Here is a 42,095-nt window from a genome sequence, read left to right as displayed (position 1 = left end):
GCCCGCCCCCGGGGGGGGCACCGTGGGAGTGGCGCGCACCCCGCCGGCCGGCCCCCCCCCCCCCCCCCCCGGGCGGCCCCCGGGCCCGGGGCGCCCGGGGGGCCCCCCACGGGTCCGGGCGTCAGGGAGAGGCGGGCGGGGTCAGTGGACGCGGTGAGGGTCAGCGGTCAGCGGTTCCAGCCGTTCCAGCCGTTCCAGTCACCGTTGTCGTGCCGGTCGTTGTTGTTCCAGTTGCCATGCCAGTCGTTGTTGTTGTTCCAGTTGCCGTCGTGGCGGTTGTCGTGCCAGTTGTTGTTCCAGTTGCTGTTGTGCCAGCCGTTGTTCCAGCTGTCGTTGTTCCAGTCGTCCTGGTCCCAGCACCAGCTGGGGCGGTTGTTCCAGTCGCGATCGCAGCAGTCCCGCCATCGATCGCCGTTCCAGTGGTCGGAACACCTGAAGTTCTGCTGGACGGTCTGCGGAAGAGCCGCGGCGAAAGCACCACTGACGGGCATCAGGCCGAGCGTGATCCCGGCGGCCCCTGCCACGGCTGCCGCAACGAACCCACGGCGCATATCCATGCACCTCCGAGTATGGAAGACGGAGTTCACAAAAGGGGCATATCCACCCTCTCTCCTGTCCGGCGAGCTGTCAAAGCAGGACCGCGACGCCGTCCAGTTCGACCAGTGCCTGCTCGTCCCACAGCCGGACCACCCCGATGACCGCCATCGCCGGGTAGTCACGGCCCGCCAACCGGCGCCAGATCCGCCCGAGTTCGGGGGCGTGCTGCCGGTAGGCCGGCACGTCGACGGCGTACACCGTGACCCGCGCCAGAGCGGCCGGCGCACCGCCCGCCGCCGCCAGGGCCGCCAGCAGGTTTCCCAGGGCCCGCTCGAACTGCTCCGGCAGCGTTTCTCCCACCACCTTGCCCGAAGCGTCCAGCGCGGTCTGACCTGCCAGGAACACCAGACGTCCGCCCTCGGCGACCACCGCGTGGGAGAAACCGGCCGCCGGGGACAGCCCGGGCGGATTGACGCGCTCGACGCTCATCGCTCGGCCACCTCCCGCACTCCCCGGTACAGCTCCTTCGCGATGATCGTGAGCTGCACCTCGCTCGCCCCCTCGTAGATCCGCGGCGCCCGTACCTCCCGGTACAGGTGCTCCAGCAGGTGCCCGCGCCGCAGCGCGCACGCGCCGTGCAGTTGCACCGCGTGGTCGACCACGTACTGCGCCGTCTCGGTGGCCAGCAGCTTCGCCATCGCCACCCGCCGCGGCACCTCCGGCGAGCCGGCGTCGTACGCCTCGGCGGCCGCGTACACCAGCAGCCGGGCCGCTTCCGTACGGGTCGCCATCTCCGCGACCCGGTGGGCCACCGACTGGAGGTCGCCCAGTACGCCGCCGAAGGCGCTGCGGCCCGCCGTGTGCGCCAGCGTCGCGTCCAGCGCGGCCCGGGCCATGCCGACGGCGAAGGCGCCGACGCTGGGGCGGAAGAGGTTCAGGGTGTCCATCGCCACCCGGAAGCCCCGGCCGGGCTCTCCCAGCAGGTCTTGCGGGCCCACCTCGACCCCGTCGAAGAGCAGCGAGCCGATCGGGTGCGGGGAGAGCATGTCCAGCGGCTCCCCCGACAGCCCCGGCCGGTCCGCGGGGACCAGGAAGGCCGTGACCCCCTTGGCCCCCGGCTCCTCCCCGGTGCGGGCGAACACGGTGTAGAAGTCGGCCTCCGGGGCGTTGGAGATCCAGCACTTCTCCCCGCTCAGCCGCCAGCCTCCGGCCGCCGGCTCCGCCCGGAGCGCCAGCGCGGCCGCGTCCGACCCGGCCCCCGGCTCGCTCAGCGCGAAGGCCGCCACCGCCCGCCCCGCGCGCACCGGGGGCAGCCAGCGCTCGCGCTGGCGCGTACTGCCCGCCCGGAGCACGGGGTAGGCCCCCAGCCCTTGGAGGGCCAGCGCCGTCTCGGCCTCCGTGCAGCCGTACGCGAGGGACTCGCGCAGCAGGCACAGCTCCAGCGCCCCCGACGTGAAGAGCCGGTCCAACAGCCCCTCCTCCGCCAGGGCCGCCAGCAGCGGCCGGTTGACCCGCCCCGGCTCCCCCTTCTGCGCCAGCGGCCGCAGCCGTTGCCCGGCGAGTGCGCGCAGCCGCCCGCACCACGCCTCCTGGTCCGCCCCGAGCGCGAATCCGGTCATCCGAATGTCCCCGCCTCTATCGCGTCCTGTTGACTGCCGTCACCATGACGATACGCTCGTGTGGCAACCGCACGGCCGGCTCCACCCATTCCGGTCCCACACGCAGGGGCCGGACCGTTGCAAGGGGGCGAACCCGCCTTGGAGCTCAAGCCTTCCGCCCACTCCGACACTTTCGCGCGCGACCACCTGCCTCCCCCGCACGCCTGGCCGCGGCTGCTCTTCGAGCTCCCCGAACTGGCCTACCCCGACCGGCTCAACTGCGGTGCGGAGCTGCTCGACGCCACCATCGCCCGGTACGGCCCGGGCCGCCCGGCCTTCCGCGGCGGCGACGGCACGGTGTGGACGTACGGGGAACTCCTCGACCGGGTGGACCGCCTCGCCCACGTGCTCACCGCCGACCTCGGGGTCGTCCCCGGCAACCGGGTGCTGCTGCGCGGCCCGACCGGCCCGTGGCTCGCGGCCTGCTGGCTGGCGGTGATGAAGGCGGGCGCGGTGGCCGTCACCGTGCTGGCCCAGCAGCGCGCGCAGGAGCTGGCCACGGTGTGCGCGATGGCCGAGGTACGGCACGCGCTGTGCCATGCGGACGTGATGGACGACCTGGTCAAGGCGCAGGTGCCGGGCCTGCGGATCACCCCGTACGGCGGCGGGGGCCCGGGCGATCTGCTGAGCCTGGCGCGGGAGCGTCCGGGCCCCTTCCCGGCCGTGCCGACCTCGGCCGACGACGTGGCCCTGATCGCCTTCACCTCCGGCACCACCGGCCGGCCCAAGGGCTGCATGCACTTCCACCGCGACCTGCTGTCCGTCGCCGACACCTTCTCCAGCAACGTCCTGCGCCCCCGGCCGGACGACGTCTTCGCGGGCAGTCCGCCGCTCGGTTTCACCTTCGGGCTCGGCGGGCTGGTCGTCTTCCCGCTGCGCGCGGGCGCCTGCGCGCTGCTGCTGGAGGAGGCGACGCCGCGCCGGCTGCTGCCCGCGCTCGCCGAGCACCGGGTGACGGTGCTGTTCACCGCGCCCACCGCGTACCGGTCGATGCTGGACACCCTGGGCCCGTACGACGCGGGGGCCTACGACCTCTCGGCGCTGCGGCGCTGCGTCTCGGCGGGCGAGAACCTGCCCGCGGCCACCTGGCGGGCCTGGTACGAGCGCACCGGCCTGCGGATCATCAACGGCATCGGGGCCACCGAGCTGCTGCACATCTTCATCTCGGCCGCCGACGAGGACATCCGCCCCGGTACGACGGGCCGGGTGGTCCCGGGCTGGCAGGCCCGGGTGGTGGACGCCGCGGGGCGGCCCGTCGCGGACAACGAGCCGGGGCTGCTGGCGGTGCGCGGGCCGGTGGGCTGCCGGTACCTGGCCGATCCGCGGCAGGGGGAGTACGTACGGGACGGCTGGAACCTGACCGGCGACACCTACGTCCGCGACCCGGAGGGGTACTTCCGGTACGTCGCACGCGCCGACGACATGATCGTCTCGGCGGGGTACAACATCGCCGGACCGGAGGTCGAGGAGGCGCTGCTGCGCCACCCGGACGTACTGGAGGCCGCGGTGGTCGGCCGCCCGGACGAACGCCGCGGGCAGATCGTGGTGGCGTACACGGTCACCCGTGAGGGCGTCGTCCTCACGGAGGACGCCCTGCGCACCTTCATGCGGGCGGAGCTGGCTCCCCACAAGTGCCCCCGCACCTTCGTCTTCCTGCCGTCGTTGCCGCGCACGGCCACCGGGAAACTCCAGCGTTTCCGGCTGCGCGACCTGGAGATCTAGAGTGAAGCCGTGGTCGAGCAGCACACTCCGCGATCTTTGATCGTCACGTTCTACGGAGCCTACGGGCGGTCCTTCGAGGGCCCGGTCCCGGTGGCCGCGCTGATCCGCCTGCTGGGCGCGGCCGGCGTGGACGCCCCGTCGGTGCGCTCCTCGGTGTCCCGGCTCAAGCGGCGCGGCTTCCTGCTGCCGGCGCGCGCCGGGGACGGCTCGGCGGCGTACGAGCTCTCCGAGGAGGCGCGCCAGCTCCTGGAGGACGGCGACCGTCGGATCTACGGGGCCCCGGAGCCGTCGCCGGACTGGCTGGTGGCCGTCTTCTCCGTCCCGGAGCAGGAGCGGGACAAGCGGCACCTGCTGCGCTCCCGCCTGGCCCGGCTCGGCTTCGGCGCGGTGGCGCCGGGCGTGTGGATCGCCCCGGCGCACCTGTACGGGGAGACCCGGCACACCCTGGACCGGCTGCACCTGACGGCGTACGTGGAGCTGTTCCGCGGCGCGCACCTCGGCTTCGCCCCGACCGCGGAGGCGGTGGGCCGCTGGTGGGACCTGGCGGCCCTGGCCAAGCAGCACGAGGAATTCCTCGACCTGCACGAACCTGCCCTGCGGGCCCTCCAGTCGGGCCCGGAGCCCTCCCCGGAGGAGGCCTATCGCGGCTACCTCCTCGCCCTGGACTCCTGGCGCCGCCTCCCGTACGCCGACCCGGGGCTGCCGCGCGAGCTGCTCCCGGCGGACTGGGCGGGCGACCGCGCCGCGGCGGTCTTCGCCGAACTGCACGCGCGGCTGCGGGACCGGGGCGCGGGCTTCGTCCGGCCGTGACCGGCCACAGCCGCCCCAGGGCCCCCGAAAACTCGGGTGCACGGGGGCTCGGAGCCGCGCGAGGATGGGCCATGACCTGGACTTTCACTTCCGACCTGGCGGCCTACCTGGCTGTGGCGGGCCCGGCCGTGGCGGCGCGGCCCGTCTCCAACTCGATCCTGCTGACCACCGCCGACACGCTGCGGCGGGGCGGCCCGCACGCCTTCGGGCCGGCCGACCCCTTCTTCGGCTGGTGGACCGGGGCCGACGGGGTCGTCAGCGGCGGCCTCCTGTGCACCCCGCCCCACCCGCTGCTGCTCGGCGCGCTGCCCGCGGAGGCGGTCCGGGCGCTCGCGGCCGCCCTCGACACCGAGCCGCTGCTCGCCGGGATCCGCGGGTTCAACGCCCGCCGTCCCGACGCTCAGGCGCTGGCCGAGGCCTGGGTGCGGCCCAGCCGGGTCGCCGAGGAGAACCGTCTCTACCGGCTGGCCGGGCTGGTCGCCCCCGATCCCGTCCCGGCGGGGCGGGCCCGGCTCGCCGCCGAGAGCGACCTCCCGCTGCTCCTGGAGTGGATCACGGCCTTTCACGAGGAGGCGGGGGTGGTGGGTCCCGCGTCCGGGGCCCGGCTCCGCGACCGGATCTCGTACGGCGGGATCCGGCTCTGGGAACACGCCGGGATCCCCGTCTCGCTGGCCTCCTTCTCCCGTCCCATCGGCTCGGCCGCCCGCATCGGCCCGGTGTACACCCCGCCCGCCGAGCGGGGCCGCGGGTACGCGGCCGGGGTCACGCACGCGGCGAGCGAGGCGGCGTACGCGGCCGGCGCCTCGGAGGTCCTGCTCTTCACGGACCTGGCCAACCCCACCAGCAACGGCGTCTACCTGCGCCTGGGTTACACCCCGGTCGAGGACCGCACCGAGGTCGTCGCGGCATGAGCACCGCGCGGCCGCACGAGCCTCTGGAACCCGTGTGGACGATCGCCGCGAACGTGGTGCGGTGGCGCCGCCACGGCGAGGGCGGTCAGGGACAGCGGCCGGGCACGAAGACCTTCAAGGGCGGCGCCAAGGTGTACGTCTGCGGCTGGTCCGGCGGCCGGGAGTACTGCTCGGTCGCCGGCCGGACGCGCCGGAGCCCCCGCTTCGTCAACGCGATCGTGCCCGCCCGCCACCTGCACACCTTCCGGCCTCAGCTGGTGCGCAGCCCGGCCCTGCTCCGGACCATCGGGTTCTCGTGGATCGGCGACGAGGAGGGGGCCGTGGCGGGCGCGGCCGATCTGGAGCGCAGCGCCCGGACGTACCGCGCCGGGCGCTGGCCCGACCGGCCGCACCCGGAGCCCTGCCTGTGCCACGAGTGCCTCAGCCGCGTCCCGTAGGCGGCCTGCGGCTGCCCGCCCGGTAGGGGGCGGGCCAGGGCGCGGCCGGGCCGTCGTAGGACTGGTCGGCCGCCGCGTGCAGGGTCCAGTGCGGGTCGTACAGGTGGGGCCGGCCGACCGCGCACAGGTCCGCGCGGCCCGCCAGGAGCAGGGAGTTGACGTCGTCCCAGGAGGAGATCGCGCCGACGGCGATGACGGGCACGCCGAGCGCGTTGCGGATGCGGTCGGCGTACGGGGTCTGGTACGAGCGCCCGTACTCCGGGGCCTCGTCCGCGACCACCTGGCCGGTCGAGACGTCGATGGCGTCGGCACCGTGGGCGGCGAAGGCGGCCGCGATGTCGACGGCCTCCTGCGGGGAGGTGCCGCCCGCGGCCCAGTCGGTGGCCGAGAGGCGGACCGTCATGGGCCGGTCCGCGGGCCACACGGCGCGTACCGCGTCGAAGACCTCCAGCGGGAAGCGGAGCCGGTTCTCCAGCGGGCCGCCGTACGCGTCCTCGCGGTGGTTGGTCAGCGGGGACAGGAACCCGGACAGCAGATAGCCGTGCGCGCAGTGCAGTTCGAGCAGGTCGAAGCCGCTGTCGGCGGCCCGGACGGCGGCCGCGGCGAAGTCGGAGCGGATCGCGGCGAGGTCGGCGGCCGCGAGCGCGCGCGGGACGGCCGAGACGCCCGGCCGGTACGGCAGCGCGGAGGCCGCCACCACGGGCCAGTTGCCCTCGGGCAGGGGCTCGTCCATGCCCTCCCACATCACGCGGGTCGAGCCCTTGCGGCCACAGTGGCCGAGCTGGACCCCGAGGGCCGTGCCGGGCGCCGAGGTGTGCACGAAGTCGGCGATGCGGGCCCAGGCGGCGCCCTGCTCGGCGGTGTACAGGCCGGTGCAGCCGGGTGTGATCCGGCCCTCCGCGCTGACGCACACCATCTCCGTCATCACCAGGGCGGCTCCGCCCAGCGCCCGCGAGCCCAGGTGCACCAAGTGGAAGTCGCCCGGCAGCCCGTCCTTCGCCGAGTACATGTCCATCGGGGACACCACGATCCGGTTGCGCAGGGTCAGCCCGCGCAGGGTGAACGGGGTGAACATGGGCGGAGTTCCCTCGTCCGGGCAGCCGAAGTCCCGTTCCACGGCGCGCGCGAAGCGTGTGTCACGCAGCCGCAGGTTGTCGTGCGTGACCCGGCGGCTGCGGGTGAGGAGGTTGAAGGCGAACTGCCGGGCGGGCTGGTCGAGGTACCCGGCGATCTCCTCGAACCACCGCATGCTGGCGGCCGCGGCCCGCTGGGTGCTGGCGACGGCGGGGCGCCGCGCGGCTTCGTACGCGGCGAGCGCCGCGGGGACGTCCGGCTCGCGGGCGACCGCTTCGGCGAGCGCGAGGGCGTCCTCCACCGCGAGCTTGGTGCCGGAGCCGATGGAGAAGTGCGCGGTGTGCGCCGCGTCGCCGAGCAGGGCCACATTGCCGTGGGACCAGCGCTCGTTGACGACCGTGCGGAACTGCGTCCACGCCGAGCGGTTGCCGTGCAGGGGCCGCCCGCGCAGGGCCTCGCCGAAGATCTTGGCGCAGCGCGCCGCCGACTCGGCCTCGTCGCACAGGTCGAAGCCGGCCGCCCGCCAGACCTCCTCGCGCATCTCGATGATCACGGTCGACTCGTCGGCGGAGAACGGGTACGCGTGCAGTTGCACGACCCCGTGCTCGGTCTGCGCGATCTCGAAGCGGAAGGCGTCGAAGGCGAAGTCTGCGGCCAGCCAGATGTAGCGGCACCGCCCGCTCGTCAAGGTCGGCCCGAAGTGCTCGGCGCCCTGCTGCCGGGTGTTGCTGTGCACTCCGTCCGCGGCGATGACCAGGTCGTACGAGGCGGCGAGCGCGGCCGTGTCCGGCGCCCCGGAGCGCAAGTGCAGGCGCACGCCCAGTCCGGCGCAGCGTTCGTGCAGGATCTCCAGCAGCCGCCGCCGGCCGAGCGCGGCGAAGCCGTGGCCGCCGGAGGTGAGCAGCCGCCCCCGGTGCACGATCTCGACGTCGTCCCAGCGCACGAACTCCGCGCACAGGGCCGCGTAGACCACGGTGTCGGCGCGCTCGATGCCGCCGAGCGTCTCGTCGGAGAGCACCACTCCGAAGCCGAAGGTCTCGTCGGGGGCGCCGCGCTCCCAGACCTCCACCGTGTGCCCCTGCCGGGCCAGGAGGGCCGCGGCGTACAGTCCTCCCGGTCCCCCGCCGACGACGGCGACCCGCATGGCGCCCGCGGTCACCGGGCTACCTGCCCTTCCACCGCGGCGGCCGTTTCCCGGTGAAGGCGGCGTGGAACTCCGCGTAGTCCGCGCCGTGCATCAGCAGGGCCTGCGTGTTGGCGTCCAGCTCCACCGAAGCGGCCAGCGGCATGTCGAGTTCGGCGGTCAGCAGCGCCTTGGTCTGCGCGTACGCGAGGGCCGGGCCCGCGGCGAGGTGTGCGGCCAGTTCGGCGGCCCGTGCGTGGGCCTTGCCCTCCTCGGTGACCTCGCTGAGCAGGCCGATCCGCTCGGCCTCCGGCGCGGGTACGGGTTCGCCCAGCATCAGCAGTCTGGTGGCGTGGCCGAGCCCGACGACCCGGGGCAGCAGGTAGGCGGCGCCCATGTCCCCGCCCGAGAGGCCGACCCGCGTGAAGAGGAAGGCGAAGCGGGCGGTGGGGTCGGCGATCCGGAAGTCGGCGGCGAGGGCGATGACGGCCCCGGCCCCGGCGGCCACTCCGTGCACGGCGGCGATGACCGGGAAGGGGCACTCGCGGATGGCGCGCACCACCTGGCCGGTCATCCGGTTGAAGTCGAGGAGCTGGGCGGTGTCCATCGCGAGGGTGGCGCCGATGATCTCGTCGACGTCGCCGCCGGAGCAGAAGCCGCGGCCCTCGCCGCCGAGCACGAGGGCGCGTACGGAACGCTCCCGGGACAGCTCGGCGAGCAGATCGCGCAGGTCGGCGTAGGCACCGAAGGTGAGCGCGTTCAGCTTCCGGGGGCGGTCGAGGGTGACGGTGGCGACGCCGTCCTGCCGGTCCACCCGCAGGTGGCGCCACCGTTCGGTCGCTGGTGTGGAACCAAGGAAGGGACTCACCCTCCCGAAGGTATCACTGGATCGTGACCGCCGTCACAGAAACGCGACAGTCGTTCCGGTTCGGCGGGGAGCGCCGGCCCCCGCCTGACGTCGGGGTGCCCCACGTCATGCTGCCGCCGCGTGGTTCACCCTGCCCGCCCGCCCGGCGTGACCATCCGGCGTGACCATCCGGCGCGAGCGGCACGCCCCCGCATGACTATGCGGCCGGCCCGGCCAGCAGGGCGACGAGCACGGCCTTGATGGTGTGCAGCCGGTTCTCCGCCTCGTCGAAGACGACCGAGTGCGCGGACTCGAACACCTCGTCCGTCACCTCCAGCGACTCCAGCCCGTGCCGCTCGTGGATCTCCCGGGCCACCTTGGTGCCGAGGTCGTGGAAGGCCGGCAGGCAGTGCAGGAACTTCACGTCCGGGTTCCCGGTGGCGCGCAGCACGTCCATGGTGACGGCGTACGGGGCCAGGGCCGCGATCCGCTCGTCCCAGACCTCCTTGGGCTCGCCCATGGAGACCCAGATGTCGGTCACGACGAAGTCGGTCTGGGCGACCCCCTCGGCGATCTCCTCGGTCAGCGTGATCCGGGCGCCGCTCGATGCCGCCAGCTCACGGGCCGCGGCCACCACCTGCTCGGCCGGCCAGTAGGACTTCGGCGCGACGATCCGCACGTCCATGCCCAGCAGCGCGCCGGTCACCAGGTAGGAGTTGCCCATGTTGAAGCGGGCGTCGCCGAGGTAGGCGAAGGCGATGCGCTCCAGCGGCTTGGCGCAGTGCTCGGTCATGGTGAGCACGTCGGCCAGCATCTGGGTGGGGTGCCAGTCGTCGGTGAGCCCGTTGAAAACCGGCACGCCGGCGTGCTCGGCGAGCTCCTCGACGGTGTCCTGGCGCTCGCCCCGGTACTCGATGCCGTCGAACATCCGGCCCAGCACCCGGGCGGTGTCCTTGACCGACTCCTTGTGGCCCATCTGGGAGCCGGAGGGGTCGAGGTAGGTGGTGTGGGCGCCCTGGTCGGCCGCGGCGACCTCGAACGCGCAGCGGGTGCGCGTCGAGGTCTTCGCGAAGATCAGGGCGATGCTCTTGCCCTGGAGGCGGCGCTCCTCGGTCCCGGCCTTCTTGGCCGCCTTGAGTTCGGCGGCGAGCTCGATCAGGCCGCGGAACTCGGCGGCGGTGAAGTCGAGCTCCTTGAGGAAACTACGGCCGACGAGGTCGGTGGCCATGGGGACGCTCCAGAGTCACGGTGACAGGGGATGCTGGAAGTCTATACGATCCTATGCATTGCTATACAGCCCCTGTGGCCCCCTGTCAGACGGCGTCCCGCTCCACCGGGCAGCTCATGCAGCGCGGACCGCCCCGCCCCCGCCCCAGCTCGCTGCCCGGGATCTCGATCACCTCGATGCCCTCCTTGCGCAGGTGGGTGTTGGTCGTGACGTTGCGCTCGTACGCGACCACCACGCCCGGCTCCACGGCCAGCACGTTGCAGCCGTCGTCCCACTGCTCGCGCTCCGCCGAGTGCACGTCCTGCGTCGCCGTCAGCACCCGGATCGAACCGAGGCCGAGCGCCGTCGCGATCGCCCGGTGCATCCGCTCCGGCGGGTGGTCGGTCACCTTGAGCTCGCCCGCCCCGTCGCCCGGCTCGATCGTGTAGGAGCGCAGCATGCCCAGGCCCGCGTACTGAGTGAACGTATCTCCGTCGACCATCGTCATCACCGTGTCCAGGTGCATGAACGCCCGCCGCTTGGGCATGTCCAGCGCCACGATCGAGGTCGCCGAACCGGCGGCGAACAGGCCGCGCGCCAGCATCTCCACGGCCTGCGGGGTGGTGCGCTCGCTCATCCCGATCAGCACGGCGCCGTTGCCGATGACCAGGACGTCACCGCCCTCGATGGTCGAGGGGTAGTCGACCTGCCCCTGCGACCAGTAGTGGAAGGCCCCGGAGGAGGTGAAGAGCGGGTGGTGCTTGTAGATCGCCTCGAAGTGGACGGTCTCGCGCTGCCGGGCCGGCCAGCGCATGGCGTTGATGGAGACCCCGTCGTAGATCCAGGCGGAGGTGTCGCGGGTGAAGAGGTGGTTGGGCAGCGGGCCCAGCAGGAAGCCGTCGAGCTCCAGGGCGTGGAAGCGGACCGACACCGGCTCGGCGTGCCGCTCCAGGAACTCCCGCTTGGTCATCCCGCCGACCAGCGCCTCGACCAGCTCGGCCGAGGTCAGCCCGTCGAAGACCGACCTCAGGTGGTCGGTGGCGAGCGGACCGTACTCCTTCTCGTCGAAGACGCGGTCCAGTACGAGGTGGCGCGCCTCCGGGATCTCCAGGGCCTCGACCAGCAGGTCCCCGAAGAGGTGGACCTCGACGCCCCGGTCACGCAGCACGTCGGCGAAGCCGTCGTGCTCCTGGCGGGCCCGGCGCACCCACAGGACGTCGTCGAAGAGCAGCGCGTCCTTGTTGCTCGGTGTGAGCCTCTTCAGCTCCAGGTCGGGCCGGTGGAGGATGACGCGGCGAAGCCGCCCGGTCTCGGAATCGACATGGAATCCCATGCCGTACACGTTCGCAGACCGAGCGGCCTTTTGACGTGGCGTCGGCTCAGCGGGGCAGAGCGAGGCCGAGCAGGGCCGTCGGCGCACCGGTGATCTCGGGGGCGATGACGCCCAGCTTGGGCGCCTTCACGTTCGGCAGACCGAAGTTGGAGCCGTCCGGCATCGTCAGCGGGGAGCCGAGCACCGCACCCGGGGTCCGGGCGTGCATGGTGGTGGCCGGCGCGTCCAGGGAGCCCTCGCCGTCCGTCTCCGGCCGGCCCAGCAGGTTCGGCACCGGCGAGGTGACGAGGGTGTTGCCGAGCTCGGTGGCGATCGGGACGGTCGGGAGCAGCGGGGTGGGGAGCATGTCGCCGGTGTGGTGGCGGGGCGTCTCGGGCGCGCCGACGACCGGCACCGGAACCCCGGTGGCCACGCGCGGGGTGTCCACGCCCAGCGTGGTCTCCACGGCGTCGAGCGGGACCCCGACCGGCACCGAGTCCGCCACGGCCGGGGTGGCCGCACCGGCCGCGGCCATACAGGTCATGAGCGCCGCAATGCTTCCGCGCGCGGTCATCTTCATAGGTGATGTTCCGTCCTTCCAGGGTCGCGGACATTCCGCTGCCCTGGGTGAACGATCCCGCCGGTGGTTTCCCCGGAGTTCCGGGCGAAAGTTCCCCCATACGACCTAATTAGCGGCCGTACGGGGGCCTCCGCTTTACGCGCGTGCGCCGTCCCGGGCCGTCCCGCGGGTCAGAGCCGCGGGTCAGAGCCGCGGATCGACCGGCTCCGACTCCAGGGCGAGCACCGCGAAGACGGCCTCGTGGACCCGCCACAGCGGCTCCTGCCCCGCCAGCCGGTCCAGCGCCTCCAGGCCGAGCGCGTACTCGCGCAGGGCGAGCGAGCGCTTGTGCCCGAGGAACCGCCCGCGCAGCCGCTCCAGGTTCTCCGGGCGCGTGTACTCCGGACCGTAGATGATCCGCAGGTACTCGCGTCCTCGCACCTTCACCCCCGGCTGGACCAGGCGGCCCTTGCCGTCCCTGGCGTACGCCTGGAGCGGTTTGACGACCATGCCCTCGCCGCCCGCGGCCGTCAGCTCCAGCCACCAGTCGGTGCCCGCCCGCACCGAGTCCTCGTCGGCGGTGTCCACCAGGATCCGGCCCGTGCGGCGCAGCAGACCGGTGCCGGCCGCCTCGTCCGCGGCGACCAGCCGGTCCAGCCAGAAGAGCTGCTCGTCGTGCGGTACGGCCGCCAGCGAGCGCCCGGCCGCGGCCAGCAGCTGGAACGGCGCGAACCGTACGCCGTCCAGCCCGTCGGTGGTCCAGCAGTAGCGCCGGTAGGCGTCGGTGAACCTGGCCGCGTCGGCGGACCGGTCACGCTGGCGCTCCAACAGCTCGCCGGTGTCGACGCCCCGGGCGGCGGCCGCCTCCAGGGCGGCGAGCGCGTCCGGGAAGACGGCTCGGGCGGCCGCGCCCACGGCGGCGTACTGGTTGCGCAGCAGTCCGGTGGACTTCAGCGACCAGGGCAGGAGTTCCCCGTCGATGAGCAGCCAGTCGGTGGCCAGCTCCTCCCACAGGCCGGCGTCGCCGACCGCCGAGCGCAGCCGGGCGAGTATCTCCTCGGTGGCCTCCGGGTCCTTGAAGAAGGGCCGCCCGGTGCGGGTGTGGACGGAGCCGGTCGGACCCTCGACACCGAAGTGCTCGCGGGCCGCGTCGGCGTCCTTGCAGAGCAGGACGGTGGCCCGGGAGCCCATGTGCTTCTCCTCGCACACGACCTGGGCGACGCCGTCCTTGCGGTACTGCGCGAAGGCCTCGGCCGGGTGCTCCAGGTAGCCGTCCTCGCTCGAGGTCGCGGTCGGCGCCATGGTCGGCGGGAGGTACGGCACCAGCCGCGGGTCCACCGCGAAGCGGCTCATGACCTCCAGGGCCGCCGCCGCGTTCTCCTCGCGCACGCTGACGTTGCCCAGGTGGCGGGTCTGGACGATCCGGCGCCCGGTGACGTCGGCCAGGTCCAGCGGGCGGCCGTCCTGCCCGCCGGGTGCCTCGGCGACGAGCGGCCTGACCGGCTCGTACCAGACCTTCTCGGCCGGTACGTCGACCAGTTCGCGCTCGGGCCAGCGCAGCGCCGTCATCCGGCCGCCGAAGACGGCGCCGGTGTCGAGGCAGATGGTGTTGTTGATCCAGGCGGTGTCCGGGACCGGGGTGTGGCCGTAGACCACGACGGCCTTGCCCCGGTAGTCCTCGGCCCACGGGTAGCGCACGGGCAGACCGAACTCGTCGGTCTCGCCGGTGGTCTCCCCGTAGAGGGCGTGCGAGCGCACCCGGCCGGAGGTGCGGCCGTGGTACTTCTCGGGCAGCCCGGCGTGGCAGACCACCAGCCTGCCGCCGTCGAGGACGTAGTGGCTGACGAGGCCGCGGATGAACTCCCGCACCTCCTGGACGAACTCCTGCGGCTCCCCCTCCAGCTGCTCGATCGTCTCGGCGAGGCCGTGGGTCCGCTGGACCTTGGAGCCCTTCAGGTAACGGCCCAGCTTGTTCTCGTGGTTCCCGGGCACGCACAGGGCGTTGCCGGACTTCACCATGCCCATCACCCGGCGCAGGACGCCCGGACTGTCGGGGCCGCGGTCCACGAGGTCGCCGACGAAGACCGCGGTGCGGCCCTCGGGGTGGGCGCCGTCCTCGTATCCGAGCTTGGCGAGCAGGGTCTCCAGCTCGGAGGCGCAGCCGTGGATGTCGCCGATGATGTCGAAGGGGCCGGTGAGGTGGGTGAGGTCATTAAAGCGCTTCTCCAGCACCACCTCGGCCGACTCCACCTCCTCCGCGGAGCGCAGCACGTGCACCTTGCGGAAGCCCTCGCGCTCCAGGCCGCGCAGCGAGCGGCGCAGGTCGCGGCGGTGGCGCTGGATGACGGCGCGGGGCAGGCCCGCCCGGTCGGGGCGGCCCGCGTTGCGCTCTGCGCACACCTCCTCGGGCAGGTCGAGGACGATGGCGATGGGCAGGACGTCGTGCTCGCGGGCCAGTTCGACGAGCCGGCGGCGCGACTCGGCCTGCACGCTGGTGGCGTCGACGACCGTGAGCCGGCCCGCCGCCAGCCGCTTGCCGGCGATGTAGTGCAGGACCTCGAAGGCGTCCTTGCTGGCGCTCTGGTCGTTCTCGTCGTCGGCGACGAGGCCCCGGCAGTAGTCGGAGGAGATGACCTCGGTGGGCTTGAAGTGCTTGCGGGCGAAAGTGGACTTGCCCGATCCGGTGGCCCCGATCAGGACGACGAGGGACAGGTCGGTGACGGGAAGTGCGCGCGTACGGTGGTTATCGGTGCCGGTCATGCTGCCTCGCCCTCCTTCGGGGTGTCGTGGGTGGTGTCGTTGGCGGTGGTGGCGGTGGTGAAAACGGCCATCTGGGTGGGCGGTCCGACCTCGGGGTCGTCCTCGCCGACGGGCACGAACTCCACGCCGTAGCCGTACCGTTCGGCCACCCGGGCCGCCCAGGCACGGAACTCCTCGCGGGTCCACTCGAAGCGGTGGTCGCCGTGCCGGACGTGCCCGGCGGGCAGGGTCTCCCAGCGGACGTTGTACTCGACGTTCGGGGTGGTCACCAGGACCGTGCGGGGCCTGGCCGAGCCGAACACCGCGTACTCCAGGGCGGGCAGCCGCTCCACGTCCAGGTGCTCGATGACCTCGCTGAGCACCGCCGCGTCGTAGCCCGCCAAGCGCTTGTCGGTGTAGGCGAGCGAACCCTGCAGGAGTCGGACGCGGGAGCTCTGCCGCTCGCCCATCCGCTCCAGGCGCAGCCGCCTGGCCGCGGTGTTCAGGGCCCGCACGGAGACGTCCATGCCGACGATCTCGGTGTACGCCGGGTCCTTCAGCAGGGCCTGCACCAACTGCCCCTGCCCGCAGCCCAGGTCGAGGACGCGGGCGGCGCCGGCGGCGCGCAGTGCGGCGAGGACCGCCTCGCGCCGGTGCACCGCCAGCGGCACGGGCCGCTCTTCGGTGTCCTTGGTCTCGTCCACCGCGTTGTCGAGTTCCTCGACCTCACTGCCGTCCGCCTCGGCGAGGCGCACCAGCTCCAGCCGCTCCAGGGCGTCCTGGGTCAGCCGCTTGTGGCGGGCCAGGTAGCGGGCGGTGATCGTCGCGTTCTCCGGGTGCGAGGCGAGCCAGCCGTCTCCGGCGCGCAGCAGCTTGTCCACCTCGTCGGGGGCGATCCAGTAGTGCTTGGCGTCGTCCAGCACGGGCAGCAGGACGTACAGCTGCCGCAATGCCTCGGCGAGCCGCAGCTCCCCCTCCAGTACGAGCCGTACGTACCGGGAGTCACCCCACTCGGGGAACTGCTCGTCGAGCACCACGGGACTCACCGTCACCGACTCCCAGCCGAGCGGGTCGAAGAGCCGGTGCACCAGCGCCGCCCCGCCGCGCGCGGGCAGCGCCGGTATCTCGATCCGCAGTGGGCGCGCCCGCTCCGGCAGTTCCGGGCGGGCGGTGCACTGGCCCTTCAGCGCGCTGCGCAGCACCCCGCCGAGGGCCACCGCGAACAGCGAGGAGGCGGCGTACGGCCGGTCGTTGACGTACTGCGCGAGCGCGGCGTCGGGTGCCTGGCCGCGGCCCTTGCCCTGACCGCGCCGCACGAGCGCGACGGGATCCACCTCCAGCAACAGGGCCGCCGTGCACCGCTGCTCCGTGGCCTGGGGGTAGAACACGTGGGCCGTCCCGTGGGAGGTGGAGAACGCCTGCGCCTTCCCGGGATGCTTGTGCAGGAGAAAGCCCAGGTCGGTGGCCGGGTGCTCGGCTGTGCCGGTCGTGGAGATCGTCAGGAACATGCGCCTGAGTATGTGCCGAAGGCCCCGGCCGGACCAACGCGTTTTGTTGATCACACGGCGGAGCTTGGCGAACAGGTCGGCACCTCCAGCCGTGCGCCGGGGATGCCGTCGGCGAGGCGCCCGGCGATGACGCTGATCTCCGGGTGGTCGTGATCAGCGGCAGGTCGTCTTCATGGCGGAACGGCGCGGTCGGAAGCGTCGGGCGTCCATGACCCCTGGCGTCGTAACGAACCACGGTGCGGTGCCGGGCCAGCGCGGCGAAGACGCGGTTCCACAGGCGGCTGTCGTGGACCGATGGGGCCAACGGGGCGTCCGGAAAAGGGCGCAGGGGTGATGACGTATCCATCATGACAGGTCAGAGGGCGTTTTCGTAGGACGAAGGGCACAGTCGAATGCCCTTGTTTGGACCCCTGTGCGGCTTTCAGAATCTCCCTCATGAATCCCACGGAGAACATCAATCACGACGCCGTGCTGCGAGCCCGGGTGGCCCTGCTCGAATCGGGGACCGTGCCGGTCCGCCGTCAGGTCGCCGCCTACCGCGTTCTGGTCCAGGTGAGTCCGTTGGCCTATCTGCCCCCGCTGGCCGTCGCGTTGTTCGGCTACAGCCGCGAGGAGTTCACCCATCGGCCCGCGATAGCGCTGGCCCTGCGCGCCGAGTCCGTCGCCGCCGCGCGCCGGATGTGCGCACTGGAGCCCGAGCGGACCCAGCTGCTCCTCACCTCGCTGATCCACTATCGCGAACAGCTGGCCCTCATGGACCGGCCCGGGGAACTCGCCGCCGTGGAGGCGGAGATGACCGCGCTCGTCCAGTCGGGCGGCGGGCGGCTGAGCGTGCGCTGGGACACCAACGGCCGGTAGCGGCCCGGGGGTCGGTCCCCGGCTCCCGGCTTCACCGCCGGGCCGGCGCGCGGCTATCGTCCGGCGGCGAGTTCCGCGATGCGGGGCGGTCCGATGCGGCAGCAGCCGCCGATGAGGCGGGCGCCGGCGCGGCGCCAGGCGGCCGTGGGCCAGGGGGCCGGGGCCCGGGGGGCGTGCCAGGTCCGTGTGGCGGCGTCCCAGACGGATCCGTCGTTCGGGTAGGCGAGCAGCGGCTTGCCGGTGACCGAGGCCGCCGCCTCCAGGGCGGGCAGGACGTCCTCGGGGTCACAGCAGTTGACCCCGAGGGCGATGACGCCGGGGGCCTCGGCGGCGAGGGCGAAGGCCTCGGGCAGGGGCTGTCCCGCCCTGGTGCGGCCGCCCGCGACGGTGTAGGAGAGCCAGGCGCGGGCCCCCGTCTCGGCGAGGACGGTGAGCAGGGCCTCGGCCTCGGCCGTGTCCGGAACGGTCTCCAGGGCCAGCACGTCGGGCGCGGCACCCAGCAGCGCCTCGATGCGGGGCCGGTGGAACGCCGCCAGCTCCCGCCCGCTCAGCCCGTACCGGCCCCGGTACTCGGAGCCGTCCGCGAGCACCGCCCCGTACGGGCCCACGGAGGCGGCCACCCACACCTCGTGGCCGGCCGCCCGGGCCGCCCGGTCGGCCAGCCGTACGCTGCGCCGCAGCAGCGCGGTGGTCCGCGGCCGGCCGTACCCGTGCCGGGCGAAGGCCTCGTACCCCACCTGGTAGCTGGCGGTGATCAGCACCTCGGCGCCGGCCCGCGCGTACGCCGTGTGCGCGGCCGTCACCTGGTCCGGGCGCTGCGCGAGCACCCGGCCCGACCAGAGGTCGCCGGACAGGTCGCAGCCCTGGTCGGCGAGCTGATTGCTCAGTCCGCCGTCGAGGATCACGGTCCTGCGGGCCAGGGCCAGGGCCTCGGCGAGCGGGCCGGACGCGCGGGCCATCCTCCGGTCCCCTGTCAGCCGAGCCGGGACAGGACCTGGGCCGAGATCAGCTCCAGGTGGTCGAGGTCGTCGAGGTCGAGCACCTGGAGGTAGATGCGGGAGGAGCCGATGGCGCCGTACGTGCCGATCTTCTCCACCACCTCGGCCGGGGAGCCGGCCAGCCCGTTGGCCTTGAGCTCGTCGACGTCGCGGCCGATGGCGGCGGCCCGCCTGGCCACCTCGGCGTCGTTCTTGCCGACGCACACCACCAGCGCGTTGGAGTAGACGAGTTCGTCGGCCTTGCGCCCGGCCTGCGCGGCGGCCTCCCGGACGCGGGCGAACTGGCGACGGCTGTCCTCGATCGAGGCGAACGGCATGTTGAACTCGTCCGCGTACCGGGCGGCCAGGCGCGGGGTGCGCCGCGCGCCGTGGCCGCCGATCAGGACGGGCACCTTGGCCTGGGCCGGCTTGGGCAGCGCGGGCGAGTTCTCCACCTGGTAGTGCTTGCCGGCGTAGTCGAAGGTGGCGCCGGGCCCGGTGGCCCACAGGCCGGTGATGATGGCCAGCTGTTCCTCCAGCCGGGCCATCCGCTCCGCCGGGAAGGGGATGCCGTACGCCTTGTGCTCCTCCTCGAACCAGCCTGCGCCCAGGCCCAGTTCGACGCGCCCGCCGGACATCTGGTCGACCTGTGCCACCTGGATGGCCAGGACGCCGGGCAGCCGGAAGGTGCCGGCGGTCATCAGCGTGCCGAGGCGGATCCGCTTGGTCTCGCGGGCGAGTCCCGCCAGGGTGATCCAGGCGTCGGTGGGACCGGGCAGGCCGTCCACCGAGCCCATCCGGAGGTAGTGGTCGGAGCGGAAGAACGCGTCGAAGCCGAGGTCCTCGGTGGCCTTGGCGACGGTGAGGAGGCTGTCGTAGCTCGCGCCCTGCTGGGGCTCGGTGAAGATGCGGAGATCCATGTCTCCCATCCTGCCCCTTCCATCCCGGCCGGGTGAATCTGCGTCAACGGGGCGGTCCACCCCTGGGCCCGCCAGTGACCAGCCCGGACGGGGATCGTTGCTCGGACGGCGCCGGACCGGCCGACATGGAAGAGCTGACGGCGGCGCTGAACGCCGACCTCTCGCAGCTCGACGCCGACCTCCAGTCCTCCAGTCCTCCACGGACGGCACCACCGCACCGCTGACCCCGGGCATCAGCACGCCGGAGAGCGAACGCCCCTCCTACCGGTCGTACTGACCGGTCGCACTGACCGCACGGGTCCCACCGCGCGCGGCGGGACCCCGTACGAAGCGCACGGACCACGCGAAGTGCCCGGACCGCACGAGCGCACGAAGCGCCCGCACCGCCCGGGCCACCCTCCGGACACCGGCACCGCCGGCCCTGGCCGCTGCCGCACCGGGCTCGGGCCCCGCCGCCGGGCCTCACGCGACGCCGGTCGCCGACCCCCGTTCGCGGACGGTCAGCCGGCGCAGGATCGCCCGCACCCGATCGCTCGACTCGTCGGCCGCGTCTATCGATTCGATGCACTGCCAGTACAGGCCTTCGTCGTCCGTCCCGCAGGCCACCCCGACCAGGGCTATGCCCACTTCGCCCAGCAGCGCCTGGAGTCCGAGCAGCGCCTGCCGGACGTCCCCCACCTCGGTCAGGTGCGCCGCCCGCGGCGGATGGTCCGGCGCGGCGCCCTCACCGAGCAGGGCCGCCCGGTCGAGCACCCCGCAGCCTCTGCCCCCTGCTTCACCCAGTCCCCGCGCCTCCGCTCTCAGCTCTGGCGGCCCGGTGACCGCCAGCCAGCTCCCTATCCCCTGCGCGAGGGCCTGTGCCTGCCAGGCCTCGCCCACGATGTCCCACGCAGCCCCGCTCTGTGCCAGCGCGTGCCGGCCGGCCGCGATGAGCCGTACCGCATCCATATGCCGTCCCCCGTCCGCACGACATCCGCCGTTCTCACCACTACCCAGAGTGAGGGCAACGAACCAGTAAAGCCAGGGGTATTCGGAAATCTGTGGACACAAACATGGTTGTGGACGACGCCATCACTCCGAAGAGTGACGATTCGGTGTCGAAGCCCCCGGCGCCGGGAAGCGGAGCTCGTTCCTCTCGATCTTCGCGGCGAGCGCATCCAGCACATCCACCCCGAGGACCTCACAGAATTGCAGCAGATAGGCGAGCACATCGGCCACCTCATCGGCAACTCTGTGTGCGGTTTCCGGCTGTTCCATGACGCGGGCCGACTGCTCCGGCGTCAGCCACTGGAAGATCTCGACCAGTTCGGCCGCCTCCACGCTCAGCGCCACGGCCAGGTTCTTGGGCGTGTGGTACGGCTCCCAGCCGCGCGCCGCGGCGAACTGCGCGAGCCGCCGCTGGAGTCGGTCCAGCCGCTCGTCGGGCCGCGATTCGGGGGTGTCCCGCTCGTCGTTCATGCCGACAGGTCTACCACCGACACCCCCGGCACTTCCCGGGCGGCAGCCGCGCACTCCTCCCCCACCGACGCGACGAGGCGGACGTGGCCGCGTCCGCACGCCAGCTGGGCCAGCCGCAGCAGCTCGGCGCTCTGCCGCCGGTCCAGGTCCCGGTCGAGGCCGTCGGCCAGCACGGTCAGCGCCTGCCGCGCGGACAGCAGCTCGGCCGCCGGATCCATGTCCAGCACCCCCGGCCCGGTCAGCAGGACCAGCGCCAGTGCCAGGAAGCGGAGTTCACCCGCGCCGAGCCGGCCCAGTTCGGTGCCGGGCCGGCCGGGTCCCCGGTCCAGCAGCGCCGTGACGGGACCCTCCGCGGCAGCCCGTACGTCCAGCCCCGCCACCGGTCCCGCGCAGCCCGTACGGGCCGCCTCGGCCAGCAGCGCGTGGCGGGTGCCGCACTCGCCGCGGGTGCGGCGCAGCACGTCGGCCAGGTTCGCGCAGTCACCCAGCAGCCGCCCCCACCCCGGCTGCACGGGCGCCCGCATCCGCTCCGGGCGGGGGTCGCAGGGGAACACCGAACGCAGCGCCACCACCACCTGCTCAGCGGCGGCGAGCACCTGCCGCTGCCCGGCCGTGGCGCCGGCCACGCGCAGCGGGAGCATGGCCGTGCCGAGCCGGTCGTCGGGCAGCGGCGCCTTGGTGACCCCGGTGGCGCCGCCGGTCAGCCAGGCGGCCTGGACGGACCGCCGCCCGGGGTCGCGCAGGGCGGTGCTGAGCAGGATCTGCCCGTCCACCGAGAGCCGCTCGCCGACGATCCGCAGCGTCGGCTCGGCCTGGACGGCGAGGTCGAGCCGGACCGGCCCGGCGGGCCCGTCGACCGTGCAGCCGATGCGGAAGCCGCGCCGCCGCTCGGCGTCGGGCACGGCGCGGTCCGGGATCAGGGCCCGCGCATCCGGGAAGACCTGCTCCACGGTGGCGCCGGAGCCCAGCACGGCGAGGGCCTCGTAGGCCTCCAGGGCCTGGGACTTTCCGCTGCCGCTCGGCCCGGCGAACAGGGTGACGGGCCCGAGCGGGAAGACCGCGGCGCGGTGCGAGGCGTAGGCGGAGAGCCGTAATCGAGTCACCGCGGGCCGGTGGTGGACCGCGGCGTGCGCGGGCGCGGCCGGGGCGGTGGCGTCCGAGGCGTCGGCGTCCAACGTGGTGGCGTCCAGAGTGGTGGCGTCCAGAGTGGTGGCGTCCATGCGCCGGACGGTACGGCCCGCCGGACCCCTCATGGGCCCGCCGAACCGTTCCCTCGCCGCGACCTTCCTACGATCGGGGGACGGCCGCGGCCGCGATCCCCTCGACCTCGGTGCCGACGGGTGCCAGCAGGAAGACGTTGCGGTCGACCCGGTGCATCCCGCTGCCCAGCCCGAAGACCACGCCGCTGCTGAAGTCCAGGATCCGCTTCGCCACCTCACCGTCCGCGCCGGTGAGGTCGAGCAGCACCGGGATCTGCGCGATCAGGTACTCGGCCACCTCCCGGGCGTCCGCGAAGACCTGCACCCGGATCACCACGAAGCGCCGCTGTTCCGCCGCGGACGCTCCGGGCGCCGTGGGGATCGTGCGGTGGTCCACCCGGGAGGGCCATTCGTTGCGGCTGCGCAGGGGGACCACCTGGGCGAGCCCCTCCCACTGCTCGTCGGTGACGTCGTACCTGCTCACCGGGCCGCCTCGGCCGTGCGCTTCATGTGCATCCCCCCATCCTCTCGTGTTTCACCCGTTCAGCCCAACAGCGACACGAGGCACCTGTCACCTCGTCCGCTACCCGGGGACTCGGGGAATGAGTTAGGTTAGGCATACCTAAGTATCCACTCGGGACGATGGAGAGCTCCCCATGCGCCTGTCCGGCCCCCCTGCCACCCCGGCCGACCGCCCCGCGCCCGGCGCCGCCCGGCCCGGTGACGCCGAGCGGGTGCGGTCGATCCTGGCCGCCGCCCACTCCATGACCGTGGTCACCGACGGACTGCACACCGAGGTCCGCCACCTCGACGGCACCGATCCGCTCGGCCGGCTGCACCTGCACCCCGCCGAGCCGGGCGGCCACGGCGAGCACCGGCCGGCCATCCGGCTGGAGTTCACCGACGTCGCCCCCACCCCGGTGCGCGACCGGGTGCGCGCCCGCGCCACGCTGCTCGGGCGTCTGCTGACCCCGTACGACGACCAGGGCGCCGGCTCCACCTGCGTGGAGTTCCGCCAGGCCGTGCTCGAAACCGCGGACGGCCGCTCGTACGTCGGCCTCGACGAGCTGGACGCCGCACGCCCCGACCCGCTGGCCCCGTACGAGGCCGGCATGCTCACCCATCTCCTCGACGACCACGCCGAACTGGTCACCCTCCTGCTGCGCCTGGTCCGGCCGGCGCCCGTCGCGGCGGTCGTGCGCGCGCTGCCGCTCGCCATGGACCGGTACGGGATCACCCTGCGCCTGGAGGAGCGCAGCGGGCACCGCGACGTACGGCTGCCGTTCCCGTCGCCGCTGGACGACGTGGAACAGTCCGGGGCGCAGATCCAGGCCCTGTTCAGCGCGGCGCGCCGGCGCTCGCACCACAACACCCTGCCGGCGTGAGGCAGGGCGCGGGCCGCCGCGGGAACGGGGCGCCGCGGAAACGGGCGCCCGGATGCGGACGCCGGAATGCGGAATAGCCGTCCGCGGCGCCTCGTTTGAGACGATCATGAAGGCAATCACTTACAGCGCATACGGAACTGCCGACGACCTCAAGCTCGTTGACGTCCCGGAGCCGAAGGTCGGGCCCGGCGAGGTGCTCGTCCGCGTCAAGGCCGCGGGCGTCAATCCGGTGGACTGGAAGCTCGCCGCCGGCTACCTCGACCCGATCCTGGAGGTCCGCTACCCCGTCATACCCGGCTGGGACGTGGCCGGCGTCGTCGAGGCCGTCGGCGCGGACACCTTCGACTACGCCGTCGGCGACGAGGTGTACGGCTACGTCCGCAAGGAGTGGGTCGAGCTCGGCACCTACGCCGAACTGGTCTCCGCCCCCGTCCGCACCCTCGCGCGCAAGCCGCGCGGGCTGACCTTCGAGCAGGCCGCGGGCATCCCGCTGGCCGGCCTCACCGCGTACCAGTCGCTCACCCGGGTGGGCCTCGAGGCGGGCGAGACCGTGCTCATCCACTCCGCCGCCGGCGGCACCGGATCCTTCGGCGTCCAGATCGCGGTGGCGCTCGGCCTGCGGGTCATCGGCACGGCGGGCGCCCACAACCACGACTACCTGCGCTCCCTCGGCGCCGAGCCGGTCCTCTACGGGGAGGGCCTGGCGGACCGGGTGCGCGAGCTGGCTCCCGAAGGCATCGACGCGGGCCTGGACTTCTACGGGGACGGGGTCGTCGAGACCCTCCAGTCCCTCGTCAAGGACCGCGGCCGGGTCGTCTCCATCGCCGATTACGAGGCCGCCGCCAAGGGCGCCCACCAGCTGTGGGTACGCCCGGACACCGCCGACCTGACCTTCCTGGCGAAGCTGGCGCAGGAGGGCAGGCTCACGGTCAACGTGGAGCACGCGCTGCCGCTCGCCGAGGCGGCCAAGGCCTGGGAGCTGAGCGCGGCGGGCCGCACCCGCGGCAAGATCGTCCTGACGGTCTGAGGACGCGCGACGCGGCGGTGGGGGGGGGGGGGGCGGGCCGCCCGGGCCGCGCCCGGGGGGGGGGCCGCGGCTCCCCGGGGCCCGGGCGCCACCGCTGCGGTGGCACGGCCACCCGGCCTACCCCGCGGCGGCGGCGAAGCGGTTGGCGGGGCGGGGCAGGCCGTAGTTCTCGCGGAGGGTGCGGCCCGTGTACTCGGTGCGGAAGAGGCCGCGGCGCTGGAGGATCGGCACGACGTGGTCGACGAAGGCCGTGAGTCCGGTGGGCAGCACGGGCGCCATGATGTTGAAGCCGTCGGCCGCTCCTTGCGTGAACCAGGTCTCCAGCTGGTCGGCGATCTGCTCGGGCGTCCCGGCGAAGACGCGGTGGCCGCGGCCGGCGCCGAGCCGGGCGATCAGCTCGCGCAGCGTGAGGCCGTCGCGGCGGGCGAGTTCGGCGACGAGGGTGAAGCGGCTCTTGTTGCCGTTGATGTCCCGCTCCTCGGGCAGCTCGGGCAGCGGGCCGTCCAGGGGGTGGCCACTCAGGTCGACGCCGAGCATGCCGGAGAGCTGGGCGAGGCCGTACTCAGGGACCTGGAGGTCGGTGAGCTGCTGCTCCAGGGCCTTGGCCTCGGCCTCGGTGGAGCCGATGACGGGGGCGATGCCGGGCAGGACGAGCAGGTCACCCTCGGCGCGGCCGTACTTCGCGAGGCGGGACTTGAGGTCCTTGTAGAAGGTCTGGCCGTCGGCGAGGGTCTGCTGCGCGGTGAAGACGGCCTCCGCGTACTGCGCGGCGAACTCCTTGCCGTCCTCGGAGGAACCGGCCTGTACGAGGAGCGGGTGGCCCTGCGGGGAGCGGGGCACGTTGAGCGGGCCGGCGACGCCGAAGTGCTCGCCGCGGTGGGCGGCCGGGTGGAGCTTGTCGGTGTCGGCGTAGATGCCGCGCTCCTTGTCGAGGACGATCGCGTCGTCCTCCCAGCTGTCCCAGAGCTTGGTGGCGACGTCGAGGAACTCGCGGGCCCGGTCGTAGCGGAGGCTGTGCTCCAGGTGTTCGTCACGGTTGAAGTTGCGGGCCTCGTCGACGGTGCCGGAGGTGACGATGTTCCAGCCGGCGCGGCCGTTGCTGATGTGGTCGAGGGACGCGAACTTGCGGGCGGTGTGGAAGGGCTCGTTGAAGGTGGTGGAGACGGTGGCGATGAGTCCGATGTGCTCGGTGACGGCGGCGATGGCGGAGAGCAGGGTGAGCGGCTCGAAACCGCCGAGGGCGTTGTAGCGGGCCTTGCCCCAGAGGGCGAGCCCGTCGGCGAAGAAGATCGAGTCGAGCCGCCCGCGCTCGGCGGTGCGGGCCAGTTCCTGGAAGTACCGCAGATCGGTGACGCGCTCGGGAGCACTGTCGGGGTGGCGCCAGGCGGCATCGTGGTGCCCGGCGTTCATGAGGAAGGCGTTGAGGTGCAGGGTCCGGGGGTCGGGCATGACGGTTCCTTGTGAGTCGGCGGTGTGCTGCGCGGGCGGTGGCGGTTGGGCGGTGGCGCGCGGTACGCGGCCGGTGTCGGTCGGCGGGCTGGTCGCGGTACGCGGACCTGGGCGGTTCGGCGGTGATGCACTGCGGTGGCCGGCCCCGCCGGGGGCGAGGGTCGGGTTCCGGCCACCGCCGGTGGCGGGCCCTACGGGCCGCAGCCCCCGGGCGGGTGCGTACCCAGCGGGGCTGGGTGGAAGGTCCCGCCCCCGGGGCCGGGTTGCCCACCCGGCCGGTCCGGGGCCGCCACCACCCCGTGGGGGCGCCCCGGTGGGCCCGGGGCCCCTGTAGGGGGGTTGCCCCGGCGAGTGCGAGCCGCCGCCCGCCGGAGGCGGGTGCGGGTGCGGGCCGAAGGTCGCGCCCGGGAGCGGGGCCTGCCCGGTGGGCCGGGCGCCACCGGCCATGGGGGCCCGACGCCGGAGGCCGCCGCCGAGCGGGGCCGACGCCCCCGGGGCTTGCCCCGGCGGGCCGGGCGCCGCTGCCAGGGGCCGATACCCCCGGCGGGTTGGGGCCGCCGTCCCGGGCGGGGTGCGGCGGGTCAGGAAGGGGGGCGCCAGAGGCTCAGGCGGCGTTCTATCGCGACCAGGAGTTGGTTGAAGGCCACGCCGATCGCCGAGATGGTCACGATGCCCGCGTACATCTGCGGGATCGCGAAGTTGAACTGCGAGGCGTTGATCAGGTATCCGAGGCCGGCCTTGGCGCCGATCATCTCCGCGGCCACGAGGACCAGGATGGAGACGGCTCCGGCGAGGCGGATGCCGGTGAAGATGGCCGGAACCGAGGACGGCAGGATCACCTTCTGGAAGAGCCGCGGGGTGGACAGGTCCATCGAGCGGGCCAGTCTGACCAGCGTCGGGTCCGCGTTGCCCACCGCGCTGATGGTGTTCAGCAGGATCGGCCAGACGCACGCGTAGACGACGATCGAGACCTTCGAGGTCTCGCCGATGCCGAGCAGCAGCACGAACACCGGCAGCAGCGCGAGGGCCGCGGTGTTTCGGAACACCTCCAGCAGGGGGCCGAGCAGCGCCGCGACCGGGCGGTACCAGCCGATCAGCAGCCCGAGCGGCACCGCGACGACCACGGCGATGCCGAAGCCGCCGAAGGAGCGGACCAGGCTGGCCCGGGTGTGCTCGGCGAGCTGGCCGTCGGCCGCCAGTTCCCACCAGGCCTTGGCCACCTCGCTCACCGGCGGGAGGAAGGTCGCGTCCACCAGGCCGAGCCGCGGCGCCGTCTCCCACACCACGAGCAGCGCGAGGATCGCCGCCGAGCGCAGTGCGGCTGCCCGCAGCCACCGCCCTATCGCTCGCGTCCCGACGCGGTGGGGCTTCGGGGCCCTGGGCCGCTCCACCGGCGCCGCCGCGCGGGCGGGGACCCGTACCTCCTCGGCTTCGGCCGACTCCAACGCCGGGGCCGGGGCCGGCGCCGGGGTGATGTCGATTCCGGTACTCATACGGAGGCCTCCTCCTTCTCCAGTTGCTGGGCGCGGGCCACCTCGTCGTGGAGCAGGGTCCAGATCTCGTGGCGGTAGCGGGCGAACTCCGGGCTGGAGCGCAGGTCTTCACCCGTCGCACCGGCGGCCCGGTCCCCGAACGACACCGGGACGACCTCCTTGACCCGGCCGGGGCGGGAGGTGATGACGGCCACCCGCTGCCCGAGGTACACGGCTTCCTCGATGCCGTGCGTGATGAACACGACCGTCTTGCCGGTGCGCTGCCAGATGCGGCGCAGCTCGTCCTGGAGGGACTCGCGGGTCTGCGCGTCGAGTGCGGCGAACGGCTCGTCCATCAGCAGCACGTCCGGGTCGTACGCCAGCGAGCGCGCGATCGCGACCCGCTGGCGCATGCCGCCGGACAGCTCGTGCGGGTGGCGGTCCTCGAAGCCGGTGAGGCCGACCAGGTCCAGGAACTCCCGCGCCTTCGCCGTTCGTTGCCGGCGCGGGACGCCGGTCGCCTCCAGGCCGAATTCGATGTTGCCCAGGGCGGTGCGCCACGGCAGCAGCGCGTACTGCTGGAAGACGATGCCCCGGTCCAGCCCCGGCCCGGTGACCGGCTTGCCGTCGAGCAGGATCCGGCCGGACGTCGGGAGGGTCAGGCCGCCCAGCAGGTCGAGGAGGGTGGATTTGCCGCAGCCGCTGGGGCCCACGACGACCGTGAACTCACCGGTCTCGATCTCCAGGTCGATGCCGTCGAGGGCGGTGAACTGCCCGCCGTCCGGCCGGCCCTTGGTGTTCTTCGTCGGGAAGGTCTTGGTCACTTCCTCGAACACGATCTTCGCCATGCCCGGTCAGCCCTTTCCCTGGCCGTTGAACTCGTTGGTGTACAGGTCGGCGGCCTTGAGCTGGCCCTGCTTGATCTCGCCGCGCTCGCCGAGCCAGTCGAGCCAGAGCTGGAAGGACTTGTCGGTGATCCGGCCGCCCGTCTCGGCGACCCCGTAGGAGTGCCAGTACTGGAGGGTGGCGGTGTCCTCGTTGCGGCCGCGCTTCTTGACGATCTCCGTCATCCGGGCGATGACCTGCTCGCGCGGGGTCGTGCGGGACCACTCGATGGCCTTGGCGACGCCGGTCACGAAGGCCCGTACGGTGTCCGGGTTCTGCTTGATGAAGCGCTCGGTCATGATGTAGGTCCCCGCGCTGAACGGGCCGAGCAGTTCGACGTCGGTGAACAGCGGCCGGATGCCGCCCGCCGCGAGGGCCTTGTCGCGCAGGACCCCGGTGAGCACCCCGACCTCGATCTGCTTCTGCCGCAGCGACTGCTCGGTGTTGACGGGCGGCACGACGAGCGGCTCGACCTTGGCGGCGTCCGCCTTGGAGAGGCCGCCCCGGCTCAGGTAGATGTCGAGCAGGGCCTGGTAGTGGGCGCCCAGGGTGTTCATGCCGACCTTCTTGCCGATCAGGTCGCGGGCCGAGCGGATCGGGCTGCCCTCCAGGACGTAGTAGCCGCCGTACGAGTACTGGTCGGAGCCGTAGGAGGAGATGACGGCCTTGATCGGTGCCTTGCTGGAGGCGAGCTTGATGACGGCGCCGTTGAAGGCCATGCCGAAGTGGGTCTGGCCGGTGGCGGCGGACTGGATGTCCTGGGGGCCGCTGATGGTGTTGCCGACCCAGTCGAGGGTGACGTTGCCGAGGTAGCCGAGGTCGGCGGCGAGTTCGGGGAGGGAGACCGCGCCGACCGAGCCCTGGTACTTCAGGGACGTGATCTGGCCGGAGCCCCCGGAGCCGCTCGTGGCGGTGGCCGTGCCGCAGCTCACCGCGGCCGCCGAGATGCCGAGCAGGGTGAGGAACTGGCGCCGGGAAGTGGGGGTCGTGGTGAAGGCTGCGGGCATGACGGGTCCTTGTCGGGTGCGCGGGGTTGCGTCGGGGGACGAGGTACGGGGACGGGGTGCGTACGGGGTACGGGCGACCGCTACGGGGCGGTGGTGAGCGCGGCGGTGTCGACGGTGTCCGCGGTGCGCAGTGCGTCGGCCCGCAGTGCGTCGGCGAACTCGTCGACGGCCTGGAAGAGGTCCAGCTCCGCCTCGGGCCGCAGCCGGTCGGGGCCGCGGCCGCGCTCGACGGACGAGTCCAGGACGAACCGGCCGGCGGTGACGTGCCGGGCGCCGAGGGCGGCGAGGACCGGGCGCAGGGCGTAGTCGATGGTCAGGACGTGGGCGAGGCTGCCGCCGGTGGCGAGCGGCAGAACCGTTTTTCCGGTGAGCCCGTCCTGCGGGAGCAGGTCGAGGAAGGCCTTGAGGAGGCCGGTGTACGAGGCCTTGTAGACCGGGGTCGCGATGACGATCCCGTCCGCTTCGGCGACGGCTTCGAGGGCCCGGCGGATCTCCGGCTCGCCGCGGCGGGCGGCGAGCAGGTCGGCGGCGGGCAGCTCGCGTACGGAGAGGTGGCCGGTCTCGAACCCGGCGTGGGACAGGCGGCGCAGCACGTGCTCGGCGACGACGGCGGTACGGGAGTGGGCGGAGGGGCTGCCGGTGATGGCGAGCAGCTGGGGCACGGGGGCTCCTCGGGTGGTCGTTCGGGCCGCGGAGGTCAGGCGGCGGGTGTGGCCGGTGAGGCGGAGTTGGACGCACCGGACGCGATGCCGAAGGCCGGGTCCGGCACGGCCTCGGGGCTGATCAGACGGGACGGGACGCCGTCGGGGCCGACCGGGACGTCGCCGTCGACGGTGACGCGGCGCAGGGTGCGCTCGTGGGCGTCGGAGTCGTCGACGCCGTAGTGCTGGGTGGCGCGGTTGTCCCAGATCGCGACGTCGCCCTCCCGCCACTGCCAGCGGACGGTGTTCTCCGGGCTCTCGACGTGGGCCTGGAAGAGGTCCTGGAGGACACGGGAGTCACGGCCGGTGAGGCCGCTGATCCGCTGGACGAAGTTGCCGAGGAGCAGGGTGCGTTCGCCGGTCTCGGGGTGGACGCGGACCACCGGGTGCTCGGTGAGGAACGTGGTGGAGGTGAACACCTCGCGGTACTGCGCGAGCGCCTCGGGCAGGACGTCGGGCCTGAGCGCGGCGTAGTCGTACTCGTTGGAGTGGACGGCGCGCAGGCTGTCGGCCAGCGCGCGCAGCGGCTCCGGGAGGGTGCTGTAGGCGGTGGCGGTGTTGGCCCAGAGGGTGTTGCCGCCGTACGGGGGGATGGTGACGGCGCGCAGGATGGAGAAGGCCGGGTAGGCGGGGACGAAGGTGACGTCGGTGTGCCACTGGTTGGCGCGGGCGCCGTGGTGGGAGTCGATGCCGAGGGCGTAACGGCCGTCCGCGGAGGGCACGGTGGGGTGCGCGACGGGGGCTCCGAGCAGCTGGGCGAAGGCCTCGTGGGAGGCCTCGTCGAGGTGGCCCTGGCCGCGGAAGAAGACGACCTTGTGGGCGAGCAGCGCGGCGCGGATCTCGGCGACGGCGTCGGCGGCGAGCTCGCCGCCGAGGGTGACGCCGCCGATCTCGGCGCCGATGCGGCCGCCGATCTTGGTGACGGTGATGTCGGTACGGGTGGCGGTGGCCATGGGGACTCCTTGATTGTTTCCGCAGCGGAAGAAAAGCGAATGCGGGTGCCTGGCGGCGCCTTGGCGGGGTGCGGGGCGGTGGCTCCAAGCCGGACAGACCGGGCCGGGCCGGGCCGGGTGGCGCCAAGGCGGTACGGGGATGGAGGGTCGCGGTGCGACGTGGGCGCGGGACGGACTGGACGGAGTGGTGGTGCGGAGCCGGACGGACCGGCCGGGCCGGGCTCGGCGGAGCGAGTGGGACCGGGCCTGGCAGGAGGAAGGGGACGGACCGGACGGGTAGGAGCGGGCAGGACCCGGGAGGAGTTGGCCGGGGCGGGCCTCCCGGACCGGACCGGCCGGACCAGGAGGAGCAGGCGCGTCCCGGGAGGAGCCGGGCGAGACGAGAGGGCCGGGCCGGACCCGACCGGTAGGCGCGAGCAGGACCCGGGAGGAGCCGCCGGACCCGAGCCGGCCGGGACTGCGACCATCTCGGCGTCTACCCGGGCCGAGACCGGCTCGGACGGCGCCACCCGGGCTCGGGCACAGCCCCCGGTGGGGCGGCGCCACCGGGCTCTCGCCCACCCCGCGAGGGGCGGCTCGGGCTCGGGCACTGCCCCCGCTCGGGGGGCGGACTCAGGCTCGGGCGCCACCCCGTGAGGGGCGGCTCAACCTCTGGCGCCACCCCGCTCGGGGGGCAGGCTCGGGCGCCACCCCGTGAGGGGCGGACTCAGGCTCGGGCGCCACCCCGCGAGGCTCTGGCGCCACCCCGCAGGGGCCGGCTCAGGCTCGGCGCGGGGCCGGACAGCGGCCCGGACACTCGCCCGGCGCGGTACAGAGGCCGGTGGTGTGGAGCCGCGGGGCGAGGACTTCGGTCGCGGACATGTCCCGGAGCCTGTCAGCGCCCCCGCCACCGGTCAACCCCCGCCCGCGGCCCCCGGGAAGGCCCGGGCGGACACCCCGGGCCGACCCGCCGAACCGCCCCTGACCTGGCGTTTACCCCCGACCCGCGGAACCCGCCACCCCGCCCCTGGCGGCCCGAAGCCCCGGCCGGATTTCACACCGCCGCAACGCACCCGCCACGCTCCCGCCGAACAGCCCCCGCCGGACCCCGCCGGACCCCGCCGGACCCCGCCGAATCCCGCCGAATCCCGCCCCGGCCGCCCGGCCGGACGCGACGGACCGGCATGATCGGGGGCACGCCCCCCTGCTCCCCCGCCCGAGGAGGACCCGTGCCCCCCACCCCCGGTGACAGCCGGGCCGCCGCCAATGCCGCCTCCGTGCTGCGCACCGTGCTGGCGCACGGGCCGATCGCCCGGAGCGGGATCTCCCGGGTGTGCGGGCTCAGTCCCGCCGCCGTGTCCCGGCAGACCACCGCCCTGCTCCGCGGCGGGCTGCTGCGCGAGCTGGCCGAGCCCGCCGACGCCGTGGGCCCGGCCGGAGTGGGACGGCCGCGGATCCCGCTGGACCTGCACACCGGGGCCGTCGGCGGGCCGGTCGCCGCCGGTCTGCACATCGGCGTGCCCGCCTCCACCTTCAGCCTCGTCGACCTGCGCGGCCGTGTCCTGGCCCGTCGGGCGATGCCCCACGGGGACCGCGCTCCCAGCGCCCTGCTGGCCGCCATCAGGGACGAACTCACCCGCTTCCTCCGGGAGTTCGGCTCACCGCACCGCCCCCTGCTCGGCCTCGGCGCGGCCCTCGGCGGCTGGGTCCGCCCCGGCGACGGCACCGTGGTGCGCCACGAGGCGCTGGGCTGGCGGGACATCCCGCTCGCCGCCGAGCTCGGCCGCGCCCTGGAAGCGCACGGCCACCCCGGGCTCACCGTCCGCGTCGACAACCACGCCCGCGCCGTCGCCGACACCGAGATCGTCTTCGGCCGCCCCGAGGCCCGCCGCAGCCTGCTGCACCTGTTCATCGGCAATGTCGTCGACGCCGCCTTCGGCATCGAGGGCACCGTGCACCGGGGCCCGGGCGCGGCCGCCGGAGACGTCGCGCACCTCCCGGTGCCCGGTTCACGGGTCCCGTGCGCGTGTGGACGTACCGGCTGCCTCCAGGCGACCGTCTCCGACACCGTGCTCGGCGCCGAGGCCGTACGCCGCGGGATCGTCCCCGAGCCCTCCGTGTTCCTCCTCGCGGACGCGGCCGCCACCGGCGACCCCCGCGCCGACCGGCTGCTGCGCGAGCGGGCGGGCGCGGTCGGCCGGGCCGCGGCGCTGCTCCTCGACGTGTTCAACCCGGCCGTCATGGTGATCGCGGAGCTCTCCAGCGTGCTCGACGAGAGCTACCTCGACGAGATCCGAGGGGCGGCCGGCGACCCCGAGCGCTACGGCAGGCGCATCGTCGGCCCGCACGCCGGGCCCGCCGTGCTGCCCGTGGCGGCCGCGACCGTACTGCTCGGTCCGCTCTTTCGTGACCCCTCCCGTCTCACATGAGAGGGGGAGATCACATCCAATGGTTATAGGCGCGCTTAAGGGACCCCCCTAACATTCGAGCCATGACGGTCCTGCCTGATGACGGGCTCTCCTTGGCCGCCGAATTCCCTGACGCGACGCATGAGCAGTGGCAGCGCCTGGTAGAGGGCGTGCTGCGCAAGTCGGGCAAGGAAGTTTCCGGCGAGGCAGCGGAAGACGCGTTGTCCACGAAGCTCGAGGACGGGCTCACCACCCGCCCGCTGTACACCGCACCCGCGACGGCCGAGGACACCGGCCTCGACGGGTCCGCCGGCTTTCCCGGCTTCGCCCCCTTCGTACGGGGCGGCAGGCCCGAGGGCAACGCCGCCGCGGGCTGGGACGTGCGCCAGCGGCTGCTGGGCACCGATCCCGTACGGGTGAACGAGGCGGTCCTCGGCGACCTGGAGAACGGCGTCACCTCGCTGTGGCTGACCGTCGGCAGCGGCGGCCTCCCGGTCGACGCGCTCTCCCGCGCCCTGGACGGGGTCTACCTCGACCTCGCACCCGTCTGCCTCGACGCCGGCGCCGAATACGCCGACGCCGCCAGCGCGTTGCTGCGGCTGTACGCCGAGCGCGGGGTGGCCCCCGAGGCCGCCCGGGCCTCCCTCGGCGCCGACCCGCTGGGCCACGAGGCCCGCACGGGCGAGGCGCTGGACCTGGCCGACGCCGCCGCGCTCGCCGCCCGGGCCTGCGCCGGGTGGCCCGGTGTGCGCGCCCTGACCGTCGACGTGCTGCCCTACCACGAGGCCGGCGGCTCGGCGGGCGAGGAGCTGGGCCTGTCCCTGGCCACCGGCGTCGCCTACCTGCGGGCGCTCGCCGAAGCCGGGCTGAGCACCGAAGCGGCCCTCGGGCAGTTGGAGTTCCGCTACGCCGCCACCGCCGACCAGTTCCTCACCATCGCCAAGCTCCGCGCCGCGCGCCGCCTGTGGGCCCGCGTCGCCGAGGCCTGCGGGGCCCCGGAGGCCGGCGCGCAGCGCCAGCACGCCGTGACCTCGCCGGTGATGATGAGCCGCCGCGACCCCTGGGTGAACATGCTGCGCACCACCGTCGCCTGCATGGCGGCGGGCGTGGGCGGCGCGGACGCGGTCACCGTGCTCCCCTTCGACCACGAGCTGGGCCTGCCGGACGCCTTCGCCCGCCGCATCGCCCGCAACACCTCCACCATCCTGCTGGAGGAATCGCACCTGGCCCGCGTCATCGACCCGGCCGGCGGCTCCTACTACGTGGAGCGGCTCACCGACGAACTCGCCCACGCGGCCTGGGAGTTCTTCCAGAGCGTCGAGAAGGCCGGCGGCCTGGCCGCCGCCCTGCGCTCCGGGCTGGTCGCGGACCGCCTCGCGGCGACCTGGGCCGAGCGGTCGAAGAAGCTGGCCAAGCGCCGCGAACCGATCACCGGCGTCAGCGAGTTCCCGCTGCTGTCGGAGAAGCCGGTCGTACGCGAGCCCGCGCCGCCGCGGCCCACCGGCGGGCTGCCCCGCGTACGGCGTGACGAGGCGTACGAGGTGCTGCGCGCCCGCAGCGACGCGCACCTGGCGGCGACCGGCGCCCGTCCGAGGATCCTCCTCGCGGCGCTGGGCCCGGCGGCCGCGCACACCGCGCGCGCCACCTTCACCTCCAACCTGTTCCAGGCGGGCGGCATCGAAGCGGTGCACGACCCGGTCTCGGTGGACCCGCAGACGGCCGCCGCGGCCTACGCGGCGAGCGGCGCGGACGGCATGGCCGTGCTGTGCTCCAGCGACGCGCTGTACGAGGAGCAGGCCGAGGCGGTGGCCGCCGCCCTGCGCGCGGCGGGCGCGACGACCGTGTTCCTCGCCGGCCGGCCCGGCACCGCGGAAGCCTCCGTGGACGAGTACGTCTTCGCCGGCTGTGACGCCGTCGCCGTGCTGTCCTCCGTACTCGACCGGATGGGAGTGCAAGCATGAGCATCCCCGATTTCTCCGAGCTCGCGCTGAACGGCGCCGGCGCCGGCCGCGCGGCCGGTTCCGAGGACCAGTGGCGCACGGCGGTGAAGGAGTCCACCGGCACCGCCACGGGCGATCTGCTCTGGGAGACCCCCGAGGGCATCGGCGTCAAGCCGCTGTACACCGGCCGGGACGTGGAGGGTCTGGACTTCCTGCACACGTACCCGGGCGTGGCCCCGTACCTGCGCGGCCCGTACCCGACGATGTACGTCAACCAGCCCTGGACGATCCGGCAGTACGCGGGCTTCTCCACGGCCGAGGAGTCCAACGCCTTCTACCGGCGCAACCTCGCGGCCGGCCAGAAGGGCCTGTCGATCGCCTTCGACCTGCCCACGCACCGCGGCTACGACAGCGACCACCCGCGCGTGACCGGTGACGTCGGCATGGCGGGCGTGGCGATCGACTCGATCTACGACATGCGCCAGCTCTTCGACGGCATCCCGCTGGACAAGATGACGGTGTCGATGACGATGAACGGCGCGGTGCTGCCGGTCCTCGCCCTCTACATCGTGGCGGCGGAGGAGCAGGGCGTCTCCCCCGACAAGCTCGCCGGGACCATCCAGAACGACATCCTCAAAGAGTTCATGGTCCGCAACACCTACATCTACCCGCCCAAGCCCTCGATGCGGATCATCTCCGACATCTTCGCCTTCACCTCGCAGAAGATGCCGCGGTACAACTCGATCTCCATCTCCGGCTACCACATCCAGGAGGCGGGCGCGACGGCCGACCTGGAGCTGGCGTACACCCTCGCCGACGGCGTGGAGTACCTGCGGGCCGGGCAGGCCATCGGGCTGGACGTGGACGCCTTCGCGCCGCGCCTGTCGTTCTTCTGGGCGATCGGCATGAACTTCTTCATGGAGGTCGCCAAGCTGCGTGCCGCCCGCCTGCTGTGGGCGCGCCTGGTCAAGCAGTTCGACCCGAAGAACGCCAAGTCGCTGTCGCTGCGCACCCATTCGCAGACCTCCGGCTGGTCGCTGACGGCGCAGGACGTCTTCAACAACGTCACGCGCACGTGCATCGAGGCGATGGCCGCGACCCAGGGCCACACCCAGTCGCTGCACACCAACGCCCTCGACGAGGCCCTGGCCCTGCCGACGGACTTCTCGGCGCGCATCGCCCGCAACACCCAGCTGCTGCTCCAGCAGGAGTCGGGGACCTGCCGCTCGATCGACCCGTGGGGCGGCAGCGCGTACGTCGAGAAGCTGACGTACGACCTGGCGCGCCGTGCCTGGCAGCACATCGAGGAGGTCGAGGCGGCCGGCGGCATGGCGCAGGCCATCGACGCGGGCATCCCGAAGCTGCGCGTGGAGGAGGCCGCGGCCCGTACCCAGGCGCGGATCGACTCCGGCCGGCAGCCGGTGATCGGCGTGAACAAGTACCGGGTGGAGACCGACGAGCAGATCGACGTCCTGAAGGTCGACAACTCCTCGGTGCGCAGCCAGCAGATCGCCAAGCTGCGGCGGCTGCGCGAGGAGCGCGACGAGGCGGTCACCCAGGACACCCTGCGGGCGCTGACGAACGCCGCGGAGCGCGGCGACGGCAACCTGCTGGCGCTGGCGGTGGACGCGGCGCGGGCCAAGGCGACCGTCGGTGAGATCTCGGACGCACTGGAGAAGGTGTACGGCCGGCACGCGAGCCAGATCCGTACGATCTCGGGTGTGTACCGCACCGAGGCAGGCGAGTCCCCGTCCGTGGAGCGCACGCGCGCGCTCGTCGACCGGTTCGAGGAGGCGGAGGGACGCCGTCCGCGCATCCTGGTCGCGAAGATGGGCCAGGACGGGCACGACCGCGGCCAGAAGGTGATCGCGACGGCCTTCGCCGACCTGGGCTTCGACGTGGACGTGGGCCCGCTGTTCCAGACCCCGCAGGAGGTGGCCCGCCAGGCCGTCGAGGCGGACGTCCACGTGGTGGGCGTCTCGTCGCTGGCGGCCGGCCACCTGACCCTCGTACCGGCGCTGCGCGAGCAGTTGGCGGAGGAGGGGCGCGAGGACATCATGATCGTCGTGGGCGGGGTCATCCCGCCGGCCGACGTCCCCACGCTGCTGGAGATGGGCGCGACGGCGGTGTTCCCGCCCGGCACGGTCATCCCGGACGCGGCCCACGACCTGGTGACGCGGCTGGCCGCGGACCTGGGCCACGAGCTGTAGGCGGCGGCCGGTGCCGAAGATCGACATCGAGGCCTACGCGAAAGGGGTGCTCGACGGGAAGCGCGCGTTCGTCGCGCGCGCCATCACCCTCGTCGAGTCCACCCTGCCCGCGCACCGGGCACTGGCCCAGCAGCTCCTGACCGAGCTGCTGCCCCACTCGGGGCGGGCCCGGCGCATCGGCATCAGCGGTGTGCCGGGGGTGGGCAAGTCCACGTTCATCGACGCGTTCGGCACGATGCTGACGGCACTGGGCCACCGGGTGGCGGTGCTGGCGGTGGACCCGTCGTCGACGCGTACGGGCGGCTCCATCCTGGGCGACAAGACGCGGATGGAACGCCTCGCGGTGGACCCGGCGGCGTTCGTCCGGCCGTCGCCCTCCGCGGGGACGCTGGGCGGGGTCGCGAAGGCGACGCGCGAGTCGATGATCGTGATGGAGGCGGCGGGCTACGACGTCGTCCTCGTGGAAACGGTCGGCGTCGGCCAGTCGGAGACGACGGTGGCGGGGATGGTCGACTCCTTCCTCCTGCTCTCGCTGGCCCGTACGGGCGACCAGCTCCAGGGGATCAAGAAGGGCGTCCTGGAGCTGGCGGACGTCCTGGCCGTGAACAAGGCGGACGGGCCGCACGAGCGGGACGCGAAGGCCGCGGCGCGCGAGCTGGCGGGCGCGCTGCGCCTGATGCACCCGGCCGACGCGGCCTGGACCCCGCCGGTCCTGACGTGCAGCGCGCGGGAGTCGGCGGGGCTGGACGAGGTCTGGAACCGGCTGGAACAGCACCGCCGGCTGCTGGACGCGGGGGGCCGGCTGGCGGCCAAGCGGGCGGCGCAGCAAGTGGAGTGGACCTGGGCGATGGTCCGCGACGAGCTGCTGGAGCGGCTGCGCGCGGACCCTTCGGTGCGCTCCCTCGCGCCGACCCTGGAAGCCTCGGTCCGGGCAGGCACCCTGACCCCCACCTCCGCGGCGGACCAACTCCTGACGGCCTTCGGCCGGTCCTGAGTCGGGGCCGGGCGCCGCTCGCGCGAGGGCGGGGGCGGGGGCGGGGGCGGGGGCGCCAGTCAGCTGGAGCGCAGGATCACGGACGGCGGGAGCCGGTCGGCGCCGCGGATACGGTCGTCGGCCGTCTCGACGTAGACGTTCCGCAGGCGGCCCAGCGCGGCGAGCGGGGCCAGGTCGATGTCGCCCTCCGCGGTGACGTCCCCGATGAACCGGCATTCCTCCAGGTGGGGGAAGGCTTCGGGCAGCCGCCGGACGGCCCCCTGGAGGACCCGTTCCCCACCTCCGCCGGTGAGGACCAGGGTGGAGACGCCCGGCAGGCTCGCTCCCGCCGGGAGGAACTCGAACGACGCGGCGGCCACGGCGAGATGGACCAGGGCCGTCAGCTCGCCGATCTCCTGCCAGTCCGCGGCCGAGGCGGGTCCGGACGCCGGGTTTAGCACCATGGACTGGAGCCCGGTGAGCGCTCCCAGCCCCTTGAGTCCGTGCGCGGGGCTCATCCCGCCGGACACGGTCAGGATCTCAAGAGGCGCGTCCGCGGGCAGGGCCTGCGCGGACCACGTCATACCGGCGGGTCCCCGCAGGGTCAGGTGTGCCAGGTGGGGCAGCCGGGAGACGACGCCCAGGTCGACGTCCGAGCGGTCGGTGGCGAAGTCCAGCTGCCGAATCGGCAGGCCGCCGATGGCGCGGATGTCCGTCAGCTGCGGGCAGTGTCCGATCACCAGGGCCTCCAGCCGGGACTGCCCCGCCAGGAAACCGAGATCGGACACCGGTGAGTCCGTGAGCGCGATCTCCGTGAGGACGGCCCGGCCGACGTGCGCCTCGACGACCGCGGGGGACACCCCGCTCCGGATGTCCAGACGTTCCGGCCGCAGTCCGAGACGTTCCAGATGGCGCAACTGCTCGTCCGACCGCACGGTGTACGCGAGCAGGGCTGGGTCCAGCCGGGCGATGATCTCGTCCGCGTAGGCGGCGCTGTCGAACCGCGACCACGCCCACACGAGCTGGGAGCGGACCGGCAGGAAGGGGTGCTCGGCGAACTGGGCGAGGAAGGCCATCGCGGCCTCGGACGGCACGTGGGAGGCCGCGATCACCACGTGGTACGCGTCCCAGTCGTCGAGGCCCTGCGTGGGGAGCAGCCCGAGGATCAGCGGGCCCACCTCCGCCAGTGCGCGCGCCTGGATCTCGTCCACCGGCGGGATGAGCGTGGCGGTGCGCACCTCAACCGTCTCCCGTGTCCCGGGGTCCAGGGTGGTGGCGTGTTCGAGGCAGGCCGCGGCGAGCAGGTAGACGCGGGCCCGCTCGCGTTGGTCTGGGCAGCGGTCGCCCCGCGCGACGAGGTCCCGGATGATCGTGACGCGCTCCGCGGGCCGGGCCTGGGCCACCGCCATCCGGATCACGTCCTCCCACTGGTCGTTGTCCGCGTGCTCGGTCAGCAGTCCGAAGTCGCCCTCCTCCACGGCTGCCCGCGCCCCGAGGAAGTCCTGGAAGGTGCGGTGGACGAAGTCCACGGTGCCGGGCGCCGGTTCCCGCAGGAGTCCGCTGCGCTGGAGGAAGTGCCCGAAGACCACGGGCGCCTCACCCAGCGTGGCCGCCTCCGGGACCGAGGGCAGGGCGCGGGCGATGATGTCCTGTGCCCGTGAACGGTCCATCTCCGTACGGCCGTTCTTGATCAGCCAGTACGCGAGCCGCTGGAGCAGGTCGAGCTGCGGCTCCTCCCTCAGGTCCGGGCCCGCCATGTCGCGTTCGCGGTCGCGGCGGCTCAGCAACATGGAGAGCGCGGCCTCGTAGAGGTCCTTGCGGCCGTGCGGGAGGTAGCCCCGCCGGTCCCGGTGCAGGGCGCAGATCAGCCCGCACATGAGGGGGTTGGTCGCGAGCCGCCCGAGATCGGCCTTGGTGCGCACGGCCGTGAGCAGCTGGGCCTCGTACCGCGGGAGGGCGGAGTCGTCATCGGTGCCCACGCGGGCCGCCGTGTGCCACCGCCTGATGAAGGTGGCGATGTCGGCGGGGCCCATGGCGGACAGCGTCAGCTCCGTGAACCCGTCCTCGGCGAGCCAGTCCGCCCCCACGGCGGAGGGGCGCGAGGTGACGAGCCAGCGGTTGTCGCCGTCGTACGTGTCCATGAGCTCGCGCAGCCAGCCGCGGGCCCGCTCCCGCTCGCGGTCGGGGATCTCGTCGATGCCGTCGACGAGGACCAGCCCGCGCCCGGCCGCGAGGACCCGGTGCGCCCAGCCGTCCGGCTGGGCTCCACCGAGCGGACAGCCCACGGCGGCCAGGAAGTCCTGAGGCAGGGGAAGCCGCTCGCCGTGGCGAGTCAGGGTGCGCAGGGGCAGGACGAAGGGGACGCGGTCGTAGAGGTACTCCATCTGCGGGGTGAGTTCCTGCCGTGCGGCGGTCACGGCCAGCCACTGCACGAGCGTGCTCTTCCCGGACCCGGCCTCACCACGCAGGAGGACCCGGTGGCTGCCGGCCAGGGCCTGGTCGGCGGTCAGCGGCGCGAACTCGGCATGTACGAATTCCACGGTCGTCTCGGGCCACTGGTCCGCGGCTTGCACGACCGGGTCCGCGTCTCCCCCGGCCGACCCCGGCGGCGCGGAGGCAGCGAGCACCGCCAGGGCGTGCCGGGCCACGAGGCTCATGCGCCGCGAGCCGACGCGCCGCGGCGGCGACGTCGCCTCCAGACTCAGGTAGGCGGCGTCCAGCGGCCACTTCGTCGGCGAGTTGCCGAGGTCGATCCCGTAGATGGTCAACTTGCCGTGCCTCTTGGCCACGTACGGCAGGTAGCCCTGCTCGAACGCGGCGTCCTCGGCTCCCGGGAGCGGTGCCCGCCGGATCAACTCATCGATCCTGGCGGTCAGTTCGGCGACGGCGCGCGTCTGGGTCACCAGCGTGTGGGCGACGAACGTCGAGCGCTGGGTGAAGAAGTGCAGGATGTGCAGGCAGGCGGCTTCGAGCAACTGCGCGTAGAAGTACGTCGCGTCGACGCCGAGTTCCCGCTCCGGCCGGCCACCGGCCCGTCGCAGTTCCCGGGCGAAGTCCGCGGACCCCAGCCGGACGGCGTCCACATCGGTCAGGGTGATGTCGCCCAGCGCGTGCAGGGTCGTGGCGAGGGCCTCGATCACCGCCCGCTGCTCGTCGGCGGCGACGGCGCGCTCGCCCGTACGGAGGGCCTGCGCGACCAACTTGGCGGCCAGGCCCCGCAGATCGGCCTCGGTGAGGGAGCGCTTCTCCCCTCTGAAGGACACGCGGCTGGAGATCCGGACCGGCCGGTCGACCAGACCGGCCCCGGGCCCTTCGGCGACGAACAGCTTCTTGACGAGCGGACCGATGACCGCCGAAGCGAGCCGAATGACCGTCCCGGATTCCACGGATCCCCCCGATGGCCGATGATCCCGTTACTCAGGGGATCCTACGGCGCCCGGGACCGGAAGAGACGGCTTCAGGCGTCGACCAGGACCGACCCGGCCGCGCCGAGCACGCGGCGCAGGACCCGCCCCTGCTCCGCCACGTCGTCGGACGCGAGCAACGCGGCAAGCACCGCGATCCGCGCCTGCCCGGCCCGCAGGGTCCCCGTCGCGGCGGCCCCGGCCGCGACCAGGTCCACCGCCCCGCCGTGCGTGTAGATCTCGGTGACCGGCCCGGCCGCAACACGCGTGGTCAGCGCGACCAGCACCCCCCGGGCCACGGCGGCCGCGACGGCCTCCACGATCTCCGGGGTCGCATTGCCCGCACCCGTCCCGACCAGCACGATCCCCCGCGCCCCCGCGGCAACGGCGGCGTTCAGCAGCACGGCGTCCCCGTCGGCGTGGTGCACGACGACGTCGACCCGCGG

35 protein-coding genes (1 of these 35 only partly in view) are annotated in these 42,095 nt (G+C 73.6%); 11 read left to right on the top strand and 24 right to left on the bottom strand.

The genetic code is table 11. From position 1 onward, the window contains the following. Positions 1–167: 167 nt before the first annotated feature. The 3 genes from ACFWB8_RS12550 to ACFWB8_RS12540 form a co-directional block, all read right to left on the bottom strand. Positions 168–491 carry a hypothetical protein gene (locus ACFWB8_RS12550; RefSeq protein ID WP_385225076.1) on the bottom strand — a complete coding sequence of 108 codons (324 nt, stop codon included), beginning with the start codon at positions 489–491 and terminating at the stop codon, positions 168–170. Positions 492–627: 136 nt separating this feature from the next. Next, positions 628–1,026, bottom strand: coding sequence for a RidA family protein (locus ACFWB8_RS12545; RefSeq protein ID WP_385225074.1), 399 nt, complete (start codon positions 1,024–1,026; stop codon positions 628–630). Further along, a complete protein-coding gene (locus ACFWB8_RS12540) occupies positions 1,023–2,156 on the bottom strand; it encodes an acyl-CoA dehydrogenase family protein (RefSeq protein ID WP_385225072.1) in 1,134 nt (377 codons plus the stop codon). Before ACFWB8_RS12540 ends, ACFWB8_RS12545 begins: the two co-directional genes overlap by 4 nt. Positions 2,157–2,294: 138 nt before the next feature. Here ACFWB8_RS12540 and ACFWB8_RS12535 point away from each other — a divergent pair, with 138 nt between their 5' ends. The 4 genes from ACFWB8_RS12535 to ACFWB8_RS12520 all read left to right on the top strand — a co-directional run bounded on the left by ACFWB8_RS12535 (position 2,295) and on the right by ACFWB8_RS12520 (position 6,075). Then, a complete protein-coding gene (locus ACFWB8_RS12535; RefSeq protein ID WP_385225070.1) occupies positions 2,295–3,917 on the top strand; it encodes an AMP-binding protein in 1,623 nt (540 codons plus the stop codon). A gap of 9 nt (positions 3,918–3,926) precedes the next feature. Further along, positions 3,927–4,727 (top strand): PaaX family transcriptional regulator C-terminal domain-containing protein, encoded by an 801-nt coding sequence (locus ACFWB8_RS12530; protein WP_385225068.1) that lies wholly within the window; start codon positions 3,927–3,929, stop codon positions 4,725–4,727. A 71-nt stretch (positions 4,728–4,798) separates the two neighbouring features. After that, complete coding sequence (locus tag ACFWB8_RS12525) at positions 4,799–5,638, top strand: GNAT family N-acetyltransferase (protein ID WP_385225066.1); 840 nt, start codon at positions 4,799–4,801, stop codon at positions 5,636–5,638. Next, complete coding sequence (locus ACFWB8_RS12520) at positions 5,635–6,075, top strand: hypothetical protein (RefSeq protein WP_385225064.1); 441 nt, start codon at positions 5,635–5,637, stop codon at positions 6,073–6,075. The genes ACFWB8_RS12525 and ACFWB8_RS12520 overlap by 4 nt, the downstream gene beginning before the upstream one ends. Here ACFWB8_RS12520 and ACFWB8_RS12515 read toward each other — a convergent pair. The 7 genes from ACFWB8_RS12515 to ACFWB8_RS12485 form a co-directional block, all read right to left on the bottom strand. Beyond that, positions 6,059–8,293 (bottom strand): bifunctional salicylyl-CoA 5-hydroxylase/oxidoreductase, encoded by a 2,235-nt coding sequence (locus ACFWB8_RS12515; protein ID WP_385225089.1) that lies wholly within the window; start codon positions 8,291–8,293, stop codon positions 6,059–6,061. The genes ACFWB8_RS12520 and ACFWB8_RS12515 overlap by 17 nt on opposite strands. 19 nt (positions 8,294–8,312) lie before the next feature. After that, positions 8,313–9,140: an enoyl-CoA hydratase family protein gene (locus tag ACFWB8_RS12510; RefSeq protein ID WP_385225062.1), complete on the bottom strand. Its 828-nt coding sequence runs from the start codon at positions 9,138–9,140 to the stop codon at positions 8,313–8,315. Positions 9,141–9,336: 196 nt separating this feature from the next. Further along, the gene (gene argF, locus ACFWB8_RS12505; protein WP_385225060.1) at positions 9,337–10,347 is read right to left on the bottom strand and encodes an ornithine carbamoyltransferase; all 1,011 of its coding nucleotides are present in this window, start codon (positions 10,345–10,347) and stop codon (positions 9,337–9,339) included. A gap of 85 nt (positions 10,348–10,432) precedes the next feature. Beyond that, a complete protein-coding gene (locus ACFWB8_RS12500; RefSeq protein ID WP_385225058.1) occupies positions 10,433–11,659 on the bottom strand; it encodes an arginine deiminase in 1,227 nt (408 codons plus the stop codon). Positions 11,660–11,705: 46 nt separating this feature from the next. Then, a complete protein-coding gene (locus ACFWB8_RS12495) occupies positions 11,706–12,212 on the bottom strand; it encodes a hypothetical protein (RefSeq protein WP_385225056.1) in 507 nt (168 codons plus the stop codon). Between the two features lie 189 nt (positions 12,213–12,401). Next, on the bottom strand, positions 12,402–14,957 hold the full coding sequence (locus ACFWB8_RS12490) for a polynucleotide kinase-phosphatase (RefSeq protein WP_385225054.1): 2,556 nt from the start codon (positions 14,955–14,957) through the stop codon (positions 12,402–12,404). Next, complete coding sequence (locus tag ACFWB8_RS12485) at positions 14,954–16,444, bottom strand: 3' terminal RNA ribose 2'-O-methyltransferase Hen1 (protein WP_385225052.1); 1,491 nt, start codon at positions 16,442–16,444, stop codon at positions 14,954–14,956. The genes ACFWB8_RS12490 and ACFWB8_RS12485 overlap by 4 nt, the downstream gene beginning before the upstream one ends. Positions 16,445–16,879: 435 nt before the next feature. Here ACFWB8_RS12485 and ACFWB8_RS12480 point away from each other — a divergent pair, with 435 nt between their 5' ends. Beyond that, positions 16,880–17,302, top strand: coding sequence for a hypothetical protein (locus tag ACFWB8_RS12480; RefSeq protein ID WP_385225050.1), 423 nt, complete (start codon positions 16,880–16,882; stop codon positions 17,300–17,302). A 53-nt stretch (positions 17,303–17,355) separates the two neighbouring features. On the opposite strand, the gene mmuM is transcribed toward ACFWB8_RS12480, so the two are convergent. The 6 genes from mmuM to ACFWB8_RS12450 all read right to left on the bottom strand — a co-directional run bounded on the left by mmuM (position 17,356) and on the right by ACFWB8_RS12450 (position 22,340). Continuing rightward, positions 17,356–18,261 (bottom strand): homocysteine S-methyltransferase, encoded by a 906-nt coding sequence (gene mmuM / locus ACFWB8_RS12475; protein WP_385225048.1) that lies wholly within the window; start codon positions 18,259–18,261, stop codon positions 17,356–17,358. A gap of 14 nt (positions 18,262–18,275) precedes the next feature. Next, a complete protein-coding gene (locus tag ACFWB8_RS12470; protein WP_385225046.1) occupies positions 18,276–19,199 on the bottom strand; it encodes an LLM class F420-dependent oxidoreductase in 924 nt (307 codons plus the stop codon). Between the two features lie 462 nt (positions 19,200–19,661). Next, on the bottom strand, positions 19,662–20,147 hold the full coding sequence (locus tag ACFWB8_RS12465; RefSeq protein ID WP_385225044.1) for a DUF6099 family protein: 486 nt from the start codon (positions 20,145–20,147) through the stop codon (positions 19,662–19,664). Between the two features lie 123 nt (positions 20,148–20,270). Next, the gene (locus tag ACFWB8_RS12460; RefSeq protein WP_385225042.1) at positions 20,271–20,657 is read right to left on the bottom strand and encodes a nucleotide pyrophosphohydrolase; all 387 of its coding nucleotides are present in this window, start codon (positions 20,655–20,657) and stop codon (positions 20,271–20,273) included. Continuing rightward, positions 20,654–21,877: an ATP-binding protein gene (locus ACFWB8_RS12455; RefSeq protein ID WP_385225040.1), complete on the bottom strand. Its 1,224-nt coding sequence runs from the start codon at positions 21,875–21,877 to the stop codon at positions 20,654–20,656. Before ACFWB8_RS12455 ends, ACFWB8_RS12460 begins: the two co-directional genes overlap by 4 nt. A 67-nt stretch (positions 21,878–21,944) precedes the next feature. Then, on the bottom strand, positions 21,945–22,340 hold the full coding sequence (locus ACFWB8_RS12450) for a cell division protein SepF (RefSeq protein ID WP_030154409.1): 396 nt from the start codon (positions 22,338–22,340) through the stop codon (positions 21,945–21,947). 172 nt (positions 22,341–22,512) lie between these two features. Between ACFWB8_RS12450 and ACFWB8_RS12445 the strand changes: the two genes are divergently transcribed. Both ACFWB8_RS12445 and ACFWB8_RS12440 read left to right on the top strand, forming a co-directional pair. Further along, on the top strand, positions 22,513–23,241 hold the full coding sequence (locus ACFWB8_RS12445; RefSeq protein WP_385225038.1) for a DUF2470 domain-containing protein: 729 nt from the start codon (positions 22,513–22,515) through the stop codon (positions 23,239–23,241). A gap of 106 nt (positions 23,242–23,347) precedes the next feature. Beyond that, positions 23,348–24,268 carry an NADP-dependent oxidoreductase gene (locus tag ACFWB8_RS12440; RefSeq protein WP_385225036.1) on the top strand — a complete coding sequence of 307 codons (921 nt, stop codon included), beginning with the start codon at positions 23,348–23,350 and terminating at the stop codon, positions 24,266–24,268. 117 nt (positions 24,269–24,385) lie between these two features. Here ACFWB8_RS12440 and ACFWB8_RS12435 read toward each other — a convergent pair whose 3' ends face one another. The 6 genes from ACFWB8_RS12435 to ACFWB8_RS12410 form a co-directional block, all read right to left on the bottom strand. Beyond that, a complete protein-coding gene (locus ACFWB8_RS12435) occupies positions 24,386–25,717 on the bottom strand; it encodes an LLM class flavin-dependent oxidoreductase (RefSeq protein WP_385225034.1) in 1,332 nt (443 codons plus the stop codon). A 581-nt stretch (positions 25,718–26,298) separates the two neighbouring features. Continuing rightward, positions 26,299–27,210 carry an ABC transporter permease gene (locus ACFWB8_RS12430; RefSeq protein ID WP_385225032.1) on the bottom strand — a complete coding sequence of 304 codons (912 nt, stop codon included), beginning with the start codon at positions 27,208–27,210 and terminating at the stop codon, positions 26,299–26,301. Further along, complete coding sequence (locus ACFWB8_RS12425) at positions 27,207–28,037, bottom strand: ABC transporter ATP-binding protein (protein WP_385225030.1); 831 nt, start codon at positions 28,035–28,037, stop codon at positions 27,207–27,209. Before ACFWB8_RS12425 ends, ACFWB8_RS12430 begins: the two co-directional genes overlap by 4 nt. Before the next feature lie 6 nt (positions 28,038–28,043). Continuing rightward, on the bottom strand, positions 28,044–29,081 hold the full coding sequence (locus ACFWB8_RS12420; protein ID WP_385225028.1) for an ABC transporter substrate-binding protein: 1,038 nt from the start codon (positions 29,079–29,081) through the stop codon (positions 28,044–28,046). An 80-nt stretch (positions 29,082–29,161) separates the two neighbouring features. Continuing rightward, entirely contained in the window at positions 29,162–29,743 is a 582-nt protein-coding gene (ssuE, locus tag ACFWB8_RS12415) for an NADPH-dependent FMN reductase (RefSeq protein ID WP_385225026.1), read from the bottom strand. Between the two features lie 35 nt (positions 29,744–29,778). Then, entirely contained in the window at positions 29,779–30,735 is a 957-nt protein-coding gene (locus ACFWB8_RS12410) for a TauD/TfdA dioxygenase family protein (RefSeq protein ID WP_385225024.1), read from the bottom strand. A 1,163-nt stretch (positions 30,736–31,898) separates the two neighbouring features. On the opposite strand from ACFWB8_RS12410, the gene ACFWB8_RS12405 reads away from it, so the two are divergent. From ACFWB8_RS12405 to meaB, 4 genes are all read left to right on the top strand, one after another. After that, on the top strand, positions 31,899–33,143 hold the full coding sequence (locus ACFWB8_RS12405) for an ROK family protein (protein WP_385225022.1): 1,245 nt from the start codon (positions 31,899–31,901) through the stop codon (positions 33,141–33,143). A gap of 62 nt (positions 33,144–33,205) precedes the next feature. Beyond that, complete coding sequence (locus tag ACFWB8_RS12400; RefSeq protein ID WP_385225020.1) at positions 33,206–35,083, top strand: methylmalonyl-CoA mutase subunit beta; 1,878 nt, start codon at positions 33,206–33,208, stop codon at positions 35,081–35,083. Next, positions 35,080–37,272 (top strand): methylmalonyl-CoA mutase, encoded by a 2,193-nt coding sequence (gene scpA / locus ACFWB8_RS12395; RefSeq protein WP_385225018.1) that lies wholly within the window; start codon positions 35,080–35,082, stop codon positions 37,270–37,272. The genes ACFWB8_RS12400 and scpA overlap by 4 nt, the downstream gene beginning before the upstream one ends. Before the next feature lie 10 nt (positions 37,273–37,282). After that, positions 37,283–38,266 carry a methylmalonyl Co-A mutase-associated GTPase MeaB gene (meaB, locus tag ACFWB8_RS12390; protein ID WP_385225016.1) on the top strand — a complete coding sequence of 328 codons (984 nt, stop codon included), beginning with the start codon at positions 37,283–37,285 and terminating at the stop codon, positions 38,264–38,266. Positions 38,267–38,325: 59 nt separating this feature from the next. Here the strand turns inward: meaB and ACFWB8_RS12385 are convergent, their stop codons facing one another. After that, positions 38,326–41,631 carry an NACHT domain-containing protein gene (locus tag ACFWB8_RS12385; protein ID WP_385225014.1) on the bottom strand — a complete coding sequence of 1,102 codons (3,306 nt, stop codon included), beginning with the start codon at positions 41,629–41,631 and terminating at the stop codon, positions 38,326–38,328. Positions 41,632–41,702: 71 nt separating this feature from the next. Further along, on the bottom strand, positions 41,703–42,095 hold the 3' portion of the coding sequence (locus tag ACFWB8_RS12380) for an asparaginase (protein ID WP_385225012.1). It continues 609 nt past the right edge of the window; only the last 393 of its 1,002 coding nucleotides appear in the window; its start codon lies off the right edge, out of view; the stop codon is at positions 41,703–41,705.

It is taken from the genome of Streptomyces sp. NPDC060031 (assembly GCF_042736805.1).
GTDB lineage: Bacteria > Actinomycetota > Actinomycetes > Streptomycetales > Streptomycetaceae > Streptomyces.
The sequence above is the reverse complement of the archived record's forward strand: the minus strand, read 5'-3'. Positions and strand labels throughout refer to the sequence as shown.

Excerpts from the sequence above, each read along its gene's own strand:
- ACFWB8_RS12550 (WP_385225076.1), bottom strand. The coding sequence starts at position 491 with ATGCCCGTCAGTGGTGCTTTCGCCGCGGCTCTTCCGCAGACCGTCCAG.
- ACFWB8_RS12545 (WP_385225074.1), bottom strand. The coding sequence starts at position 1,026 with ATGAGCGTCGAGCGCGTCAATCCGCCCGGGCTGTCCCCGGCGGCCGGT.
- ACFWB8_RS12540 (WP_385225072.1), bottom strand. The coding sequence starts at position 2,156 with ATGACCGGATTCGCGCTCGGGGCGGACCAGGAGGCGTGGTGCGGGCGG.
- ACFWB8_RS12525 (WP_385225066.1), top strand. The coding sequence starts at position 4,799 with ATGACCTGGACTTTCACTTCCGACCTGGCGGCCTACCTGGCTGTGGCG.
- ACFWB8_RS12520 (WP_385225064.1), top strand. The coding sequence starts at position 5,635 with ATGAGCACCGCGCGGCCGCACGAGCCTCTGGAACCCGTGTGGACGATC.
- ACFWB8_RS12515 (WP_385225089.1), bottom strand. The coding sequence starts at position 8,293 with ATGCGGGTCGCCGTCGTCGGCGGGGGACCGGGAGGACTGTACGCCGCG.
- argF (WP_385225060.1), bottom strand. The coding sequence starts at position 10,347 with ATGGCCACCGACCTCGTCGGCCGTAGTTTCCTCAAGGAGCTCGACTTC.
- ACFWB8_RS12500 (WP_385225058.1), bottom strand. The coding sequence starts at position 11,659 with ATGGGATTCCATGTCGATTCCGAGACCGGGCGGCTTCGCCGCGTCATC.
- ACFWB8_RS12495 (WP_385225056.1), bottom strand. The coding sequence starts at position 12,212 with ATGACCGCGCGCGGAAGCATTGCGGCGCTCATGACCTGTATGGCCGCG.
- ACFWB8_RS12490 (WP_385225054.1), bottom strand. The coding sequence starts at position 14,957 with ATGACCGGCACCGATAACCACCGTACGCGCGCACTTCCCGTCACCGAC.
- ACFWB8_RS12485 (WP_385225052.1), bottom strand. The coding sequence starts at position 16,444 with ATGTTCCTGACGATCTCCACGACCGGCACAGCCGAGCACCCGGCCACC.
- ACFWB8_RS12480 (WP_385225050.1), top strand. The coding sequence starts at position 16,880 with ATGAATCCCACGGAGAACATCAATCACGACGCCGTGCTGCGAGCCCGG.
- mmuM (WP_385225048.1), bottom strand. The coding sequence starts at position 18,261 with ATGGCCCGCGCGTCCGGCCCGCTCGCCGAGGCCCTGGCCCTGGCCCGC.
- ACFWB8_RS12470 (WP_385225046.1), bottom strand. The coding sequence starts at position 19,199 with ATGGATCTCCGCATCTTCACCGAGCCCCAGCAGGGCGCGAGCTACGAC.
- ACFWB8_RS12465 (WP_385225044.1), bottom strand. The coding sequence starts at position 20,147 with ATGGATGCGGTACGGCTCATCGCGGCCGGCCGGCACGCGCTGGCACAG.
- ACFWB8_RS12460 (WP_385225042.1), bottom strand. The coding sequence starts at position 20,657 with ATGAACGACGAGCGGGACACCCCCGAATCGCGGCCCGACGAGCGGCTG.
- ACFWB8_RS12455 (WP_385225040.1), bottom strand. The coding sequence starts at position 21,877 with ATGGACGCCACCACTCTGGACGCCACCACTCTGGACGCCACCACGTTG.
- ACFWB8_RS12445 (WP_385225038.1), top strand. The coding sequence starts at position 22,513 with ATGCGCCTGTCCGGCCCCCCTGCCACCCCGGCCGACCGCCCCGCGCCC.
- ACFWB8_RS12440 (WP_385225036.1), top strand. The coding sequence starts at position 23,348 with ATGAAGGCAATCACTTACAGCGCATACGGAACTGCCGACGACCTCAAG.
- ACFWB8_RS12435 (WP_385225034.1), bottom strand. The coding sequence starts at position 25,717 with ATGCCCGACCCCCGGACCCTGCACCTCAACGCCTTCCTCATGAACGCC.
- ACFWB8_RS12430 (WP_385225032.1), bottom strand. The coding sequence starts at position 27,210 with ATGAGTACCGGAATCGACATCACCCCGGCGCCGGCCCCGGCCCCGGCG.
- ACFWB8_RS12425 (WP_385225030.1), bottom strand. The coding sequence starts at position 28,037 with ATGGCGAAGATCGTGTTCGAGGAAGTGACCAAGACCTTCCCGACGAAG.
- ACFWB8_RS12420 (WP_385225028.1), bottom strand. The coding sequence starts at position 29,081 with ATGCCCGCAGCCTTCACCACGACCCCCACTTCCCGGCGCCAGTTCCTC.
- ACFWB8_RS12410 (WP_385225024.1), bottom strand. The coding sequence starts at position 30,735 with ATGGCCACCGCCACCCGTACCGACATCACCGTCACCAAGATCGGCGGC.
- ACFWB8_RS12405 (WP_385225022.1), top strand. The coding sequence starts at position 31,899 with ATGATCGGGGGCACGCCCCCCTGCTCCCCCGCCCGAGGAGGACCCGTG.
- ACFWB8_RS12400 (WP_385225020.1), top strand. The coding sequence starts at position 33,206 with ATGACGGTCCTGCCTGATGACGGGCTCTCCTTGGCCGCCGAATTCCCT.
- scpA (WP_385225018.1), top strand. The coding sequence starts at position 35,080 with ATGAGCATCCCCGATTTCTCCGAGCTCGCGCTGAACGGCGCCGGCGCC.